This window comes from Paenibacillus aurantius, assembly GCF_032268605.1.
Lineage (GTDB): Bacteria > Bacillota > Bacilli > Paenibacillales > NBRC-103111 > Paenibacillus_AO > Paenibacillus_AO aurantius.
The window spans coordinates 1,426,551-1,484,221 of record NZ_CP130318.1 but is presented as its reverse complement, the minus strand read 5'-3'; the positions used below and the strand labels follow the sequence as shown (position 1 = coordinate 1,484,221).

General features: G+C 60.4%; 48 protein-coding genes (2 of these 48 cut by a window edge). 10 read left to right on the top strand and 38 right to left on the bottom strand.

Annotated elements, in window-relative coordinates:
• A protein-coding gene (locus MJA45_RS07180; RefSeq protein WP_315606588.1) for a phytanoyl-CoA dioxygenase family protein crosses the window boundary here: on the top strand, nt 1-548 show its 3' portion. It extends 283 nt beyond the left edge of the window; the window shows 548 of its 831 coding nt (coding positions 284-831); its start codon lies beyond the left edge, outside the window; it ends in the stop codon at nt 546-548.
• 102 nt (nt 549-650) lie between these two features.
• On the top strand, nt 651-1,079 hold the full coding sequence (locus tag MJA45_RS07175) for a hypothetical protein (RefSeq protein WP_315606587.1): 429 nt from the start codon (nt 651-653) through the stop codon (nt 1,077-1,079).
• 53 nt (nt 1,080-1,132) lie between these two features.
• Here MJA45_RS07175 and MJA45_RS07170 read toward each other — a convergent pair whose 3' ends face one another.
• The 5 genes from MJA45_RS07170 to MJA45_RS07150 all read right to left on the bottom strand — a co-directional run bounded on the left by MJA45_RS07170 (nt 1,133) and on the right by MJA45_RS07150 (nt 8,035).
• A complete protein-coding gene (locus tag MJA45_RS07170) occupies nt 1,133-1,603 on the bottom strand; it encodes a general stress protein (protein ID WP_315606586.1) in 471 nt (156 codons plus the stop codon).
• 99 nt (nt 1,604-1,702) lie between these two features.
• The gene (gene nirD, locus MJA45_RS07165) at nt 1,703-2,029 is read right to left on the bottom strand and encodes a nitrite reductase small subunit NirD (protein WP_407083111.1); all 327 of its coding nucleotides are present in this window, start codon (nt 2,027-2,029) and stop codon (nt 1,703-1,705) included.
• A 62-nt stretch (nt 2,030-2,091) separates the two neighbouring features.
• Nucleotides 2,092-4,518, bottom strand: a complete 2,427-nt coding sequence (nirB, locus tag MJA45_RS07160) for a nitrite reductase large subunit NirB (protein WP_315606585.1) — start codon at nt 4,516-4,518, stop codon at nt 2,092-2,094.
• Nucleotides 4,519-4,599: 81 nt separating this feature from the next.
• The gene (locus MJA45_RS07155; RefSeq protein ID WP_315606584.1) at nt 4,600-6,732 is read right to left on the bottom strand and encodes a molybdopterin oxidoreductase family protein; all 2,133 of its coding nucleotides are present in this window, start codon (nt 6,730-6,732) and stop codon (nt 4,600-4,602) included.
• Nucleotides 6,733-6,808: 76 nt separating this feature from the next.
• On the bottom strand, nt 6,809-8,035 hold the full coding sequence (locus MJA45_RS07150) for a nitrate/nitrite transporter (RefSeq protein ID WP_315606583.1): 1,227 nt from the start codon (nt 8,033-8,035) through the stop codon (nt 6,809-6,811).
• Nucleotides 8,036-8,354: 319 nt separating this feature from the next.
• Between MJA45_RS07150 and MJA45_RS07145 the strand changes: the two genes are divergently transcribed.
• Nucleotides 8,355-8,969 (top strand): ANTAR domain-containing response regulator, encoded by a 615-nt coding sequence (locus tag MJA45_RS07145; RefSeq protein WP_315606582.1) that lies wholly within the window; start codon nt 8,355-8,357, stop codon nt 8,967-8,969.
• Complete coding sequence (locus MJA45_RS07140) at nt 8,966-10,033, top strand: anthranilate phosphoribosyltransferase (protein WP_315606581.1); 1,068 nt, start codon at nt 8,966-8,968, stop codon at nt 10,031-10,033. The genes MJA45_RS07145 and MJA45_RS07140 overlap by 4 nt, the downstream gene beginning before the upstream one ends.
• 237 nt (nt 10,034-10,270) lie before the next feature.
• Here the strand turns inward: MJA45_RS07140 and thiM are convergent, their stop codons facing one another.
• Nucleotides 10,271-11,077, bottom strand: coding sequence for a hydroxyethylthiazole kinase (gene thiM, locus MJA45_RS07135; RefSeq protein ID WP_315606580.1), 807 nt, complete (start codon nt 11,075-11,077; stop codon nt 10,271-10,273).
• Between the two features lie 113 nt (nt 11,078-11,190).
• On the bottom strand, nt 11,191-11,451 hold the full coding sequence (locus MJA45_RS07130) for a YqkE family protein (protein WP_315606579.1): 261 nt from the start codon (nt 11,449-11,451) through the stop codon (nt 11,191-11,193).
• 168 nt (nt 11,452-11,619) lie between these two features.
• Here MJA45_RS07130 and MJA45_RS07125 point away from each other — a divergent pair, with 168 nt between their 5' ends.
• Both MJA45_RS07125 and MJA45_RS07120 read left to right on the top strand, forming a co-directional pair.
• Nucleotides 11,620-13,236 carry a sodium:solute symporter family protein gene (locus tag MJA45_RS07125; protein ID WP_315606578.1) on the top strand — a complete coding sequence of 539 codons (1,617 nt, stop codon included), beginning with the start codon at nt 11,620-11,622 and terminating at the stop codon, nt 13,234-13,236.
• A 13-nt stretch (nt 13,237-13,249) separates the two neighbouring features.
• Nucleotides 13,250-13,447, top strand: coding sequence for a hypothetical protein (locus tag MJA45_RS07120; protein ID WP_315606577.1), 198 nt, complete (start codon nt 13,250-13,252; stop codon nt 13,445-13,447).
• 178 nt (nt 13,448-13,625) lie between these two features.
• On the opposite strand, the gene MJA45_RS07115 is transcribed toward MJA45_RS07120, so the two are convergent.
• A complete protein-coding gene (locus MJA45_RS07115) occupies nt 13,626-14,879 on the bottom strand; it encodes an S-layer homology domain-containing protein (protein ID WP_315606576.1) in 1,254 nt (417 codons plus the stop codon).
• A gap of 166 nt (nt 14,880-15,045) precedes the next feature.
• Between MJA45_RS07115 and MJA45_RS07110 the strand changes: the two genes are divergently transcribed.
• Nucleotides 15,046-16,653, top strand: a complete 1,608-nt coding sequence (locus MJA45_RS07110; protein ID WP_315606575.1) for an FAD-dependent oxidoreductase — start codon at nt 15,046-15,048, stop codon at nt 16,651-16,653.
• Nucleotides 16,654-16,771: 118 nt separating this feature from the next.
• Here MJA45_RS07110 and MJA45_RS07105 read toward each other — a convergent pair whose 3' ends face one another.
• From MJA45_RS07105 to MJA45_RS07095, 3 genes are all read right to left on the bottom strand, one after another.
• On the bottom strand, nt 16,772-17,383 hold the full coding sequence (locus MJA45_RS07105; RefSeq protein ID WP_315606574.1) for an acetylglutamate kinase: 612 nt from the start codon (nt 17,381-17,383) through the stop codon (nt 16,772-16,774).
• A gap of 131 nt (nt 17,384-17,514) precedes the next feature.
• Entirely contained in the window at nt 17,515-18,063 is a 549-nt protein-coding gene (locus MJA45_RS07100; RefSeq protein ID WP_315606573.1) for a ribonuclease FAU-1 family protein, read from the bottom strand.
• Nucleotides 18,064-18,070: 7 nt separating this feature from the next.
• Nucleotides 18,071-18,604, bottom strand: a complete 534-nt coding sequence (locus MJA45_RS07095; protein ID WP_315606572.1) for a 2'-5' RNA ligase family protein — start codon at nt 18,602-18,604, stop codon at nt 18,071-18,073.
• A gap of 236 nt (nt 18,605-18,840) precedes the next feature.
• On the opposite strand from MJA45_RS07095, the gene MJA45_RS07090 reads away from it, so the two are divergent.
• Entirely contained in the window at nt 18,841-19,617 is a 777-nt protein-coding gene (locus tag MJA45_RS07090) for a DeoR/GlpR family DNA-binding transcription regulator (RefSeq protein WP_315606571.1), read from the top strand.
• A gap of 281 nt (nt 19,618-19,898) precedes the next feature.
• On the opposite strand, the gene MJA45_RS07085 is transcribed toward MJA45_RS07090, so the two are convergent.
• The 21 genes from MJA45_RS07085 to MJA45_RS06985 form a co-directional block, all read right to left on the bottom strand.
• Nucleotides 19,899-22,640 carry a discoidin domain-containing protein gene (locus MJA45_RS07085; RefSeq protein WP_315606570.1) on the bottom strand — a complete coding sequence of 914 codons (2,742 nt, stop codon included), beginning with the start codon at nt 22,638-22,640 and terminating at the stop codon, nt 19,899-19,901.
• Nucleotides 22,641-22,916: 276 nt separating this feature from the next.
• Entirely contained in the window at nt 22,917-24,113 is a 1,197-nt protein-coding gene (locus tag MJA45_RS07080) for a glucuronate isomerase (RefSeq protein WP_315606569.1), read from the bottom strand.
• A gap of 36 nt (nt 24,114-24,149) precedes the next feature.
• Nucleotides 24,150-24,977: a carbohydrate ABC transporter permease gene (locus MJA45_RS07075; RefSeq protein ID WP_315607951.1), complete on the bottom strand. Its 828-nt coding sequence runs from the start codon at nt 24,975-24,977 to the stop codon at nt 24,150-24,152.
• A gap of 63 nt (nt 24,978-25,040) precedes the next feature.
• On the bottom strand, nt 25,041-25,997 hold the full coding sequence (locus MJA45_RS07070; protein ID WP_315606568.1) for an ABC transporter permease: 957 nt from the start codon (nt 25,995-25,997) through the stop codon (nt 25,041-25,043).
• A gap of 219 nt (nt 25,998-26,216) precedes the next feature.
• Nucleotides 26,217-26,603, bottom strand: coding sequence for a cupin domain-containing protein (locus tag MJA45_RS07065; protein ID WP_315606567.1), 387 nt, complete (start codon nt 26,601-26,603; stop codon nt 26,217-26,219).
• Between the two features lie 5 nt (nt 26,604-26,608).
• The gene (locus MJA45_RS07060) at nt 26,609-28,408 is read right to left on the bottom strand and encodes an alpha-L-fucosidase (RefSeq protein WP_315606566.1); all 1,800 of its coding nucleotides are present in this window, start codon (nt 28,406-28,408) and stop codon (nt 26,609-26,611) included.
• An 18-nt stretch (nt 28,409-28,426) separates the two neighbouring features.
• The gene (locus MJA45_RS07055) at nt 28,427-30,271 is read right to left on the bottom strand and encodes a cache domain-containing sensor histidine kinase (protein ID WP_315606565.1); all 1,845 of its coding nucleotides are present in this window, start codon (nt 30,269-30,271) and stop codon (nt 28,427-28,429) included.
• A complete protein-coding gene (locus tag MJA45_RS07050; RefSeq protein ID WP_315606564.1) occupies nt 30,268-31,284 on the bottom strand; it encodes a response regulator in 1,017 nt (338 codons plus the stop codon). The genes MJA45_RS07055 and MJA45_RS07050 overlap by 4 nt, the downstream gene beginning before the upstream one ends.
• A gap of 340 nt (nt 31,285-31,624) precedes the next feature.
• Nucleotides 31,625-33,778, bottom strand: a complete 2,154-nt coding sequence (locus tag MJA45_RS07045) for a glycoside hydrolase family 31 protein (protein ID WP_315606563.1) — start codon at nt 33,776-33,778, stop codon at nt 31,625-31,627.
• On the bottom strand, nt 33,775-34,776 hold the full coding sequence (locus tag MJA45_RS07040) for a Gfo/Idh/MocA family protein (RefSeq protein ID WP_315606562.1): 1,002 nt from the start codon (nt 34,774-34,776) through the stop codon (nt 33,775-33,777). Before MJA45_RS07040 ends, MJA45_RS07045 begins: the two co-directional genes overlap by 4 nt.
• Nucleotides 34,773-35,825, bottom strand: a complete 1,053-nt coding sequence (locus tag MJA45_RS07035; protein ID WP_315606561.1) for a glycoside hydrolase family protein — start codon at nt 35,823-35,825, stop codon at nt 34,773-34,775. Before MJA45_RS07035 ends, MJA45_RS07040 begins: the two co-directional genes overlap by 4 nt.
• 56 nt (nt 35,826-35,881) lie before the next feature.
• On the bottom strand, nt 35,882-36,058 hold the full coding sequence (locus tag MJA45_RS07030) for a hypothetical protein (protein WP_315606560.1): 177 nt from the start codon (nt 36,056-36,058) through the stop codon (nt 35,882-35,884).
• A gap of 12 nt (nt 36,059-36,070) precedes the next feature.
• Complete coding sequence (locus tag MJA45_RS07025) at nt 36,071-38,410, bottom strand: glycoside hydrolase family 95 protein (protein WP_315606559.1); 2,340 nt, start codon at nt 38,408-38,410, stop codon at nt 36,071-36,073.
• A gap of 117 nt (nt 38,411-38,527) precedes the next feature.
• A complete protein-coding gene (locus tag MJA45_RS07020) occupies nt 38,528-40,099 on the bottom strand; it encodes a type 2 periplasmic-binding domain-containing protein (RefSeq protein WP_315606558.1) in 1,572 nt (523 codons plus the stop codon).
• Nucleotides 40,100-40,428: 329 nt separating this feature from the next.
• Nucleotides 40,429-41,274 carry a sugar phosphate isomerase/epimerase family protein gene (locus tag MJA45_RS07015; RefSeq protein ID WP_315606557.1) on the bottom strand — a complete coding sequence of 282 codons (846 nt, stop codon included), beginning with the start codon at nt 41,272-41,274 and terminating at the stop codon, nt 40,429-40,431.
• A 100-nt stretch (nt 41,275-41,374) separates the two neighbouring features.
• Nucleotides 41,375-41,725 carry an MmcQ/YjbR family DNA-binding protein gene (locus tag MJA45_RS07010; protein WP_315606556.1) on the bottom strand — a complete coding sequence of 117 codons (351 nt, stop codon included), beginning with the start codon at nt 41,723-41,725 and terminating at the stop codon, nt 41,375-41,377.
• Between the two features lie 90 nt (nt 41,726-41,815).
• Nucleotides 41,816-43,159 carry a sialidase family protein gene (locus tag MJA45_RS07005; protein WP_315606555.1) on the bottom strand — a complete coding sequence of 448 codons (1,344 nt, stop codon included), beginning with the start codon at nt 43,157-43,159 and terminating at the stop codon, nt 41,816-41,818.
• 203 nt (nt 43,160-43,362) lie between these two features.
• On the bottom strand, nt 43,363-45,174 hold the full coding sequence (locus tag MJA45_RS07000; RefSeq protein ID WP_315606554.1) for an ABC transporter ATP-binding protein: 1,812 nt from the start codon (nt 45,172-45,174) through the stop codon (nt 43,363-43,365).
• 6 nt (nt 45,175-45,180) lie between these two features.
• Nucleotides 45,181-46,974 carry an ABC transporter ATP-binding protein gene (locus tag MJA45_RS06995; protein WP_315606553.1) on the bottom strand — a complete coding sequence of 598 codons (1,794 nt, stop codon included), beginning with the start codon at nt 46,972-46,974 and terminating at the stop codon, nt 45,181-45,183.
• Between the two features lie 486 nt (nt 46,975-47,460).
• Nucleotides 47,461-49,161 (bottom strand): methyl-accepting chemotaxis protein, encoded by a 1,701-nt coding sequence (locus MJA45_RS06990; protein ID WP_315606552.1) that lies wholly within the window; start codon nt 49,159-49,161, stop codon nt 47,461-47,463.
• 258 nt (nt 49,162-49,419) lie between these two features.
• Complete coding sequence (locus tag MJA45_RS06985) at nt 49,420-50,337, bottom strand: M15 family metallopeptidase (protein WP_315607950.1); 918 nt, start codon at nt 50,335-50,337, stop codon at nt 49,420-49,422.
• 132 nt (nt 50,338-50,469) lie between these two features.
• On the opposite strand from MJA45_RS06985, the gene MJA45_RS06980 reads away from it, so the two are divergent.
• Together MJA45_RS06980 and MJA45_RS06975 are read left to right on the top strand one after the other, a co-directional pair.
• The gene (locus MJA45_RS06980; RefSeq protein ID WP_315606551.1) at nt 50,470-51,447 is read left to right on the top strand and encodes a helix-turn-helix transcriptional regulator; all 978 of its coding nucleotides are present in this window, start codon (nt 50,470-50,472) and stop codon (nt 51,445-51,447) included.
• A 195-nt stretch (nt 51,448-51,642) separates the two neighbouring features.
• The gene (locus MJA45_RS06975) at nt 51,643-51,855 is read left to right on the top strand and encodes a hypothetical protein (RefSeq protein WP_315606550.1); all 213 of its coding nucleotides are present in this window, start codon (nt 51,643-51,645) and stop codon (nt 51,853-51,855) included.
• A gap of 59 nt (nt 51,856-51,914) precedes the next feature.
• Here MJA45_RS06975 and MJA45_RS06970 read toward each other — a convergent pair whose 3' ends face one another.
• The 6 genes from MJA45_RS06970 to MJA45_RS06945 form a co-directional block, all read right to left on the bottom strand.
• Nucleotides 51,915-53,009 (bottom strand): DUF1648 domain-containing protein, encoded by a 1,095-nt coding sequence (locus MJA45_RS06970; protein WP_315606549.1) that lies wholly within the window; start codon nt 53,007-53,009, stop codon nt 51,915-51,917.
• Entirely contained in the window at nt 53,009-53,404 is a 396-nt protein-coding gene (locus MJA45_RS06965) for a GntR family transcriptional regulator (protein WP_315606548.1), read from the bottom strand. The genes MJA45_RS06970 and MJA45_RS06965 overlap by 1 nt, the downstream gene beginning before the upstream one ends.
• 123 nt (nt 53,405-53,527) lie before the next feature.
• Nucleotides 53,528-54,958 carry a hypothetical protein gene (locus MJA45_RS06960; RefSeq protein WP_315606547.1) on the bottom strand — a complete coding sequence of 477 codons (1,431 nt, stop codon included), beginning with the start codon at nt 54,956-54,958 and terminating at the stop codon, nt 53,528-53,530.
• A 19-nt stretch (nt 54,959-54,977) separates the two neighbouring features.
• Nucleotides 54,978-55,535 (bottom strand): hypothetical protein, encoded by a 558-nt coding sequence (locus MJA45_RS06955; RefSeq protein WP_315606546.1) that lies wholly within the window; start codon nt 55,533-55,535, stop codon nt 54,978-54,980.
• Between the two features lies 1 nt (nt 55,536).
• Complete coding sequence (locus MJA45_RS06950) at nt 55,537-57,090, bottom strand: DEAD/DEAH box helicase (protein WP_315606545.1); 1,554 nt, start codon at nt 57,088-57,090, stop codon at nt 55,537-55,539.
• A 102-nt stretch (nt 57,091-57,192) separates the two neighbouring features.
• On the bottom strand, nt 57,193-57,671 hold the 3' portion of the coding sequence (locus MJA45_RS06945) for an MBL fold metallo-hydrolase (RefSeq protein ID WP_315606544.1). The gene runs 379 nt beyond the window's last position; only the last 479 of its 858 coding nucleotides appear in the window; the start codon falls outside the window, past its right edge; its stop codon occupies nt 57,193-57,195.

Sequence of the window (57,671 nt, the reverse complement as noted above, 5' to 3'; positions counted from 1 at the left end):
TCCGCAAGGTGTACGATTTTGTCGAGGAGGAAGAGCGCCTTCGGGCCATCGCCTGCAAGCCGATGCTGCTCGAGGCGGTCGAGAAGCTGCTCGGAGCAAAGCCGAAGCTCGTCCAGGACATGGCCCTGCTGAAGCCGCCTTTCGGAGGGGGAGAAAAGCCCTGGCACCAGGACATGGCCTATGGTCCGCTCGCCTTTGACAAGCCGGTGATCGGCGTGTGGCTTGCTCTGGATGAAGCCGATGAGGACAACGGCTGCATGCAGGTCATTCCCCGCTCCCATATGGACGGGGGCGTGCCCCACTACGCCGTCCGCGACTGGCAGATTTGCGATGCGAACGTCCCCGTGGAGCGCAACCTGGCCGTCCCGCTTAAACCGGGCGGAGCTCTGTTCTTTCACGGCCTCCTGACTCACGGCACCGCCCATAACTTCTCGGCCCGGCGCCGCAGGGCGCTGCAGTTCCACTATGCCCCCGAAGGGGCGGAGAAGCTCCATCCCCCGGAATACAAGCGTCTCTTCACGAACGAAATGACCGGGGCGGAATGCTGACCGGCCCGCTGTCATACATTTAGGATAAGCCGGCCGCCTTCCGACCAGGAGGGGGGCGGGCTAATCCGGTGAACGGCGCCGCAAGCAAACGGGGGCAGGCCGATGGGGGTTAAAGGTTGGATCCATTTCTTCATCCGCGGCGGCGCGTCCGCCTCACTCCAAGCGAGAATGTCCAAGCTGGAGAAGGAAATCGGCCGGCTGAAGGAGCTCGAGAAACAGATGGAGGAACTGAAGCAGCTTGCTGTCCCTCCTGTCCCGGACCCCGATAAGAAGAAGGAGCCGGCTGACGAGCCGAAGCCCGAAGGCTCTACCACGATCATCATCGAGCATATGAACGTGGAGAAGGTGATGGTCGGCAAGTGGGACATGAGCAGCAACCTGGGCCAGCTCGGCATCCGCGAGTTGACCGGACGGCTCAACATCGGGACGGTCTACGGCGAGAAAGCCTCGTCAGACCCCGACGCCAAAGCCCCGGCCTCTCCCTCTCCGCCCGCCGGCCCCAAAGTTACGCTGACCAAACGAAAAGGGTAAGAAGCGCTCCGCCTCCAGCGGATCCTTCTTACCCTTTGCTTATTGCTTGCCCCTTACCGATGCAGAATCCGGGCCGCCTCGCTCTCTTCCCCCTCTTCGGCATGGACCAGAACGAGCACTTTGCCGTCACGCAGATCATCGTCATAGCGTTTGGCCTCATCCTCATTAAGCCCAAGCTCGGTCAAGGTGCCGGTATAGCCTCCGGCGCTTGCTCCGATGGCGGCTCCCGCCGCGGTAGCGGCCAGCGCCCCGGCCACAAGCAGCGGACCGACGCCGGGAACGGCAAGCGAGCTCAGGCTGACGAACAGCCCGGCGGCACCGCCTATGACCCCGCCGGTCACCGAGCCTCCGGACAAGCCGTCCGGCGTCTGGGCTCCGGTCGTTTCCTCCAGCTCCTCCAAGGCCCTCTTGTCCTTCGTTACGACGGTGATGTCTTCTTCCCCGTAGCCTGCTTTTTTCAATTCTTCAATGGCATTGACCGCCGCTTCTTCCTCTAGATAAACCCCCGCTGTCGTCCGGTTCATGAGCATTTCCTCCCTGTCTCGTTTCTACGCTGTCTCTTTATCCTTTACCCTTGGGAGGAAAAAGCCAATCAACCGAAGCCGGGTTCCCTTCGCAGCCGGTCAGGGGCTCGTCACCGGGGATTCCGTATAAAGGAAAATCTCGCTGCCGATCACTTCCACCTGATAGGTTTTGACACAGCCGCGGTCCGGCTCCTGCACGTCCCCGCTGCGGAGGCATACCTTCCAGTCATGAAGCGGGCAGTACACATTCCCGCCGGACACGATTCCTTCCGAGAGAGGCCCTCCCTTGTGGGGGCAGCGGTTCTCCACCGCCTTCACTTCCCCGTTCGACAGCCGGAATACGGCGATTTCCTGTTTGCCGAGGGACACCACCCTTCCCCGCATGAACGGGATCTCCTCTATGCTTCCCACCGGATATCGGTTCATCTGCTTTCCCCGCTTCCTCTGCCTGAGCCAGGCCGTTTTTTTGTTCGTTTTTGCCATTAGGGTTATTCTGACGCTACCGAGATTCCGTCGTACAAATCCGCATACTTGGGGCGGTTGTTGATGACATCCTTCCAAGGGTCCGTCAGCTTCTCGAGCACCTTCTCGACCCGGGTCAGCAGGGCTTGGCGGTTGGCCGTATTTTCGACGACCGCCTCCCGGATGGTATCGAGGCCGATCCGGACGACCCATTCCGAAGTCCGCTCGCCGTAATTCCCCGTCTCCCGATAAAACTGAAGATAGGCCCCCGTGATGTCCATGACCTCCTCCGACGTCTTCACCTTGCAGAGCAGGTCGCCCCCTCTCAGCTTGACGCCTCCGTTGCCGCCCGCATACAGCTCCCAGCCGCCATCGACCGCCACGACGCCGAGATCTTTAATGCCCGACTCCGCACAGTTGCGGGGACAGCCGGAAACCGCCATCTTCACCTTGGCCGGCGTATTCAGCCTCTCGTACTTCTTCTCGATATCAATGCCCATCTGGATGGAGTTCTGGGTGCCGAAGCGGCAGAAGTCGGCGCCTACGCATGTTTTGACCGTCCGGAGCGCCTTCCCGTAAGCCCAGCCCGACGGCATGTCGAGGTCGGCCCATATGCTCGGCAGGTCTTCCTTCTTCACCCCGAGCAGGTCGAGCCGCTGACCGCCGGTTACCTTGACCATCTTCACCCCGTACTTCTCGGCCGCATCGGCAATCCGTCTCAGCTCGCTTGGCGAGGTGACGCCCCCGTACATGCGGGGAACGACCGAATAAGTGCCGTTGTGCTGGATGTTGGCGTGCATCCGCTCATTCACGAAGCGCGAAGCCTTCGCATCCTCATATTCGTCCGGCCACACCATGGCCAGGTAATAATTGAGCGCCGGACGGCACTTGGAGCACCCCTCCTCCGTGCTCCAGCCCAGCACGTTCATCACCTCGCGCATGTGGGTCAGCCTCTTCTCCCGGATCGCTTCCACCAGCTCGTCGCGGGACAGCGTCGTGCAGGAGCAGACCGTCTCCTTGACCGGCGTTTCGAAGCCGTCCCCGAGCACATGCTCGAGCAGCTGCCCGACGAGCGGCTTGCAGCCTCCGCAGGAGCGGGAGGCCCCGGTGCAGCCCTTGACCGCATCCACTGAGGTCAGCCCTTGCTCCCGGATGGCCCGGACGATCGTCTCCTTCGTTACCCCGTTGCATCCGCATATGAGCTCATCCGGCGCCATGGCCGCCGCCGCATTAACCGGTGCGCCGCTCTTGGCGGACGGGCCGCCGACGAGAGACGCGTGAAGCTCCGGGGTCATCTCTGCGCCGGTGCGGATGAGCCGGAAGAGCGTGCTCCCTTCCGACGTATCGCCGAACAGGACGCCCCCGATGATCCGCCGGTTCCGCAGAAGCACCTTCTTGTAGACGCCGTTCCACTCGTCGTGGACGCAGACGGCCTGGGTGTCCTCCCCGTCGACAAATTCTCCGGCGGAGAAGACGTCGACGCCCGACACCTTAAGCTTGGTGGACAGCACCGAGCCCCGGTAAGGAGGGGTCTCCGTGCCGCACAGCGTCTTGGCCAGCACCGCGCCCTGCTCATAGAGAGGGGCGACCAGTCCGTAAACCATTCCGTTGTGCTCGGCGCACTCCCCGACGGCATAGATGTGGGGCTGGTCCGTCTGCATGTAGTCATTGACGACGATTCCGCGGTTAACCCCGATTCCGCTCTCCTTCGCCAGGCTCACGTTTGGCCGGATGCCGACCGCCATCACCACCAGGTCCGCGTCCACCGACGTTCCGTCGGCGAACTCGACGCCGGTCACCCGGGCATCGCCGAGGATCGCCTTGGTCTGCTTACTGAGCAGGAAGCTCATTCCCTGCCGTTCCAGCTCGGCCCTCAGCATCTTGGAGGCGGGCGCATCGAGCTGCCGCTCCATCAAATAGTCACAAATATGGATGACGCTGACCTCCATGCCGAGGTTCAGAAGCCCCCGTGCGGCCTCCAGTCCGAGCAGCCCGCCTCCGATAACCGCCGCTTTGCGGTGATGCTTAGCCGTTTCGATCATCGTCTCGCAGTCCTTAATGTCCCGGAAGGCGATGACGCCTTCCTTGTCCGCCCCCGGCAGCGGGAGCATAAACGGAAGCGATCCGGTGGCAAGGATAAGCTCGTCGTAAGCCTCCGTCCGGCCCTTGTCGGTGCGGAGGGTGCGGGAAGCGGGATCAACTGCCGTGACGGTCTCTCCCGTATGAAGCCGGATGCCGTTCTCGGCGTACCATTCCAGCGGATTAATGACGATGTCCTCCACCCGGGCGCTGCCCGCGAGAACGGAGGAGAGCAGGATGCGGTTGTAATTCGGATGCGGCTCGCTTCCGAACACCGTAATGTCGAACTTCCGGTCCGACAGCTTAAGAATCGTTTCCACCGTATTCATCCCGGCCATCCCGTTGCCGATCAGCACAAGCTTCTTCCTGTCCATAGGATCACTCCTTCAGTCGTTTCGGATTTGTCGGGGCCTTACCGGTCCCGGATGCCTTCCCGCTCTTGAACGTTCAAGGGTTCAGGCCTTCTCAGCTTTGACGGCGCAGATTTTGAATTCGGGCATGGAGCTGACGGGGTCGAGCTTGTCGTTCGTCAGCCGGTTGATGCACAGCTCCCCGCCCCAATGAAACGGGACGAAGATGGTCCGGGGGTGAATGCCCTCCGTCACCTTCACTTCGAACACAAGCGAATCCCGGCGTGAGGTGAGCCGGATCCGGCTTCCCACCCCGAGCCCCACGGCGGCGGCCAGACGGGGATGAACCTCCGCCACCGGAACCGGCGCCTTCTTCAGCAGCGCCTCCGTCCGGCGGGTCTGCACCCCGCTCAAGTAATGATTGGGGAGCCTCCCCGTCGTCAGCACGTATGGATACTCGGCGTCGGCCGGCTCCGCCGGAAGCTTTGGGGTGATCCCGAACAGGCGGGCCCGGCCGTCGGCGTGGGCGAAGCGGCCGGTGAACAGCATCGGCGTCCCGGGATGTTCCGGGGCGGGGCAGGGCCAGTGCACCCCTTTGGCCCGGATCAGCCGGTCGTAGGTCAAGCCGCTGTAATCGGCCGGACCGCCCGCCGAGGCCCGGCACAGCTCCGCGAAAACCGCCTCGATGGACGGATAGCGGAAATACTCGCCGCGTCCGAGCTTCTCCGCCAGCCGGCAGAGGATTTCGTAGTCCGGCAGGCTCTCTCCCGGGGGAGAGAAGGCCCGGGGCCGGTGGAACACCCGCCCCTCCAGATTGGTCAGCGTCCCTTCGCCTTCCAGGAAGGAGGAGCCGGGAAGGAGCCAGTGAGCCCGGGAGGCGGTTTCCGTCTCGAACAGATCCACCACGACGAGAAGCTCCAGCTTGGCGAGCGCCCTCTCGACAAAGCGGCTGTTCGGACTCGAGACGACCGGATTCGAGCCGAGCACGATCAGCGCCCGGATCTCCCCTTCGTCGATCTTCTGGATCATCTCGTAGGCGGAGACGCCTTTGCCGGGCAGCTCGTCAGGCTCGATCCCCCACACCCCGGCTACATGCCTCCGGGCGGCGGGATCCTCAATCGAACGGTAGCCGGGCAGCTGATCCGCCTTCTGCCCGTGCTCCCTGCCGCCCTGCCCGTTCGCCTGCCCGGTCACGGCTCCGTAGCCGCAGCCCGCCCGGCCGATTTTGCCCGTTAAGAGACAGAGGTTGATGTAGTTCAGCGTGTTCTCCACGCCGTTCACCTGCTGCTCCAGTCCTCGGGCGGTCAGCACGATGCCGGTCTCCGCCTTGGCGAAGCCCCGGGCGATCGTCCGGGTGACGGCCTCGAGCACTCCGGTCAGCTCCTCCACCCGCTCCGGGGTAAATGGCCGGACCGCTTCCTCCACCTCCCCAAGACCGGTCGTCCGCTCCGCCACGAACCGGGCGTCATACAGCTTCTCCCGGATCAGGACGTTCAACAGGCCGTTCACGAAGACGGAATCGAAGCCCGGCTGCAGCCTGACGTGAAGGTCCGCCATTTTGGAGGTCATCGTGTTGCGGGGGTCGGTGGTGACGAGAATCGCCCCGTTCTTCTTCGCTTCCATCAGATAAGGCACGAGGGTCGGCTGGCATTCCGCCACATTCGCCCCCGCGATGATGATGTACTTCGCCTTCGGAATTTCGCTCAAGGGGAACGTCATCCCCCGATCGAGCCCGAAGGCCCGGTTCGAGGCGGCCGCCGCCGAGGACATGCAGTATCTTCCGTTGTAGTCGATATACCTCGACTGCAGCGCTACCCGGGTAAACTTGCCCATGAGGTAGCACACTTCGTTCGTGAGCGATCCTCCTCCGTAGACGGCGACCGCATCCTTGCCGGCCCTCCCTTGAATGGCCCGGATCCGCCCGGCTATGTCCGTCAGGGCCTCCTCCCAGGAAGCCCGCTCCCATTCCTTCGGCCCTTGGGCAGCCGCCGGGTCCCCTGCGCTTCCTTCTGTCCTTCTAAAGGGATGAAGGATCCGCGAAGGATGCCGGGCGTGGTCCAGCGCGTTCAGTCCCTTCTGGCACAGGCGGCCGGTCGCCACCGGAAAATCCGGACTCGGCTTAACCGTATATCCGGCCGGCCCGTTGATTTCCGCCTTCGGGTCACTCCTAACCAACGTCATCCCGCACTGCATGCTGCAGAAGCAGCAGTGGGATGTCAGACTTCCGGCTGCTTCCATGTTCTCCCCGCTCCTTTTTCTCTCTATCGCTTATCGGCCAGCGAGGCCTTTCCCGTTCCCGGGCGGTCCTCCCCCGTTAATAATTCACGCCGCTTCCGGCCGCCGCCCACGTCTTCTTCCAGTTAAGAGATCTCAGGTAGAACAGGAGCGAAGCGGCAAAAACAAAGCAGCCGGCCAGAAGAAAGCCCGTGGAGAAGCTTCCCGTTGTTTCCTTCAGAGAACCGAGGGCAAAGGGAAGCACAAAGCCTCCGAGTCCGCCGGCCGCCCCGACTACCCCCGTCACCACGCCGATTTCTTTCGGAAACCGCTGAGGCACGATCTGGAAGATGGAGCCGTTGCCCATCCCGAGGCACATCATCATGCCGATGAACAGCAGAAGGGCGAGGTACCGGGAAGGCAGCGTCGACAAGAGAAGCAGCTGCACGGAAATCAGGCCGAAAAGCACCACCAAGAGCTTCATGCCGCCGACCCGGTCCGCCAGATACCCCCCGAGCGGCCGGAAGAAGCTGCCCGCTATGACGACGGCCGTGACGATGTAGCCGACCTGAACCTTCGTCAGGCCGCCCGCCACAACGGCTTCCCCGTACTGGTCGAAGAAGAAGATGCTCAAGTACGTGGAGAAGCCGACGAAGCCCCCGAAGGTAATCGAATAGAAGAAGCAGAACCACCACGTATCGGCGAAGCGGAACATGTTCAGGTAATCCTTCAGCTTCTTGGCCGGCGGCTGGTTCGGGCTGTCCTTCGCCATCAGCGCATAAACGCCGAAGACAAGCAGGAGCGGGATGAGTGCCATCCCGAACACCGAGTGCCAGCCGTACGCTTCCGCCAGCTTCGGCCCGAAGAACGTCGCAAGCGCCGTTCCGCTGTTCCCCGCCCCGGCGATGCCCATGGCCAAGCCCTGGTATTCCGGCGGGTACCACCGGCTCGCGAGCGAGAGCGACACCGCAAAGCTCGCCCCGGCGATGCCGAGCAGGAAGCCGAAGGCGTGAACCTGGTTGAGCGTCGTGCCGCCGAGCCACCCCCACAGCAGGGGGAGAACCGTCAGCCCCATTCCGATCATGCCGGTCCGGCGGGACCCGATCCGGTCCGCCAGAACCCCCATCGGGATCCGGAAGATGGAGCCCCCCAAGGTGGGAATGGCGACCATGAGCGCCTTCTGGGAAGCCGTTAACCCGAAATCCTTGGTGACGAACAGGGACAGCGCCCCGAGCATCACCCAAATCATGAAGCTGACATCAAAATACAAAAATGCCGATACCAAGCTGGGCCAATGCCCCGCCTTGCGAAAAGCCTTTGCGTCCATTTCGTTGTCCTCCCTTATTTCATTTGTTTGCATTTGCTTGCATCGGATGAAAAAAAGACAAAAAGGAGCCTATCGTTAACAATCCGATAGGCTCCTTTGCCATAGAGGGACACGCCATTGTGCCCCGAAAAGATATGAGATTGGTTTGATTATAGGATGGATAGAGTAAATATGTCAATATACTTAACATATATTTTTAAAAGGGGAGGTTGGAAGCGAAAATTATACGGAAAGTATCGACACCTCCGCTTGGTTTGTGGTATTTTTATTTAAAAATGTAATGTTACCTAACACGATTAAGGAAAAGGGGGACCAGCGAATGACTTTGACTATGCTTCTTATAGATGAAATTCATTCGGCCGATTCCGCGGTCCTCCGGCAGGAGCCGGCGAAGCGTCCGCATTCGATGCTCGCTTCCTGCGGATACGAAGTCAGGCGGGTGCCGGATCTGTCCTCGCTCCCCGAAGAGGGGAAGGCGGATGCCGTCGTCCTCCGCTCCACGCCCGAACGGCTGGTGGAGGCCGGGGAAGAGCTCCGCCGCCAGTCCTCTCTCCCCCTGCTATGGTGGTATGATGGGGGAGCCCTTCCCGAGGTGCCTTATGACCAAGGGGCGGAATGGGACGGCATGCTTTCCGCCTCCATGACCGCGGACGAGGTGCGGTGGTCGGTCGGGATCAGCCTGCTCAGCTTCCGGCGCAAAGAGCGGCTGCGGATGGAGAACGACCAATTGACCGAACGGCTGAATGACCGGCGGTGGATTGAGCAGGCGAAAGAGATTTTGTGCGAGATCAAGAAGATTCCGGAAGCCGAAGCCTATGAGTTTCTGCGTAAACAGGCCATGAATGAGCGCAAGAAGCTGGTGGACGTCGCGAAATCGATCGTCAAGGTCTACCAGCTGCTGCGCCAGATGGATAAAGGAGGAGCCCGCTCATGATGGATCTGATCAAGGAAGTCGGAAGAGGCCGCAAAGGAGCCCGGGACCTGACCCCCGAGGAAGCAAGGCGAGCGGCTGAGCTCATTCTGTCCCGCGAAGCGTCCGCCGTTCAGATCGGCGCTTTCCTGATGGCCGAGCGCATCAAGACCGAATCGGCGGAGGAGCTCACCGCTTTCGTGGAGGCGTGCCGGGCCCGCTCGCGCCGCTGGCCGATGGCCGGCGGCATCGACTGCGCGGGGCCGTACGACGGGCGCCGAACGAGCTTCGCCGCCACCGTGCCGGCGGCGTTCGTTCTCGCCTCGTGCGGCCTGCCCGTCACGCTCCACGGAAGCGCAGCGCTTCCGCCGAAGTGGGGCATCACGCTGCCCGACAACTTCGCCGCCTTAGGCGCGGACCTCACCGGCGCAGCCGGCGACCGGCTCGCCATGGCGGCGGAAAGCACGGGCTTTCTGTTCGCCCCCACGGAGAAGTGGTGCCCCGCGCTGGCAGGACTCCGCCGCATGCGCGAGGACATCGGCGTGCGAACAATCTTCAACACGGCCGAGAAGCTGCTGCGCTTCTCGGATGCGCCGTATATGGCGATGGGCGTGTTCCACGGCACCATGTTCGAGAAGATGGCCGGCATTCTGCTCGGACTCGGGGTCCGCAACGCCATTATCGTCCAAGGGGTCGAAGGCTCCGAGGACCTTTCCGTCGAGAAGCGGACGCGGACCGTCATGGTCCGGGGAGGACAGCATCATGAAATGCTGATCCTCGACCCGGCCGTATTCGGCCTGGAGGCAGCGGCTCCCGAATGGGAATGGACCGCCGAACGGCAGGCCGACACGGCCCGCCGCGTCCTCGAGGGCGGAGGGGAGCCCGCCTTCCGGAACATGGTGATCCTGAACAGCGCCGTCCGGCTGTGGGTGGCGGAGCGGGTCCCCTCCATCGAGGAAGGAGTGGCTCTGGCACGCCGAACGCTGGACGGAGGCGCCGCCCTGCGCCGGTTCCAGGATTGGCTGTCCTCGGTGAAGCCCGAAACCGGAAGCTTCTTCAAGGAAGGAATAGAACGGAAGCGAGCTTGACGGGGGAACAGAAAGGCCGTGCCGGATGCCGGCACGGCCTTTCTGGTTGGGCAGGGGATTCGGGGCGTTTTGCCACGGCGGAGTCTACATCCCCTGTCACCTGAATCTTCTACCCTGGCCTCCTGATTAGCCCAAGGTACGCGGGAAACCCACCCCTACCGAGGGATCCGTTATGCCGGGTTTGCATTCGTATCAGCAGGCGAAGATCTATTTCAACGGCCTCCCCCTACTCTCCAACTAGACACGCTCGATCCGGCCGGCTTCTCCCGCTTCCTCCGGGGTGACCCGAGCCAGCTGGTTAAGCAGCTCGATCTGGAAGCTGCCCGGTCCCTCGTCCCCTCTTAGCCGGGCCGCTTTCTCGGCCGCCGTGCTGTAAAGAGCGAGCGCCGCAGCGGCAGCTTGAACGCCGTCCGGCTCCACCGCGGCGTAGGCCCCAATGATGGACGTGAGCAGGCAGCCCGTTCCGGTAACCCGCGTCAGGAGCTCGTCCCCTCCGCGGACCCGGAAGGTTCTCGTCCCGTCGGACACGGCATCCTCCGGCCCCGTTACCACGACCACGCAGGACAACCTCCGCGCTGCTTCCGCGGCAAGAACGGTCAGATCCTCTCCCCCTCCGCCGGCGTCGACTCCCTTGATGCTCCACTCTTCTCCGATCACGTTGGCGATCTCCGCCGCGTTCCCGCGGACAATGGAGATCTTCAGCTCGTTCAACAGAGCCCGTGCCGTCTCTGTCCGGTACGCTGTCGCTCCCGCCCCTACGGGATCGAGCACGACGGGCACCCCATGGGCGTTAGCAGAGGCCCCGGCCAGCTTCATAGCGGCAACTTCCCGGGCGTTCAGTGTGCCGATGTTCAGGACAAGAGCGCCGGCGATCCGGGCCATGTCGGCCACCTCTTCCTCCGCATAAGCCATGACCGGCGAAGCACCGAGGGCAAGCAGCCCGTTAGCTGTAAAATTTGTTACCACGACGTTCGTAATGTTATGCACGAGCGGCTTGTCCCGCCGCACCTTCGTGAGCAGCTCCGCTGCTGAATTGCCTTCCATATCCGCACTCTCCCTTTGGAAAAAAGGTTAGCCAAAACTCCCCTGACCTGGTGGTCGGGGGAGTTTTGGTGTAATGCCGGCTAGCTCAATGTTAGAGAATCGTTCCGCCAGCCCTATTTAAAATGACGCCAATTCTGCTTGCTGTTCTCGAGCAGGTGGGCGAAATCGTTATCGAGCCGCTTCTGCTCCGCCTTGCGGGCTTCCTCCGCCTGCTTCCGCTTGGCTTCCCGGCGCTTTTCTTCGTCGGCCTTCATTTCGTCGGCCTGTGCCTTCAGCTTCTCCAGCACCTCGGGGCTCAGCAGATCCTTCAGCGTGGCCGGTTTCTCGTCAGCCGCCTTCGGACGGGGGGCGGGGACCTGTCGTTTTTTGGCCATAGCCTTTCACCTCGGTTAAGTTTCTACGCCCAGTATAGCACGAATGGCGGGGATAGGCACGGCCTGGAAATAGGGGCTTACGAGATAAATAGTTTACCGTTTTTGGGAAAACCTAGGGATAGCTTCCGGCCGTCCGGTCGCATGAACGTTAGGAGAGGAGCAGTTGGAGTGAACGAGACGCTGTTTCACGCAAGCTTCGTCGATTACCTGATTATCGCGATCTACTTTGTTTTTGTCATAGGCATCGGGTTTCTGATCAAAAACCGGCTCCGGACAGGAGAAGATTTCTTCCTCTCCGGCCGCTCCATTCCCGCCTGGATCACAAGCCTAGCCTTCCTGTCCGCCAATCTCGGGGCGCTGGAAGTGCTCGGCATGGCCGCAAGCGGCGCCCAGTACGGGATGCTGACCGCTCATTATTATTGGATCGGGGCCATTCCGGCCATGCTGTTCCTCGGCTTGTACATGATGCCCTTCTACTACTCCACGAGAATCCGGTCCGTTCCCGAGTATTTGAAGCTCCGGTTTAACGAAGCGGCCCGGGCCGTCAACGCCGTTTCCTTCGCTTTGATGACGGTCCTTACGTCGGGGATCAGCCTTTACGCGATGGCCCTGATCTTCCAAACGATGATCGGCTGGTCGCTTACGACAAGCATTATCCTCTCCGCCGTCGTGGTTCTCATTTATGTGGGGCTTGGGGGGTTAACCTCGTCCATTTACAATGAGGTTCTGCAATTCTTTCTCATCTGGTTCGGCCTTCTGCTCATCCCCTTGCTTGGCTTGAGCGACCTGGGCGGCTGGAGCGGCATGATGGCCCGGCTTCCCGAGAGCTTCGGCCATCTGTGGGCGAATGTGGGCACCGCCTCCAACAATGCCATGGGCATCGATTGGCTGGGCATTGTTCTGGGGCTTGGCTTCGTGCTCTCCTTCGGGTACTGGACGACGGACTTCCTCGTCGTTCAGAGGACGCTGGCTGCACGTAACATGAGGGCCGCCCAGAACACCCCGATCATCGCCTCCCTTTTCAAAATGTTCGTCCCGCTGCTCGTCATCATCCCGGGCCTGATCGCCGCCGGCCTCTTCCCCGAGATCGGGAAAGCGGGCGGACCGAGCTACAACCTGGCTCTTCCTCTGCTGCTGCAGAAGTATTATCCGCCCGGGCTGCTCGGCCTGGGGCTGACGGCGATGCTCGCCAGCTTCATGAGCGGGATGGCCGGGAACGTCACGGCGTTCACCACCGTCTGGACCTATGACATTTACCAGGCCTACCTGAACAAGAACGCCGACGACAAGCACTACATCGCGATGGGCCGGTGGGCCATTGTCGTAGGAATTATTATCAGCATCGGGACGGCCTACATCGCGGAAAGCTTTCCGAGCATTATGGACTATATGCAGACGCTGTTCTCGTTCTTCAATGCGCCGCTGTTCGGAACCTTCCTGCTAGGGATGTTCTGGAGAAGGGCTACGCCATGGGGAGGCTTCTGGGGGCTGATCTGCGGAGTGGTCAGCGCCTTTCTGCTCTACTACCTCATTCCCGAAGGGTACTTCGGGAGCGCGGCGGCCGGCAACTTCTGGCGCGCCTGGTGGGCGTTCGTGATCACGGTCGTCATTACCGTCGTCGTCAGCTTTATGACGAAACGGAAGCCGGACGAAGAGCTGAAGGGGCTCGTGTACGGCTTGACCGACCGTCCCCATTACCAAGGCTTCGCGTGGTACAAGCGCCCCGGGGTGCTGGCCGGGATCGCCGCCGTTATTCTGATCGCCTTGAATTTATGGCTGTGGTGAGGAGGAGATTGTCATGAAACGGCTGCTGGATCTGCGCTTTCTGATAGGTCTATTGTTCGTTCTGTATGGAATCATCCTGGGGATTTACGGCCTGGCTGTGAACCCCCGGACCGTGGTAGGCTGGAATTTGAATTTCTGGTGGGGCTTGCTGATTCTGGCCGTTGGGCTCGGCTTCCTGATCTGGTCGAGGTTCGAGGAAAGCGAGGACTAGCCCCCCTTACCGACGGCAAAAAAGCCGTGGAAACAGGGGCTGTCATAACAGCAAAGCCCGGGAGCGACATCTCCCGGGCTTTCTTTTATAATCGGCCTGCGGCCTATTTATGCTGCTAATCAGGTGGACATACCCCCTGACTTCAGTAGCGTTTCTCAACCCTCTTGTGCCGCTCTTCTTACTTGATTTCGATCGAGCGGACGAGGTTCTCCCAGCCCTTCAGCTGAACCAGTGCGTTAGGCACGAGCTTTGCTGCATCGCCGATGATTTTGAGCTCGGGAGCGACGTTGTAGGTTTTGACCTGGGTCTGGTTGCCGTATACGTTATCGTAAACGGATTGGGTGATCGTTACGGAAGCGATCTTGCCTTGGTTGTTCCAGGTGGCATAGTTGAAGACACCGTCAACCGTGAACTGCTGCTTGTCGTCGGAAGCCTTCAGCACCTCCACGAATACCGCAATGTTGTTATAGACCCTTACCTTCACCACATCGCCCACCTGAAGATCGGTGATCGCAGCACGCGTTCCGTTGCGGAAAACGAAGGTCGCCGGATCCAGCGTCACTTGAGTCTCTTTGCCGTCCTTGTTAATCGTCAGCACGTTGCCGGAGATGGCGCTTACCTTGCCCGCTACCACTCCCTGCTCGCGGCCCGGCAGGTTCTCGCCCGTACGGTCAAGCAGCGCGGCCAGCTCGGCACGGGTTACCGGACGCTCTGGACGGAAGGTGTTGTCGTCGTAGCCGTCGATCAGTCCCTTCTCGATGGCGACCGCCACATAGCCGACGGAGCCGGCCGGAATTTTGTTCGCATCTCGGAAGGGAAGCTGCGTGTTCATCTTGGCATGGGCTTCCGCATCCAGCTTAAGCGCCTTCACCAGAAGCGTCGTCGCCCACAGGCGGTCGGCCGGCTTCTCCGGTTGAATGGCGTTCTCGTCTTCGCCGAACAGGTCGTTCTCAAGAGCCACGGCCACATACCCGACAGCCCAAGGATATTTCTTGGCTACTTGATCCCCATCGCGGAAGTTAAGCTTCGTGCTCATTTCCTCGGCCGACTCGGCTTTGTCCCGCAGCCCCATCAGACGGACCGCTGCCGTAATCGCTTCAATCCGCGAGATAGGCTTGCGAGGCTGGAAGGAGCCGTCCTCATAGCCCTCGAATACACGGGAGGAAGCCAGGCTCGCGATGTATCTCATCGCCCACTCCACGTCTCCGCCCTTGATATCATTAAAATTAATAATCAAATTCAGATTGCCGATCCGAATGTTCGGCTTAACCGTCTTGAAATCATCGCTTTTCCACTCCACCCGGTTGTCTTCCTGGTGTCCCTTGCCGCCCTTGTCCTTACCGTCCGCAAAAGCGGATGCCGATCCCCCGGCTACCATAGCCGTAGCCAAACCTCCAATGACAAGCTTCTTGAAAGGGTAGTTCTTTTTCATTGCGATAACACTCCTTTTCAGATGTCTAATGATGAGGAAAATTGTGGGCATGGCCCGCTGACAATGATAGGTTTCGCCTGTTCTTCCGGCAATTGTGGGGGTGGGGCAAAAAATGGTAGACTTATATCTAGCAAAATAAGACAGAAGTCGCATAAGGAGTGTATCCATGTCGAATCGCCACATTTTCCGGGCCCTGGCGGCCCTCTTTCTCCTGCTTCTGGCAGCGGCCGCCGTCTATCAATGGTCGGGAACTAGAGAAGCCTCGGGGCCTTCCGATGCCCCGCCCGCCCCAACGGCAGCGGGATCCTCCGCCAAGCCGAATCCTAGTCCCGTGCCGACCCCCGTTCCGGCCGTGGAAGAGACCGCGGATGTCGTCGTGGTAGGCAGCGAGCTCGAAGGAATGTACCTGGCCCGGGCCGCCGCCGATGAGGGCCTGAAGGTAAAGGTGATCGATCTCCGGGAGAAGCCGGGCGGGCAGCTGCTCCAGGGCGAAATGCTCTTCTTGGACGAAACCCGCGATGAATCGGGCAAGCTGCTCGTTCAGGGAAGAGCCAAGGAGCTCTTCGACGGCTTCCGCAGCGGCAAGATTCGCAAGCTTGCGGAATTTACAGCCTACTACGATAAGCTGCACCAGGGCATTCCGATCGAATCCGGGGTGGTTCTCGACAAGGTCGAATCCGTCACCGGCGCGGGAGGACGGGACGCCATCCGCTCCCTGACCTACCGGAAGAAGGACGGCACCCTCCACCGGGTCACCGCCTCCTATTGGGTCGAGAACACCGATTACGCCGCTCTCGCTTCCCAGCTTAAGGTGACCCGTCTGCCGGGGCTTGAGAAGTTTTACGGGCAGGACGAGATCGAATACATGAGCGCCGGCATGATGATGAAATTCAAGAACGTCGACTGGACGCGGTTCAACACCCAGTTCAATGCCCTTAGCGGAGCGGACCGGAGCAAGAAATTCGGCGGCGGGAACGTGAACGGGAGCTTCGCCATCGGCCTGTCGGGCATGACCAACGCCTACAAGCCGACCAATGACCGGGTCTTCCTGAGAGGCTTGAATGCCGTCAGCCAGCGGGACGGGGAAGTGATCATCAATGCTTTTCTGATCTACACGGTAGACCCCTCCGACAGCCGGTCGGTCGCCGAGGCGATGGATCTCGGGAAGAAGGAGATCCCGCTTATCCTCCAGCATTTCCGCAAAAGCCTTCCGGGCTGGGAGAATGCCGAGCTGAACGGGTTCCCGAATTACTTGTATATCCGCGAATACAACCATTACGAAACGGATTATGTCCTTAAAGTATCGGACGCGCTAGGCGCCCGCATGTTTCCCGACAATGTGAGCATCGCCGGGTATCCGCTGGACCTGCAGGGAACGAGCGCCAACAAGTGGGGCATCGAGATGGGCCGCCCGGACAAATACGGCATGCCCCTGCGCAGCTTCCAGCTCAAAAATTACGACAACGTCATCCTCGCCGGCAAAAACGTCGGCTCCTCCGCCATCGCCTACGGCAGCGCCCGGATCCAGCCGAACACCGCGCTCGCCGCCGAATCGATCGGTGTCATTCTCGGCCAGCTCAAGGGCAAGAAGTCCCTCCGGGAGCTGAAGGAGGAGGATTGGCCGGCTCTGCACCAGTACCTCGCCTCCAAGTACGGGATTACCTTGACGGGAGTCAAAGGACATAACAAGATCGCCGGCTGGACGGACGAAGAAATCCGCAAGCTCGACAGCGGGGAAATCATTTATCCTTCTTATGTAAACAAGCGCAAATAAGGATGCAAACAAAAAGGCACTCACCCGCGCACGTCCGTGCTCGGGTGAGTGCCTTTTTGCCGTATAACCGTTGCCAACCGTCCTTGTTGCAGCGGACGCCTTTCCTGGTCGCCCCACACTACGCTTCAAATGCCATAGGAAACTGCCTCAGCACCCCGTAGGTCATTGTGTCCGCCATCTCCATGGCCTGGGCTTCCATTCGTTCATTCACATCGACATTCGCCTTGTAATTCCCGGCCAGGCGGGTAGCGGCCTCCGCGGCAACCAGCTTAAGATGCTCGTGAAGCATCTTCTTCCACTCGGTCTCCGTCCAGTTGGGGTTGATTCGGGCGAGAAGAGCCGCAATGTCGTCGGCATTCCGGTACCACCGCTTCTCGGCTTCGGCCGCTTTGGCCTTACGGCCCGCCTGCAGGTCTTTGACGAGCTCGGCGGCAATGACCAGATGGTCCTTAAGCAGAGCGCCGAACCGATCGGCCGCCGCCTTCCCATAATAAGGCTCCAAGGCCGCCGCGAAATCGTCCGGGTTGCGGAGGAGCCGCGCGGTGGTTTCTTTCTCATCGGCAAGCTTATCGACGATGCTGTTGATCGTCAATCTCGTCCAATACACATGCTGCTCCCACAGGGACCGAAAGGTGCGGTCCAGCTCGACCGCCGCATTCGTCCAGGTCCGGGGAACTTCCATCCGGTAGTCGTAATACCCGTACGGGGAGGGAAAGAAATAAGAATACATGGTAAAGTCTCCTTTTCCCGTCTCATCGTACAGTATATAGGCGAAAGGCCCGTCAGGTTCTTAGAGGGAAAGAGCGGAGGAAGAAGCCCGGACCCGGCGAAAGCCGATAGGCTATCGGCCTCCCCTGACCTTCACCCTGGCTCCAATTCCGGCAAAAGCCTCTCCCGATGCTTGGCTGCCAGGCTAAGAAGCGGAAAGCGGCCCTGTTCGCTCAGCTCCTTCAGTCGGCGGCATTCGTTCCAAGCCAGCTCATATAATTCACGGTTTACCACGCCGTCCGCTAGTGCCTGCTCCAGCTCCCCGGCGTCTTTCACGATGACCTCGCCCTCCGGCAAAACGATTAGATCAAGAAAAAGATCGTCCATCCAGGGATTCCTTCCGTCCCATCCGTTCCGCAAGCAAATATCCACGTACCATTGGACGATCATTCCTCTGGCATCGAACATCACGGTGACCGAGTGATGAGCATCCTCCGGAAACTGCTGAAGCCATTCATACCCGCTGTCGGCGATGCAGACCGTACGTTCCCCATACCTTGCAAGCAGGGGAGAAGCCGTTTGGCGAAGCCTAAGCAGGCTTAGATGCCCTCGGAAATCGTCCGTGTCCACATACTCTTGAGCATACTCCCTCTCCAGCACCCTCGACCATCCCGGACGATGGCCGTATTTTCTTTTAAGCATAAGACGGTTACCCTCCCAGTTCCACGTCCTCTAAGGGAACGTACCGATTCGTTGTGATTTCCTGATAAATCCGGAAGCGGGTCACCCGGAATGAAGGATAAGGGGCAAGAGCCTCCGCCACCCCCTCCTCCATTTCGGCGAGCTCCGCCTCCGATAACCCCCAGTACGTCTGTCCCAGCGTCAGGTGAGGAAGGAACCGGTCCAGCTCCGAGTACCTAACCATCTGCTTTTCAGTCGGGGAAACCGCCTGAACCAGCTGAGCGTGCAGGGCATGAAGTTCTTTGGACCGGACATCCAGATAAAGAACCGCCCGCGCGAACCACTTGGATTCCCCAAGAGACAAGGAAAACCCGGGGAACTCTGCTCCGATCTTCCGAACTCTCTCCAGCCATTGCCGGTCTTCCGTCAGCCCGCTCTGGGCTTTTACGGTAATATGAGGCTCCACCAGCTGCGGCAGCCGGCTGCTGGGCCATCTTTTTTGAAAGGCGACAATCCTCTCTACATACTCTTCCGGCGGCACGATCCCGATAAAATGCTGCATCCTTAGTCCTCCTCTCTATCCCAACAAAATAAGCGTTTGGGACTGGAATATATTGGGTGAATTATGAATGCTCTCTATCCTTCTGTCAAGGATTTATTCTAGATCATAAAGAGGAAACGGGAATAAACATTAATAAAAAAGTAAAATAACGAAACTAAATGTTTGACGAAACGGAATAAACAGGAATATACTGACAGCATCACCGGTGATAATCTTACACGAAAGAGGTGTCTCCCTTGTTTTCTGACGAACGTCGCGACATCATCCTGGAGCTTCTGGAGAAGAACGGCCGTGTTCTGGCCAAGGAATTGGCCGACCGGTTCGAGCTGTCCATCGATTCCATACGGCGGGATCTTACCATCATGGAGGAGAAAGGACTGCTGAAACGGACTCATGGCGGAGCCATTCCCGCCTCCCCCGTACGAAGCGCTCCCCTCCCTACGGAACAGCGGTATGGGGAAGCCACACCCCGGCAGAAAGCGATCGCCAAAATGGCCGCCTCCATCATCCGGGAGAACGATTCCGTATTTATCGGAGGGGCGGGCATTCACTACGGCATGCTGGAGCATCTGCCCGACTGCCCCTTTACCGTGGTGACCAACTCCGTTACAATCGCCGATGCTTTGAAAGCCAGAGAGTCGGTGGAGGTTTATCTGATCGGCGGCAAGGTCAAGAGCTCGGGCAACATCTCGGATTCGCTCGCCCTCGATTTTATCCGCCAGTTCTCGTTAGACACCTGCTTCCTTACGGGAGGAGGGATTTCCGCGAACGGCATCACCACCTCCACTCCGGAGGCGGCGGCGATCAGCCGCGAAGCCGCAAGGGTGTCCCGGAAGGTAGTCGCCTTGGCTCCTTATGATAAAGTGGGGCAGGACTTTTTTGCCAAGGTGCTCCCGGCGGAAGACATGGATGTGATGATAACGGACGACGAAGCAAGCTTGAACGTCATCCAGGAGTTGGAAGCCAAAGGTGTTAAAGTCCTAATCGCCCGGCCGGACGACGAAGCCTTATAAACCGGAGCCGCCTCACCCCTTTTTCCATTGCCATGGCTGGAACGGGATGAAGTAACAACTCGGAGGTCGTAATCACATGGGTGGTTCGGCCTCTGAGTTTTTAAATAAAAAAGCCGACGCCCCTGTATAGGAAAGCGCCGGCCCTATTATGTCTCGATAAATTAGTTTCGAAGAACTCGAGTAGACATTTCTCTTTGAAGCAAGGCCCCCTTACCTGTTAATAAAGATCATCCCCGCTACGATAGGCTCCTGCCTGAAGCGCATCGAACACTATTGTCGGCTTAGTTATCGTCCTCGTAACGCCCGTCTTCCTCATCGTGTTCGTCTTCCTGGTCGCCGTCCGCCTTAATATTCTTCAACGCCTTCTTGCCCAGCCGATCCTCCAGCTGCTGCTTGTAGAGGCTCTTCAGCCCTACATGCTTGCCGAACGAATCCCAGTATCCGTCGCTGCGCGGGCGGCTGTCGTAATCGGAGGGCACGAGGCCCGGCACCTTCTCGCCGACGTGGCCGATCGCATAGTTTTGCGCCGTTGGAGGCTGCTGACTCGTGAGCTCTCCTTCCGTGTTCCAGGTCACGTAATTGGCGCCCGCCCAGCCGTGGCCGCTGCCGAGCCATGCCCGGTCGCGGATCGAGATCGGCGCCTTGATGCTGTCGAACAGGCCGCCGACCGACCAACGGTGATGGGGTTCGCTCGTGTTGTAGTTGTCCGTCGCCGTGCCGTCCAGGAAGACGTTCGGCCCCTGCACGCGGCTGTCGACGACGAAGGCGTGGCGCGCCGTCTCGACGTGAACCCGCTGCACGAGGTTCAGCTGGCCCATGATGTGGAAGACGTAGCGTCTGCCGCCCGTAATGATGCTGACCATATCGTACATCTTGCTGTCCTGTACGGTAATCCACTTGGCGTTGCGGCTCATCTGGACAAGGGAGTAAGACAGGTGATAGCCCGTTACGTTTCGCACCCAGCCGTTCTTCACCGCGTTGAACACGACGAAGCGTTCGGCATGCTTCTCATCGGCGTAATACGGGTCGGTCGTTCCGTTGTCCATCACGGTATCGATCACGCTCGGATCGAATTCCGTATCGACCCGCATGCTCTCGACGCCAACCTGCTCAATGCGCGCATCATCGCTGTATTTGTACAGCTGGCCGCCGCCCCACTTGCGCTCGATGGCGTTCGCAATCGGCGCATCCACCGTCACCGTATTGCCGTCAACGGCCGTAATTATCCGGTCAAAGTCGAGGTTGAAAGCCGTCCACTGGGTCGCTCCGCCCCCCGGCCGGTTGTAAATGTAGTCCATGCCGATCTCGTGAATCCAACGGTCGTTCCCGACCCGGCGGACGACCACCTTGTCGCCGACCCGGTAGGCGCTTGCGTCGTCCACATGGAACGAACGGGCACCGGAGGGAACATAAAGGTCGGTGATGTCCTTCTTCGATGCGGGATCGAGCGTAAGGCCGATATTCTTTCCGATTTCGATCAGATTGCGCGCCTTGTCGCCCGTACCGTAAATAAGTGTACCATTCTCGCCATCGCCTTCGCCGCGGAGCACGATGCCGCCTGCCGTTATCGTGAGCGTACCGGCCACCTCATACTTGCCTTTCTTCAGCAGGACCGCCCCCCGGAATCCGTCCTTGCCCGCCGGCATCTGCGCCACCTGGTCGATGGCCGCCTGGATGCGCGCCGTATCGTCGCCATCGCCCGGCGCTAGGGTCACCTCCGTCTTCACGTCCGGCAGCTTCACACCGCCGCCTCCGTACCCCGCATTAGAGAAATCGAGAATCCGGTTGCCCCGGAAGTCACCGACGTACACCAGCTTACCCTTCTTGCCGGGGAAAGCGATCCCGCTTTGGTTCTTCGGAATGTCCTTCTCTTTCCAAGCCGTAAAATAAAACGAATCGTACACCGGGGCCTTGCCCGCTTGCTCGATCTTCAGACGGAGCTCATACTGTCCCTGCTTATCCGCCTTGCCGGGCACCGTAAGCTTAACCGACTCTCCCTTGACGAGCGGGGTTTGCGGAATCGCTGCCTTTGCGGTCTCACCGTCCAGCAGCAGCGTGCCGCTTATCGTGCCGTATACGTTGGAGCTGACCGTAACGCCCGGATAGGTGTCGCCCGGTTCCAGAAGGGCGGGTTGTCCGATCTCGGTCTTCATCCTCGGATGGGTCAGCGTCGAGTTCACGACGATCTCTTCCGTCCGGAATTCGTCCGGATCGTCGACGACCGCCCACAGGTCGCCCGTCTTCACATCCGTCCCGTTGACCCTTACCACGGCTTGAATGAGGGCAGTGCCCACCGTGTTCGCTATAAGCGTTCCTGCCGGGTCGATCGTAACGTCCGGTGTGGTGGACAGGAAGGTTTTCGCGATATTCGTCAGATCGATCCCTTCTCCGGTGTCAAGCTCGCCCTTCAGTGTCATCGGCTTCGCCGTGCCCTTCAACAGGCGGATCTCGCCGTTAAACAGGTACTCTTTCCCTTCTTCGTCAACGAAATAGATCCGCTTCAGGTTATCCGGCGCCGCTTGTTCCGTGCCGCTGTAGACGGCCAGCTCGGACAGCTGCACGTTCAGGTCCTTGCTGAGAGTGAAGTCGACTTTGACATAACGCGCCTCGACTGCCGGGAATACGGCCCCTTCCGTAGCGCTGAGTCCCTGGTTTTTGACGTACGCCTCCGTCCAAGCGATCGCATCGTCCGATACCATAATCTTGTACTCTTTCAAGTTATCCGCGCGATTTAGGCTGAGTAGGACTTTGTTGAAATGCTTCTTTGCCCCCAAATCGACATACATCCATACGTTCATGTTGTCTTGGCGGTCTGCAGCGGCCGGCTGCCACACGGTAGCGGCATTGCCGTCAACGGCGTTCGCGGCCGTTCCCGAGCTGGCCTTGGCGGGGTGCCCGAGCGCAAGATTGACCGCCGGATCACCTACGGCGGAAGCCTGCGATTCCGCCGAGGCGACGGGAACCTGAACGAATGGCAGCAGCGAAGCAACGACACTTAGACAAAGACGTTTGAACCTGATCATGGTACGATTTCCCACCCTTCCTAATTTGAAATCGCTCTCATGATAGCATCCGTCCCGTTTGCCTGAACATGTCGTTTCTTTCGCTGCCGCTGTGTTTTCTTAAGACCGAATGGGAGGAGGATCGCATTAAGGCTGTCGTACCGACCCGTTAGGATGCCGGAAAAAAGCTGCGCAAGGGAAGCTATGCAGGGATGGATAAGTCAAGGGGTTGCTATGCGGGGGTTGCTCTATATGGCAGCAGAGGCGAGTCTCAGGACCCGCCTCTGCCATTACAAGCTATTTTTCTATAATGCCATACCTCTTAGCTGCGCTCTCATACAGCCACATACGCGCCAATTCGAGCGCTTCCTCTTCGTCCAGCCAGCCGGCGCACACCCGATCGGCGAGGAACTCGGCTAATGCCGTCCGGATCAGCCACACTTTGCCGTAAACCCATTCCATGCACCGCGAGTCGGAGACGACCAGGGACGACTTGACCGGCGCCAGCGCCTCCAGCCGATATTGCATGACCGTCTTGTACGTGGAGGAACGGAAGTTGAACCACCACAGTCCGCCCGTGTGGACGTTCGGGTAATTCCAAGCCGCCTGCACGACGTCGAGGTTGTTGATCTCCGAAGCGACGACAAGTTCGAACGGGCCTTTGTACCGGTCGAACAGCCCGGTCAGCTTCAGAATCCGCTCGGGATCGTTCGCCGGCACCGGTTCGCGGCCCCAGGAGCGCTCCACGCCCACAAACAACTGCACGAACAGCCCATGCTGCTCGGCGGCCGCGCAAACGGCATGAAGCACGTGGACCATCGCCTGGTCTTGCGTGATCCCCGCCTTCAGCGCGAACGCGCTGTTCGCGGCCTCCGTCATGCGGCCGAGCGTCGTCATGATGCCCGGACAACCGCTATCCCGGTAGCCGCGGAAGAGTTCTTCCAGCGTCCTGCGGACATCTTCCAGTTCTCGTTCGGGGAAGGGACTTCCCGCCATGGCTTCGGCCCAACGCACCAGCCTTCCGTCGATCCGAGGCACGAGCACGGCATTGCGGCGCATCCCGACAAAGGCAGCGTGATCCGGATGATTGACCACAAACTCCCGGACCCTCGCCCGGTCGGCCACCTCCTGGGCCCAGTCCGTGCGGACGGCCGCGGCCTTGACCGCGGCGTCCGCCGCCTGGACCGATGCCGCGTCGGTCAGCTCGATGCCGTACAGATCAAGCATGATCCGGGTGAGCGCCTTGTTCATCATCGTATGCTTCGAGGCCCGGTGAGCGGCGAGGAAGGCCTCCATCCGCTCGTCTTCCGGCAGCTCCGCGGCATCGGCCGGATAACCCGCCGCCTGCAGCTCACGGAACAGCCAGAAGTAGTGGGCGATCTCCCAGAAATCGGCGGCTCCAAGCCTGCCGCCCACCAGATGGGTATGCGTATCGAAGATGTCGGTATGGCCGATGGCTTGCATCAGGCGTTCCCGCACAGCTGTTTCGTTCATGGTCCCGCCTCCCTATTGAACGTCATGCAACTCCGGTTACGACTTGATCGAACCAACGAGCATGCCCTTGATAAAGTGCTTCTGCAGGAACGGATACACCAGCATGATCGGAATGGTGGCGAACACGATGACCGCCATCTTGAGCCCTTCCGGCGAGATGAGGTTGATCAGGTCCGACGTGATATCGGAGGCGCCCATATTGTCCGTAATGACGATTTCCCGCAGCCGCACCTGCAGAAGGAGAAGCGACCGTTTGTCGATATAATAGATGGCCTGCGAGTACATGTTCCAGTTGCCGACGGCGTACATGATGCCCATGGTCGCCATCACCGGCTTGGACAGCGGCAGCACGATCTTCCAGATCATGCGGAATTCGCCGCAGCCGTCGATACGCGCCGAGTCGAGCAGCTCGTTCGGCAGGTTGACGAAGAAGGAGCGCATGACGAACAGGTTGTAGGCGCTGATGGCACCCGGGATGATGAGGACCCAAAGCGTGTTGAGCATGTGAAGGTTTTTGAGCAGCAGGTAGTTCGGAATCAACGGCGCGTGAAAAATCATCGTAATGAGCACGAGAACGAGCGCCGCTTTGCGGTACAGGTATTCCGGCCGAGACAGCGGATAAGCGAGGCTTGCTGTCGCGGCGAGATTGATGAGCGTGCCCGCAACCGTGACGATGACGCTGTTGCGGAAGGCGAGCCACATGGTGCCGTCTTTCAGGATGAGATGGTAGTTCTCCGTCGTAAACCCGACGGGCCACAGACCGACGGCCCCGCTGTTGATCGCGGGAGCGTCGCTCAAGGACTGCGCAATGACGTGCAGCATCGGAAGCACCATAGCCAGACCGATGACGAACATCAGAATCATGTTGAACCACTGGAAGGCACGCTGGCCGTTGGTTAAAGGCACGACAATATCCCCTCTTTCCGATTAATACAGGCCTTCGCCGCTTGCCTTTTTGCTGAGCGAGTTGCCGGCGACGATAAGCACGAGGCCGACGATTGATTTGAACAATCCGATGGCGGTCGTATAGCTGTACTGGCGGTCGACCAGGCCGGCCCGGTACACGTAGGTGTCAAGAATTTCGCCGTTCTCGCTGTTGAGCGAGTTGAGGAAGACGAAGACGCGTTCGAAGCCGAAATCGAGAAACCGTCCGATGTGGAGCAGGAACAATATCGTGATGACCGGCAGAATGGAGGGCACGGTGATCGCCATAACCTGTCTGAACTTGCCGGCTCCGTCCATCTCGGCCGCTTCGTACAGGTCGGGGTTGATGCCCGCGATGGCAGCGAGATAGATAATCGTGCCCCAACCGCTGTCTTTCCAGATGCCCGACCCGATGAGAATGGTCCGGATGTAGCTGTTCTCCCCGAGGAAGTAGATCGGTTCGATGCCGAACCAGCCGAGCGAATGGTTCACCACTCCGGTCGAAGGGGACAGCAGAGCGACGACTACGCCGCCGACGATGACCCAGGAGAGGAAGTGCGGCATGTAGATGACCGTCTGCACGACGCGCTTGTATCCATGGAAGCGGATCTCGTTGAGGAGAAGCGCAAGAAGGATCGGAATCGGGAAAGCGAAGACAAGATCGTACAATCCGATCAGAAGCGTATTTTTCAGAATCATCAGAAATTCATGGTATTCGAACATGCGTTGAAAATGCTCGAGCCCCACCCATTTACTGCCCCTAATGCCTTTGAAAATGTTGTAGTCCTGAAACGCGATGACCGAGCCGAAAAGCGGAATGTACTTGAAGATGATGAAATACAAGAGCCCCGGAATCGAAATCGCGTATAACGGCCAATGCTTCATGATGAACGAGCGCTTGGCTTTGCTATCGTTAAACGTCAAAATGCCTTCGCGGGCGATGTCCATTTTGGAAGCCATGTCGTCTCCCCTTTCTGGTGATCTGGTTGTCCCTGTTTGTTGGTCTCATCATACTATAGGGGGTTGGGAGAGCCCATGTGGTATCTTTGAGGCGACCTGTGTTTTTTTATGATCAGGGCAATCCCGGCACAAAAAAAAGAGAGACCGCCTCTGCCGTCCCTCCATCCGAAATTGTTATCCATCCGTCATCCACTTTCTTGCCCTGCAAGGCCGCCCCGCTTATGCCTGCGGCCCTCCGGTCCCCGCGTTGGCGGAGGGACACTGGGTCACCTCGAAGACGAGCAGGCGCAGGTCTTCCTCCGTGTGATTCTTCAGTCCATGGCTGCCGAACGGCCGGTTCAGGACGGCATCGCCCGCCTTGACTTCACGCGTCTCCCCGTCCACCGACATCAGCCCGCGGCCCTCCAGAATGATGTACATTTCCTCGTCGTCCTTGTGCCGGTGGTAACCGATCGAGGTTCCTGGCGGAATGACCGTGTAATACAGAAACCGGAGCGGCGTTGCAAAGTCGGTCCCGCCGTACAAACGGACGCTCCGCACCTCTCCTTCGCCGTGATGGCTTACGCCCGATGTGAGCTCCGCCTCGAGAAAATTTCTGACCTCCATGCTCCTCAGCTCCGTTCCCATTGGATGGCTTTTACGCATAGTCCGGAATCCGCCGGCAGGCCGTCCGCCCGCAGCGTGAGCGTGTACTCGCCCGCTTCCGGGATGTCCACATGTCCCATTCCCACGCTACGGAAGGCGAGACCGCCCCCGGTCCCTTCGATTGCAGCCGCAAGCTTAAGCGGCGGCACATCGGAGTGCGCCGGCTTCGGCGCGACGGCCAGCAGCAGAGTGCCTCCCGCCGCCTCGGCACCATACGTCACGGTGACTCCGAATCGTCCCGGTCCGTTCACGCGAAACGACCAGGAGGCTTCGTCCTGCGGGCTCTGCCAGCCGATCAGGTTGTCGCGGTCCTTCTTCCCTGTGTCATAGCGTACGCAAGGACCGGCAAGATCGGCGTCGAAGGCGCCGAACACACTCGGATAATCAGTCTCAACCAGCAGCGGAACCGGATTCGCATCCAGCTCGCCCTCGAACTCCAGCGCCACGACCGGGATCGTAACGGAGTCGTCCATTGCGGGCAGCTCGATCAGCAGATCCTCGCCGCCGAGACGGCTGACCGGAAGCGGCAACCGGTCGGGATCGGCTAGCAGGTAAGCGCGCTGCACCGGATTCCGCAATCCGGGAACGACCAGCCGGCCGCTTGCCGGCGGATCGAACAGATGGCCGTACAGCGTGCCGCCCTTAACGGTGCAGCGCCCCCAGGGCGGCTTTCCGATCGGACTCTTCTCCGTGCCGTACACCGCCTCCCCGTTTCTCTTCATCCACGCGCCCATTTCGTCCAGCAGTTCGACCGACTTCGGATCGAACGCGCCGTCGCCTGTCGGTCCGACGTTAATGACGAAATTCCCGTTCAAACTCAGCACGTCGATCATCTGCCGGAGGACGGCTTCGGCTGTTTTCCAGTTGCGGTCGTTCGCCTTGTAGCCCCATGAATCGTTCAGGGTTGCGATCGACTCCCAGTCCTTGCGGGGGACGCGCACGTGCGGCTGGTTATCCGACGAATTGCCGTAATCGCCGAACGGCTCCTTCCAGACGCGCCGGTTCACCAGGCAGTCCGGCTGCACCTCACGCACTTGACGGACGAAAGCCGCCCCTTGCTCCTCCGTCAGCTTATGGCCGCAGTCGAACCACATCAGGCCGATCGGCCCGTATTTCTCCAGCAGCTCCTTGACCTGTGGCAATGCAAACGTGTGCAGATAGCTCTCGTAGCGGGTCCGCTTGTCTTCGTTCTCCACCCAAGACGAAACGTCGTCATAGGCCCCGATGTTCCCCGGGTAATCCCACGTATTCCCCTGGGAATCGGGATGATGCCAATCCATGGAGTGCGAGTAGTAGACGCACAGCTTCACCCCTTCCTCGCGGCACGCCTCGGCCAGTTCCTCCAACGGGTCGCGTCCGAACGGCGTCCGCTTCACGATGTTGTAGTCCGATACGTCCGAATCGTACATGGCGAACCCGTCATGATGCTTGGCCGTGATGATAAGGTACTTCAGCCCGGCCATTCTCGCCGTGCGGGCCCACAGCTTGGCGTCAAAATGCTCCGCCCGGAAATCGTCCGCAATCGTCTCGTATTCCGTAGCGGGAATCTTGGCGCGCAGCATCAGATGCTCCGCGTAGGAGGCCTTGACCTCCTCGCCGCGCCAGATGCCGCCCGGAAGCGAGTACAGGCCCCAGTGAACGAACAGCCCTACTCTCGCTTCCCGCCACCACGCGATTCTGCCGTCATGACCTTCCGCATCCGCCGCTTCCGGGCGGAATTCCGTTAGCTCCTCCGCGTTGTCCATTAAATCTTCCCGTTCGGCCATCCGATTTCTTCCTCCTTGCTATCGATCGGTGCGCGGCTGCCGCTTCGGGGGCAAAGCCCCGGATACCGGCATGCGCATCGTCATTTTCGTGCCGACGTCTTCCTCGCTCTCGATGCTCAGTCCGTAAGCGACGCCAAACACCATCTGAATACGCCGGTGAACGTTCATGATGCCGATTCCCCCGGCGCCGGAAGACGATTCCTCGTTGCCGTCCGCCAGCCGGTTGGCATCCAGCCGGTCCCGCAGCTCCTGCAGCTTCCAAGCGTTCATGCCGGCACCGTTGTCCTCCACGCTGACCCAGAACGTGTCCCCCTCCTCGCCCGCGTCGATCCGAATGTAGTGATAGTCCTCGACTCCGTCCCGAAACGCATGCTGGAACACATTCTCCACAAGCGGCTGAAGCGTCAGCCGGACCATGTTGCGGAGCAGGTAATCCGGGTGTACGGCGACGTCCGCCTCGAACTCCCGGCCGATGCGGTGCTGCAGCACGACAAGGTAATACAGCACGTGCTTCAGCTCGTTGGCGACCGTCACTTCCTCCAGGTCCGTCTTGACCGAATAACGAAGCATGTAGGCAAGCGCCTTAACAATTTCGGAAATTTCCTTCGAATCGCGGATGACCGCATAACAGACGATCGTCTCCAGCGTGTTATAGAGAAAATGCGGGTTGATCTGCAGCTGCAGCGACTGGAGCTCGGCCTTCTGCCGCTCCATCCGGCTCTCCTGGTCGCGCAGCTCGGCCTGGTACACCTTGTCCACGAGCTCCGACAACCGGTTGACCATCAGGTTGTAGCGGATCATCAATTCACCGATTTCGTCCCGGTGCTCGGGATGCGGAATCATCGCCCAATTCCCCTTCTCGGTCTGGCGCATCGCGCTCTTGAGCTTCCGGATCGGCTCCGTTATGGAACGGCCGAAGCGGACAGCAAGCCAGATGGCGAGCATGAGCGTGAAGGCGCCGACGATAAGCGTCGTCGTGCGAATCGTCTCGGACGGCTTGCGCAGCTCGTCAACCGACATGGAGACGACAAGGCGCCAGTTCCCGTAATTCGAGGTCCGGCTCATGAGCTCCCAGTCCTTGCCGTCGATCGTTCCCGTGAAGGCGGCGGATTTCGCCTCCAGCACCGGCCCGCGGATCGACTCCGGCACTTCGGAGCCGATCCGGCTTTTGTCCGGATGGTACACATACTTGCCCTCGGCATCCGCGATGAAAAAATACCCGTTCTTGCCGAGGTCGATCCCCTTCCACAGCTCCGACAGCTCGGCGGCGCGCATCTCGATGCCCAGGATGCCCTTCAGCTCCGTCGAGGAGAGGCCGCGGATCCTCCTGACAAGCGTCAGCATCTGATTCTGCTGCGCCGGCTGGATGCTGTGATTCAGCACGGACAGCTTGCCCTGCTCGGCCGTATTGGCCTTGTAGAAGTCGAGCTGCCCGCGGATCTCTTCCTTGGAGAATGACCCGTTCGCATTCTCGTTGAAGAAGTATATGGCGTTCTCGTTGAAGCTGAGGAGAAAGATGTTCGCGATTTCCGGGTTCCGGATGAACGCGGGCTCGATGCTGAACTCGCGGATCGACTTGCGCAGCTCGTAGTACGGATAGCCCGTCTCCTCCGGCGGCAGGTCGATGAACCGCTTCACATCCGTGCTGTTCAAGAGGGAGACCATGGACCGTTCGTAGGCCCGGATATACAGATCGGTATGATGAACGGCATTGCCGACCACCTGGCTGAGCTGGTTCTCCACAAGCTGGTCCAATTCGTCCGAAGAAGCCCGGTACGAGAAGAAGCCAACGCTCGCAAGCGAGATCAGGATGACGATCAGATACGAGAGCAGCAGCTTCGAGAACAGGTTCAGGTTTTTCATCGGATCCCCAGCTTCGACCGGTATTCCGACGGGGAAAGCCCGAATATTTTCTTAAACGTCTTCGTAAAATGCGGATAATCGTCGTACCCCACCTCCGAGGCCACGTCGACGGTGCGCATGTGCGGAACGGACAGCAGCTCGCTCGCCTTCTCCATCCGACGGTGGATGCGGTAGCTGACGAAGGTCTGGTTGGTCATTTTTTTGAACAGGGTGCTGAAATAGGTCGGGGTAATGCCGACCATATCGGCCACTTCCTTCAGCGAGATCTCCACGGACAGATGCGTGTCGATATACGCCTTCGCTTCCTCCATCGGGTCCTTGAAGTTACCCCGGCGGGCGGACAGCAGGTCGGCCATGGTCGTCTGCAGCCGCGCCTCGAATTCCCGGAACAGCTCCGCTTTGGTCGCCGCCTCCAGAGGTTCCTCCAGAGCGGGCGTCGCGGTCCGCTTTTTCTCCTTCAACTGCTTCTGCAGGAGGGCCATGATGTCGTGCAGCAGATCCCGGAGCTGCTTGGCCGGCAGGTTGGAGCAGTGCTGCCGCCACTCCTCCATGAGCGACGACATCTCGTCCGCCTGAAGGGTCCAGATGCTCATCTCCATGCGCTCTACCCACTGGACATAGCGGGATACCGGGATATGCACCTGAGGCATCGTCCGCAGGATCTGATCGAACACCTCGTACAAGTCCGGCGGGGTAACCGGCTTAAGCAGGTAATGCTTGACTCCATAAGCCAGGCATTTCTGGGCATAGTCGAAGTCGCCGAAGCCGGATACCACCACCATCAGAATGTGAGGGTAGTTTTCGTGGACCCGGCGGCACAGCTCCAAACCGTCCATGCGCGGCATGCGGATGTCCGTCATCAGCAGGTCCGGCTCGGCGTCACCGATGATGGTAAGCGCCTCTTCCCCGTTAATGGCCGTTTCGATATGGGTAAACGCCGGGCTGTAATCCTGCGCCATTTTCATTAAGCCGCTGCGTATAATCGGTTCGTCGTCGACGATCAGCAATCTCATGTCAGTTGCCCTCTCCCTCTTGTTCCCTCTTCTCCAACACGATCTTCCCTTGGACAACCGGGAGGAAGACGGCGACTAGCACTGGAAGGCCCGCAAAAGGACAAGCCGCTGCAGCCGCCTGCACTCCCCGTTCTTAGAGCTTACTATGCGTGGACGGATTGAACAATATGACGGGACCCTCCCTCGTTCTGGCTCTTGCTGTCAATCCGGGGTCGGCTTACGTTGGCCGTCCCGGAACTTGATCTTGCAGTTGGACAGCATTATACCGGAGAGGGGGCAGGGAACCCAGGGAGAAACTTGAGGTGGAGCTGTGTTTTTTTTACGATCGGAATCGATCGCATCACGGGGATTCCGGCAGACGCTCCAGTCCGTACCGCCATGTCGGCAAGCCGTACAGATACGACGTCTCTGCTCCTCCGCGCTCCACGGTGGACGTGCCCTTCCAGCGGCCATCGTCTCCCCGGATGACCTCCGCCGTCAGCCACACCTGCCGGCCATCCTCGTAATCGAACGTCTCTCCGTCGTCGTCGTACAGCACGCCCCGGCCCGGCGTATTCCCGAAGTGGCACCATTCGACTGGCACCTTCGCCCCCGGCTTGGGCACGTGAGGCAGCGCCGGCATGAGCGGAATCACCGCACCCTCCCGGACAAAGACCGGCAGGTGCCCGAGAGGGCAGTCCAGGCGCACGACGCCGCCGCCTTCGCAGCGGACGCCGGAGTCGAGCCCGTACCAGCCGCCCGGCGGCAGCAGAACGTCCCTCGAGGTCTCTCCCGCGAAGAGCGGCGCCACCAGCAAATCGTCGCCCGCCATGTACTGGTCGTCCCATTCCCGGACGGCGGTCTTGCCGTAGGCTCCGTCGGTCGTGTTCAAGGTCGTCTTGGTGTGCCGGACGGATTCCCGGTAGGCGGCCGCGGCTTCTGCGAAGCCCTCGACGAGCGGCATGGCCCTGAAGGGAGGAACGCCCTCGTAGCGGTACCGGGCGAAGGCGGTGTAGAAATACGGAAGCAGCCGCATGCGCAGCTCCAGGCAGTGCCGGATGAGGGCCTCGGTTCCGGGAAACGACCAGGGCTTCGTACCGTCCCCCCAGGCATTCAGCATGGCGAGCGGGGAGAAGACAACGGTCTGCATGCGGCGGACCCAATCCTCCTCGCTTACCGCCTTGCGCACCTCGGGGGTCCAGAGCAGCCCGCTGAAGGAGGCGCTGCAGAGCGCGCGCACGAACTGACGGTGATCGTACAGGTCGGAGTACAGGACATACGGCATCGGAGCCGCACCCGCCCCCGAAGCCCGGACCAATCCGTAGGTGCGCCGGTTGCAGCGGCGGTACAGGTCGTCCGTCATCTTCTGGAAGAGCAGGCCGTACAGCTGCCGCATCTGTTCGCCGTCCAATCCGGACGGGAATTCGGCGTGCGCCGGGAACATCCAGGCGTGGTTCGTCAGCTCGCTGCCGTCGCACTCGTCGTGCTTGTAGCCCGATATTCCGATCGCGACGTGCTCGTCTTCATGCTGACGCTGATAGACCGCCTGCGCCTCGGGCACCGTATAGTCCGGAGCGATGCCGCCCCATACACCGTGCGTGCCGGCATAGGGCTCCAGCGCCGGATAAATGCCCGCCTGCGGCGAGACGTACGGATGCTCCCACAGGTTGATGCGGAAGCCGTGCGACCCGAGTTCCTTAACGAAGGCCGCCGGGTCGGGGAACCGTTCCCGCGCCCACTCGTATGTCACCGGATAGCTGGCACTGTGCCAGCCGGGCTCCAGGCCGATGACGTCGCACGGGAAGCCGCGCCTGCGGAACTCGAGTGCTTCGTTGGCCGCCTCCGAGGCCGTGTACAGGGTCGGCACGCGGTGCCAGAAGCCGAGCCCCCAGCGCGGCGGCAGCGCCCCGCCGCCGCTCCAGAGCGTATAGCGCCGGACGGCATCGAGCGGAGTCGGCCCCGCGAACAGCACGATCCGGCAGCCTTCGGGCGGAAGCCGGAGCTCCAGAAACGGCGATACAGGCGTCGCCCTCCAAGAGGAATCCGTATTCCGGTCGGGCGTCCGCTCCGCCGTGAAGCTCTCCGTGCGGGGAACCGTGGATCCGCAGTGGAACGTCACGACGCGGGACGTATCCGCCAGGATGCCATAGCCCCTCGCGCTGATCAAAAGCGGCACGGGGGCGTGCGATTCGCCCGTATCCTGCTTCGGATCACTGTTGACGCGAAGGAAGCGGGTGCGCCCGCGGTGATTCATCCGCATCAGCTGCAGGCCTAGCCCGTACAGGGGTTCGTCCTCCTCAAGCGGAATCCGCAGCAGCGTCCAGCCCTTCCTCCGCTCCACCGTGAGTTCGCCAAGCGCAAACGGCAGTCCGGCGGTTTCCATGGCCGCGAGGGCGTCCGCGAGCGGCTCTTTCCCCATCCATTCGAGCGGTGACACTCCCTCGGGCTCTCCAATCACGCCCGACCATACGCCGGGGGCGGTCTCCCGCATCCAGTCCGTTCCCTTCCTGCTCATGCCGAGCCCTCCTTCCTCTTCCACGCTGCCGCCGTATCGCCATAGTGCGGACGGTCCACGGAAACCGCCCGTTGTTCCCGGGCCGATTCCTTGGCTGCCTGCACAAGCGCCTGGGTATGCATATAGTCCGCGGCGGAGGTGTCGGGCTCCGTGCCTTCCCGGAGCGCCGTCAGAAACTCCTCGAGGATATCCGCCCGCTCCGCGGTTCCGTCATCCTCGACCGGCGTGCGGACTCCTCTCCGGACGAGCGCAACCGACTTCTCCGTCAGCTCGATCGAGCCTTCTGTCCCGTCGATCCGCCAGTTGCCGTGCCACGGGGTCGGTTGGGCGTGCGAGGTAATGGTCCCCGAGTACGTCGCCCGGATGCCCCCTTCCAGCTCGACTAACGCCGCCGCGTTATGGTCCTCCGCCTCTCCCCAGGCGTTCAACGGGCAGTACCGTTCCGCATACAAACGAATGCCTTCCACTCCGGCAAAATAACGCATCATGTCAAAATGATGCACCGCGATATCGTCGAGCAGGCTGACCCGGTAGTGGCGATGCACATGATGGTACCGGTTGAAGACGGCGTCCATGGACGACAGACGGCCGATCGCCCCGTCATCGATCAGGCGCTTCACCCGCCGTGGATCGGGCATGCGCCGGTAATTCTCCGCGATCATGAAAGGAATGCCCTCGCGCACCGCGCGCTCCGTCATGCCCGCCGACTCCGCGTAATCGAACGAGATCGGCTTCTCGGACAGCACGGGCAGCCGATAATCGAACGCGAGGTGATTGACCGGACCGTGCGCATGCGGAGACGTGACGTTAAGGAGGAAGTCAGGCTGCTCCTTCTCGATCGCCTCCTTTACATCCGTATAGAAAACGCTCCCCTGCGCGAGCACCGCCTCCCTCAGTGCCTCATTGCGCTCGACGACCGCCGTCTCGATTCCCTTTTCCCGGAGCCGCCGGTACCAGCTCGTCCCCGCGGCCCCCATGCCGGCCAGAATCGCCTTCATTCCGTCTCCCTCCAATCGGCTATCGGGAATACCTGGTTCCACGTATTCGATGCGTTGCGGAACCCGCCCGGCCCGTCGGCGACCGCCGCGAACAGGTGAGTCGGCCTGCCGTCCTGGAACAGCAGGAACGGCCGCTCCAGATTGCCTAACGTTTGTTCCGTGCCGTCATCCCACCGGATGCGGCGCGAATACGACTTGGGCGGATCGGCGAGCCGCCAGTCGCGGCCGTCCGGCGAGAAGGCATGAATTCCCCCGTGCTTCTCTCCGCAGAGCGTGCCCTCCATGTCCTTCGCGATCAGCTCGTAGCCCGCGTCCGTCTTCCAGACGAAAGGGTCCTCGATATGAAAGCGGTCGGGCGGGAAGACCGGGTCGTCGGAGAGTACGCGGTATGGGCCCCGATAATGATCCGCATGGGCCGCGCCGATTGTCATCCTCCCGTGCACGTTGCCCTCATAACGGCGCGCCTTATAGATCAGCAGCACCGAGCCGTCTTCCTGGACGCAGGGTGCGGGATTGGACGTAAGGAAGCTGTCGAAGCGTCCCGGACGCGTGTCGAGGATTGGCGCTTCCGGCCGCTCCCACGGCCCGAAGACGCTCTTCGATACCGCCAGGCCGACCCGCTTGCCCGCGCGTGCCACAATGACGCGCGGGTCGTCCGGCGCGAGCTCCTCCTCCGGCATCGGCTCGGGTAACGGATGCGTCGTTCCCATGTAATAGAGCAGGTACTCGTCCCCGTGCTTCACGATGTGCGGATTGTGAGTGGCGCGTCCGTCCCAATATTCCGCTCCGCGAGCGGGAAGCACCACTTCCTCGAACGTATACGGTCCCTCCGGCCGGTCCGCCGACGCCCGGACGACTTCCGAGCCGACGAGCCAGCCGGGGTGCATGGGCAGATGCTTGGGCCAGCGGGAAGCGAACAGATGGAACCGTCCGTCTTCCCCCTTCACGGCGCTTCCGCACCAGACCCAGTATCCTTCCATCCGGAACCCGCCGTTCTTCGGAGCGGGAAGCAGACGGTCGGCCAGATGGCCGAGCGATTGTTTGTTCATGTCCATCCTCCTTGTAATCACTTGCCCGATTCCGGCAAGGCACCCCTCCGCCTTGATCAGAGGCCCCAATAGAATGCCGCCCATCTTGCAGCGGTCCATTTTGCACACCGGCCGGGTTCATCGCCTGCCGCCCGCCGGGTCCGGCCGTTATACCGGCGCGTCCATGGGCGCAGCCAGGCGTCTGTCATGCTGCAGCCAATGGACAGCACGGGGTTTCCTTGCGGAATGGGCATCGATTTGATCCTTTATCTCTCCACCTGTGGAGTCAGCCTATAGGCGGTTCCCGCCGACACCTGGAAGACGGCCGCTCCGTCTTCATGGACGGCTGCCACCGTCTCCCCCTCCCCCGTGCATACCGAAAGGGGTTCGGACGAGCGGACACGGCAGACGCCGTCGCGGCCCGGACGCACCACAGCCTGCTCCAGTCCGCCGTCCCGCCAGCGGATGTCAACGCCGGCCCCGCCGCGGGCACGCAGCCCCGTCACTTCCCCGGCGCGCCAGGCGGTAGGCAGCGCGGGAAGCAGCTCGATCTCATCCGCGTGGGACTGCAGCAGCATTTCCGCAAGACCGGCCGTCCCGCCGAAATTGCCGTCGATCTGAAAAGGCGGATGACTGTCCAGCAGATTCGGATAAGTGGAGCCGGTGAGCAGCATCCGCAGGTGATCGTACGCCGCATCCCCGTCTCCGAGCCGCGACCAGAAATTGACGATCCACGCCCGGCTCCAGCCCGTATGGCCGCCGCCGTTCGCAAGGCGCCGCTCCAGCGTGCGCCGGGCGGCGGCAGCAAGCTCCGGCGTGCGGCGCTTGTCGATCTGCTCGCCCGGATGAAGGGCAAAAAGCTGGGAGATGTGGCGGTGGCCGGGATCCGCTTCCTCGTAATCCTCCAGCCACTCCATCACCCCCCCGTGCTTGCCGATCTGCAGAACGGGCAGCCGGCCGCGCGCTTCCGTGAGGCGCTCGCGGAAGCCGTCATCCAGGCCCGTAAGACGGGCCGCTTCAAGGCAGGCGGTGAAGAGCGCATAAGCGATCTGCGAATCCATCGCAGGCCCCATGCACAGCGTGCCCGGCGTCCCGTCCGGGAGGAGGAATTTGTTCTCGGGCGAGATCGAAGGCCCCGTAAGGAGCCGTCCCCGCTCGTCCGTGACCATATAGCTAAGCAGGAACTGAGCGGCCTCCTTCATGACGGGATAAGCCTTCTCCCGCAGGAACTCCTCATCCAGGCCGTAGCGGTAGCGCTCCCACAGGTGAAGCGACAGCCAGGCCGCTCCCATCGGCCAGATCGAGCTCGTCACGAGGATGCCTTCCACCCGCGTCTCTCCCCACAGATTCGTATTGTGATGCGCGACGAATCCTTCGCAGCCGTACAGCGCCTTCGCCGTTTGGCGGCCGCTCGGGCGCATCCGCTCGATCAGATCGAACAGCGGCTCATGGCATTCGGACAGGTTGCACACTTCGGCAGGCCAATAGTTCATTTCCGTGTTGATGTTAATGGTGTATTTGGACTCCCAAGGAGGCGTGTAGCTGTCGTTCCAGATGCCCTGCAGCGTCGCCGCCAGACTGCCGGGGCGCGAGCAGGAGAGGAGAAGGTACCGTCCGTACTGGAAAAAGAGCCCGATGAGGTCCGTGTCCTCCCGCCCCTCCTTCATGCGCTCAAGCCTCCGATCGGTCGGCAGCGCCGCCTCGCATTCGTCGCCGTCCTCATCGGTGCCGTCCCCGTTCCCGCCGGACAGCCATAGCGACACGCGGCCGAATTTCTCCGCATATTCGGCGGAATGATCCCGCTCGAGCGCGGCATAGCCTTTGGCGGCCGCCGCTTCAACCCGCCGGAGCGTCACCTCGGCCGGGTCCGGCGAACGGAACGTGGATTCCGCCGCGAGCAGAAGCGTGACGGCGTCCGCGCCTTCCACCGAGAGGAAGTCGCCGACAGCGTTAACGCGGCCTCCCTCGCATACCGCCTTGACGGTGCAGGCGAAGCTCACGCCGTCGCGCCCGCATTCGCCGTCCATCCGGATCGTATCGGAGGCGACGGGACGGCTGCCCCCATCGAACGGGCGGCGCATCAGATTCGCACCGAAGGTCAGCCCTCCCGCCGTGCCGCTCTCCAGACGGACGACGAGCACATGGTCCGCCGCGCTGCTGAAATATGCCCGCCGGAAGTCCGCTCCGTTCAGCCGGTACCGGACCACAGAGACCGCCGTCTCCAGGTCCAGCTCCCGCTCATACTCCTCCGCCGCCCGGTCATGACCGGCAAACCAGAGAAGCAGGTCCCCCAGAGGCTGGTACGGGGAATAATATTTCGGCCCGGACATCAGCGCCATGCGGCTCAGGTGTTCCGCCTCGGTCTGCTTCCCCTCCGTCAGCAGACGGCGGATTTCCGGCAGGTACCGGAGCGCATCCGGGTTGTCCGCGTCCTTCGGTCCGCCGTACCAGATCGTGTCCTCATTGAGCTGGATCTTGTCCTGGGCGGCTCCCCCGAAGATCATGCCGCCCAGCCTTCCGTTGCCGATGGGCAGCGCCTGCTCCCACTTGGCCGCCGGCTTGTCGTACCATAGCCGCAAGCCGGACGGCTTCTCGTTTGCGTTCAATGCGATGTCCTCCTTCTTGTTCGTGAGAGTGCGGCCATATGCCGTTTATCTCCCGCAAAGAAGGAAAAGCATTTGTCCCGCTTTCGCAAGAACAAATACTTTTCCACGGGGCCGGCATTATTTCCGGTTTTCCATTACGATGACACCGTTCTTCTTCTTGTAGCGATCGTTCGCTTCCTTGAGAATGTCCTTGCCGCCCTTGTTCTTGTACTCTTCAATCACCTTCGGCCAGTCGGAGATCGGCTCCTTGCCGTAGATCATCTTGACCATGTGGTCGATGATGAGCTTCGGACCGACGTCGTCTCCCTGCGGCGCTGCGTCCGGATACTTGGAACTGGCTTCCAATGCCGGAACGAAGCGGACCGAGCCCAAGCCTTCCTTCGAAATGATCGTATCCATGTAGGTCATCATGTCGCGGCCGTCCTGGGTCAGCTCTTCTCTCGCCTTGTTGTAAACGACGTCGTGAACGAACCAGAACATGCTGCGGAAGCCGTCCTCATCGATCGCTTCCGTGGTCGTCGGCGGGGTGAACTTCACCTTGCCGTTTTCCATCGTATACGTCTCGCCTTCGATTCCGAAGGAGAAGTACCGCTCCGCCTCCGGCGTCGTCATCCACTCGAAGAACTTGACGATCTCGATCGCTTTTTCCTTCGAAACCTTCTTGTTGATGTAATACGACGTATTGATGCTGGAGTACAGAAGATGGCCCCCCGTTCCTTCCGGTCCGCGCGGGGAGGCGACGATGTCGATCTTGGCGTCCGGCACCGCGGCCTTGACCTTATTGCGGTAGTTGGACAAGCCCTGCGCGTTGGCGGACCACATGCCGACCTTGCCCGCTTCGATGTTCTTGCCGTAGTCCGTAGACGTGATCGAGGCAAAATCCTTCGGAATGAGCCCTTCGTCAAACATGGTCTTAAGCACGGTCAGCGCTTTGGTCATGTTCTCGACGTCGAAGAACTTCGGCACAATTTCGTCGTTCTTGACTTCGAACTGGCTCGGCAGCACATCGAACGAACCCAGGATGGTATCCGCGTATTTGAAGTTCTCGCGCATCTGGTACGGGTTCTCGACGCCGTTCTTCTTCATCGCCCGCATAACGTTCAGGAACTCGTCCACCGTCTTAGGAGCGGACAGACCGGTCTTCGCGAGCAGGTCCGACCGGATGAACAGCGCGCGCCGGGACGGGTTAGACAGCCAGGACGGGATGCCATAGATCTTTCCGTCGTAGCTCGTTTCCTGCCAGGCTTCCTTCGGTACCGCTTTCATAAGATTCGGCGCGTACTGCTTGAGAAGATCGTCGAGCGGCAGGAATACTCCTGCTTCCACCGAACCCGACATGCCCTTGGAGGTGGCCCCGCCGACATTCTGCACGACGTCCGGAATGTCGTTCGATGCGAACATGAGGGACATCTTGGAGTCAAAATCCTTCAGCGGAATCATCCGGATGTCGAGATCGGTGTTCGTCACTTCCTCGAGCTTCTTGACCCACTTCTCCTCGTTAACGTTGGTCGATTTCTCCGCAAATTTATTGCCGCTCGTCGTCATGGACATCGAGAATTTCAGCTTCTCGTTCGGTTTGGCCGTGCCCGTTCCCGCACCTGTATCCGCATTCTTATCCCCGCTTCCGCAGCCTGCGAGGGAACCGACCGACATCGCTCCGGCCAGAATTGCGCCCAGCACTTTTTTCATGATTCGTAACCAACCCCGTCTGTTTGAATTAACCAGTCCATTCCCGGTTATCCCCATCTTACCCGCCGTCCTCTCCCTCCGGTATGTATTTTTTTACGCTCCAGTTGTGTTTGTTTTCGAATGGCGGTCCCTCCCCACTGCCAATAACCAATTCCTGACAACTAGCAGCGGGGAAGTCGGAACGCAAAAAAAGAACAGATCGCTCCCTATCACCGGAGGATCTGTTTCTTGGCGGGAGCTGTCTCTTCAGGCCGCTCTTCTTCCAGTAGGCCGATCGGCTTCGGCCCGCGGCCTTCCTTCCCTGGCTCAGGCAGGTAAGGCCTCGCGGGCTACCGGGCCTCCTGCTCCTTGCTGAGGTAGGGCGCCACGAGCTTTTGAAGCTTGCCTATGCCCTCCCAGGGGTCGCCTTCGCCCAGGTAAGTGATGGAATAATACCCGTCGAAGCCGACACCCGAGCATAGGTCGAGGCAGCGCTTATAGTCGGCCTCATCCGGTTCCGAGTATTTGTCCAGCTCCGCTTTGGCATGAACCGTTTCCGCATGCGGAAGCACCTCGCCCAGCTGCCGTTCCTTGTTCTGCGGGAAGTTGCCGAAATCGGCCGTGAACCCTATCCGGTCGTTGCAGTGGCGAAGCAGGCTCAAGCAGTTGATCGACGTCGAGGCGAGGTTCCCGATGTTCTCCGTCACCACCCGGACGCCTAAGCCGGCCGCGTATTCGGCGAGCCCGCATAACGCATCGGCCGCCCGGTTCAGCGCTTCCTCGTCATCCGGCGCTCCTTCGCCCGCCATAATCCTTACCCGCTCCGCACCCGCCCGCGAGGCATGGTCGATCCACGCCCTGCACCAGGCGAGGTCGGCTTCCCGGCGCTCCTTATCCTCGGTCGACAAGTCGCCGTAATCCAGCAGCAGCGAAGCAAACTCCACTCCCGCCTCCTGAAAAGCCTTCTTAACCCGGTCCAGGTAGGCCTCGGTCGTATCCGGGAACTGGGCGTAGCTGATCTCGGCGGCCTCAAAGCCTTTTGCCTTAAGGACGGCCGGCAGCTCCAGCAGGGAAAGATCCTCGGGGTTCTCCTCCACCTCGGTCACCTGCTTGCGGTAGACCCGGTCCCAGGTAACATTGCGCGTCGGACCCAAACGGCGTTCCAGGCTCCATGTATTTAAAGATAGCTTCGGCATCATGATTCCCTCCTATCGGTTATGAAAGCTTCCGCCGCGATGGCTTATACCTTCTTAACCGGAAGAGAGCCGTCTGAATAACCGAGACCACCAACCGGCGCTAGCCGGCAAGTTCCTCCCGGACCGACCGCGGAAGCTTCGCCACCACGAGGTCGTACGAATGGTCGATCATGGCCATGACGTCTTCCTCCGGAAGGGAGCCGTCCAGGACAACGGTATTCCAATGCTTCTTGTTGAGGTGGTACCCCGGACGCACGGCGGAGTGCTGCTCCCTAAGGTTCTCGGCGATGACCGGATCACATTTCAAGGAAAAATGGCAGGCCTCCGCGCTTTCCGCGATTAAGGCAAACATGCGGCCTCCCACTTTGACGACGAGGGGCTCGGGTCCGAACGGGCGGTCTTCGACGGCTCCCTTCTTGCTCAGGCAGTACCGGATCAAGGCTTTGGACATGGCACACTCTCTCCTTATCGATTAATGCGGTTACTCCTTATTGTAGGACAACCTTGGAAAGAGAGCCAGTCTTTACGAGGGAGCCAAAGCTTAATCCGGACCCCCTCCGAAAATATCCTCATTGCCTCTCCGGTTGTCGCACCATACCGCGAAGATTTGGCCGTCCGGCTTGTAATCGACGCCAATGTAGTCGCCGATGAAAGGAGGCCTAAAGGCCGATTTCCGAACCGGATTGAAAGAAACCGTCGTTACCCGGCGGTTGCGGAAGCAGCGTCCGCCGTTGTTCGACTGGGCGACGTAGACATCCAGAAGATTGGCTGCCCGGCGGTTCGTGTAATAGACCACGCTGATCTCCCCGCTTCGGGACACGGCGATGAACGGGAAGAAATTTTGACTGGACAGGGGACTGTTGTCGATGCGCTTCGGTTTGGACCAGCTCGCCCCCTTGTCGTCCGAGACGGACAGCAGAATGTGGGCGTTGCCGTTAAACCGGGTATCCTGCCACACGGCGTAAAGGCGCCCGCAGTGCGGCCCGTGCGACCGGTCCACCCCCAAGAAAGACAGCGTGAACACCCGGAAGGTAAAGGATTTGACAGGAAGCTTCCGGTTAAGGACCGGGACGACGGCCGAGACCCTCTTCCGCGGGGTAAAGGTTCTCCCCCCGTCGAAGGAGCTGCGGAACTCGTACGTCGCCGATCGGCTGAAATCGTTCCTCGAGGCCATCCACCCGACATAGACCTCTCCCTCCGGCCCGATCGCGACCGTCGTACCGAGCTGGTTCGCATCGAGCGCCGGCGTCAGCCGCATCGGCTTGGACCAAGTCCGGCCATTGTCCTCCGACCTCACGAGAAAGATGGAGACCCTGGTGGAATTCCGGGTATACCGGGAATAAGCGACATACGCATGGTTCCGGAATCGCCGGGAGGTGGCCGGCGTAATGGCCAGAAAGGGCTTGTCGTTGAACACGCTGGGCGAGGTGCGCCCCAAATCCAGGATTTGGGGCCCGCTGAAGGTGGCCCCATTGTCCTCCGAGCGGTAGAGGACGATAGAGCCTTTCTCTTCTCCGAGATAAGCCGCCCCGGTGATAAGAAAAAGCCCCCGGCGGCCGGCGGCCGCAACGCCGTCTCCTGAGAAAGCGTGGTCCGGCGGCAAAGGCAGCAGCCGATTGGTGAAACGTCTTCCTCCATCCGTGGAGCGGTATACCCCGATTCTCGGCTCGCCGTCCGGAGCCCGGTAATCGTTGGCCGTCGCCAGCACGATATGGTTTCGGATGGCGACACTCGGTTCGTTCTGTGGTTTGGAGTTCGGAGTCAGATTGACATTAACGGCCCGAATGGCTTTCGGTCTTCCTTTTCTGCGGACAGAAGCCGATGGAGCCGCAAGCCGCGAGAGGCTTCCGGCCCGGACTGGGGGCAAGGGTCTCTTGAAGTTCACGGGAGTTCTCCTCCTTTGGAGATAGTCGTTACTACCCGTTATATGGAGGCCGGTGTGCCGCCGCCTGTTCATCTGTCCCGGGTTGATCCGAAAATGGTCCGCCCCGGAGTGCCCCCGCCGAAAGGAATACGAAAAAGGCCGCCTTCGAAAGCGGCCTTTAACGGCTAACGCGCCAAGCTTCCTAGTGTTGAGAAACCGGCTCCTTAAGAGCCGGCTGCCCGCAGCGCCAGGCTTTCCTGCATCGCGAACTGGTTGTGGTACAGGTTGGCGTAGGTTCCGCCCTGCCGCAGCAGCTCGTCGTGATTGCCGGACTCGGCAATCCGGCCGTCCCGGATGACCAGGATAAGGTCGGCGTCGCGGATGGTCGACAGGCGGTGGGCGATAATGAACGCCGTCCGGCCCACCAGCAGCGTGTTCAATGCGTCCTGGATATGCTGCTCGGTCTCCGTGTCGACGCTTGAGGTCGCTTCGTCAAGGATGAGGATCTTCGGGTCGGCGAGCAGCACCCGGCCGAAGGCGAGCAGCTGCCGCTGGCCGATAGACAGCTTCGAGCCGCGCTCCTCCACCTGCGTAGCGTAGCCGTCCGGGAACCGGGAGACGAACTCGTCGACCCGGACGCTCTTGGCCGCGCGTAACATATCTTCGCGGGTGGCGTCCTTTTTGCCGTAAAGGAGGTTCTCCTCAATGGTCCCCGAGAAGATGAAGGAATCCTGCAGCACGATGCCCATCTGGCTGCGCAGCGAGGAAAGCGTGACGTCCTTCAAGTCGGTCCCGTCGATCGTCACGCGGCCGGAAGTCGGGTCATAGAACCTCATGATGAGGTTCACGATGGTGCTTTTGCCGGAGCCGGTCGGTCCGACCAGCGCCACCCTCTGTCCCGGCTTCACCTCGACCTTCAGCCCGTGCAGGACGTCGGCTTTATCCGGCTGGTAGCGGAACGAGACGTTCTCGAAGGCCACCCGCCCGCGGATCGGGGGAAGCTCCCGGGCACCGGGACGGTCCTTAATCTCCGGTTCGGTGTCGAGAATTTCGAAGATCCGCTCCGCCGAAGCCATGGCCGACAGCAGCTGGCTGTACACCTTCGACAGAGCGCTCAGCGGCCCCCAGAACCGCCACAGGTAATTGATGAATGCCACGATAAACCCGACCGACAAATCCCCATCGATGACCCGCGAGGAGCCATACCAGACGACGAGGCAGGTGCCGAGCATTCCGATCAGCTCGACCAGCGGCCAGACCATGACCTCCAGGGAGACGGCGCGCATGAAGGCCTTTTTGTTCGTCGTGTTGATGCCGCGGAAGCGCTCGTTGTTCGCCTCTTCCCGCGAGAAGGCCTGGATCACCCGGACGCCCTGGATCGTTTCGTTCACATTGCCGTTGATGGCCGACATCGTTTTGCGGGACCGGGACCAGGCGCTTTCGATCCGGGGCCGGAAGCGGGCGACGAGCAGATACAGGAACGGAAGCACCGTAAACGCCATCAGCGCCAGCTTCCAATCCCAATAAAGCAGAATAACGACAATTCCGATCAGATGGGTAAACTCCATCAGCAGCGTGATCAGGCCGCCGTTGATCAGCTCGCCGATGGCATTGGTGTCGTTGGTGATGCGCGACATGATTTTGCCCGCAGGCCTCCCGTCGAAGAAACGGAAAGAAAGTGCCTGCAAATGATCGAAGAGCTGCTGCCGGAGCCCGTACAGGATCCGCTGTCCGGTGTAATTGACGAGCCTGATCTGGAAGAAGCCGAATCCCCACGATACCAGGCGGATGCCGAGAAGGGACAGCCCGACCACGTGAATAACCGAGACATTCTTCTCGAGCATGCCCTTGTCGATGGCATAGCGGATGAGCACCGGCTCGCTTAGGCTCAGCAGCATGTTGGCGACCACGATGACCGCCACGATCGAGAGGGTTCTCACATGCGGCCGGAGATAGCCGAGCATCCTTTTCATATAGGTTCGGTTAAAAGGGCGGTCCTCCGCCTCCTCGAGTGAATCCCACTCCACTTGACTCATGTCCGCCTACCTCCCTTCTCCCGCCGCAGCCTTTAATTCCGCCGCATCGGCTTCCCGCTCCGGTGTGCCCTGCTGCAGACGGAACAGCCGCCGGAAGAAGCCGTCCTTCTCGTAAAGCTCCTTGTGGGTGCCCTGCTCGGCGATGGTCCCGTTCTCCAGCACGATGATCCGGTCCGCCCGCTGGATGGATGAAAGGCGCTGGGCGACGATGAAGGTCGTCCGGCCTTTCATCACCGCGTGCAGGGCATCGTGGATGGCCGATTCCGTCGCCGTATCCACGCTGGCCGTGGCCTCATCGAGCACCAGAATGGGCGGATCCATGAGGATGGCGCGGGCGAGAGCGACACGCTGCCGCTGTCCTCCCGACAGCCCGACCCCTCTTTCCCCGACGATCGTCTCATATCCATCCGGCATCGTGAGGATGAAATCATGAATCTGGGCCTGCCGGGCCGCCCATTCCACCTGCTCCCGGGAAGCGTCCGGGCAGCCAAAGGCAATGTTATCCCGGATCGAGGCCGAGAACAGGAAGGTTTCCTGCGGCACGATGGCGATCTTCCGCCTTAGCTCCTCCAGGTTGTACTCCTTGACGTTTCGCCCGTCGATCAGGAGCTGTCCTTCCGTCACGTCATAGAACCGGGCGAGAAGCTGAATCAGGGTGCTTTTGCCGGAGCCGGTACCGCCGAGAACGGCTACGGCCTCTCCCGGCTGGACCTCAAGCGACAGGTGCTTCAGCACGTCCCGCTTCTCTTCGTCGGACGCCGCCGGATAATGAAAGGATACCCGCTCGAAGCGGACCGCCCCCGTCAGCCCGGCCGGCCGGATTCCTCCTCCCGGTGGGGAGTCCACCGCAAGCGGGGTGTCCAGAATTTCAAAGACGCGGGGAGCCGCCTTCGCCGCCTGCTGCGTAATGTTGACGAGCCAGCCCAGCATGTTAAGCGGCCAGATGATGCCCCACGCATACCACTGGAAGGCCATCAGGGTACCGATGGACATTTCTTCCCGGATGACGTACAGGCCGCCCACCCAGTTCATCAGCAGGAAAACCACCCCGCCGTAGAAGCCCATCAGCGGAAACGCCCCGGCCTCAAGCTTCGCCCGGGACAGGTTCGACTGGAAATTCGTTTCGTTCCGCTCGTCGAATTTCGCCTTCTCCTTCTTCTCCTGAGCGAACGCTTTGACCACCCGGATCCCGGAAATATTCTCCTGAAGGGTGGTCGTCAGCTTGCCCATCTGCTCGCGGATATCTCCCCAGGCCGGTCCGACCTTGCGGTTGAACTGCCTCAGGGAGACGAGAATCAGCGGGATGGTCACCATGCTGATCAAGGTCACTTTCCACTGCATCGCGAGCATGACGACGAACGTGCCGGCGAACGTGAGAAAGCCGGTAATGAGAAACATGAGGCCGAAGCCGGTGAAATTTTTGACCGCCTCGATATCACCCGTCATCCGCGACATAAGCTGTCCCGTCTGCGCCTTATCGTAATAGGAGAAGGACAGTCTCTGAAGATGACCGTACAGCTTCTGCCGGAGATCGAAGATGACATTCTGCCCCACAAGCTCCTGGGCGTAGCCCTGTACGTAGCTGACGCCCGTTTTGAGCAGCTGCCCCAGCCCCAGCATCAGGGTATAGAAGATCACCACCGCCAGGCTTTTCTCGGCAATCCCCTTATCAATGGCCTGCTTCAGCAGCCAGGGGGCCAGCAGGTCGAAGGCCACCCCCGCAGCCAGCATTGCGACCGCCAGGGCTACCCAACCCTTGTAGGGCCGGACATAGGCAAACAAACGGATAAACACCTTCATGACATCCCTCCTTTTGCTCGTTCTGGTCTAATTTGGTAATGGACATAAAGGAATGGTAGCACCTCATGCCGCCCCCCGGCAATAGGAGAAAAAGGTTTTATCCGTTCTTGCCCCGTTAACGGCAAAAAAGACGGCGGAGCCGAGTCCCGGACGGTGTCCGCTTGCAGAACGGGGACCCGTTAACATCCCCCTCTTCGCCGTCTGCGGGGCAGCCTGGGGCGCATGGTCGGCGTACCGTCGGCACCGGCGCAAGGAAAGACCGGAATAGCCAACACGTGGTACCGACAATATCCACACAGTTAAAACGCAAATGACCCGCAAGATCGGCACTTTTTACAAAGTGTCCCTCTCACAGGTCATTGGTAACCAGTGCCTTAACCGGTAACGTTGATGGCGGGAAAACCGCTGGTCGCCCACGAAATTCCATAGGAAAGCAGACAACACTCCCCGATAAAGCACTCCCAGCTTCCTTTCCGGGGTATCGTGTTAATCCCGGGCCTCGCCCTGGAACGCCTCGGTCATAGACCGCAGCCTTCCTGCCGATTCCTTCAGGGCGCGGGCCGAGTCCGCGATCTCCTCCATCGAGGCGAGCTGCTCTTCCGCGGCCGCGGCTGCGTTCTGCGACTCCGCCGCCGAATCTCCGGAAATGCGCGACATTTCCTCCATCGAGGCGGAGATTTGCTCCGTGCCGGCCGACATCTGCTCGGCAGCCGCGGATATTTCCTGAATCTGGCCGGCCACCTCGCCCGTCTCCGTCAGAATGGAGTGGAGGGCTTCCCCCGCCTCGTTCATGACGGAGCGCCCTTTCTCCACCTCCGCTTTGCCCCGCTCCATCGCTTGGACGGCCCGGCCGGTGGCCTGCTGAAGGCCGGAAACCAGCGCTTCGATCTTGCCCGCCGAGGCTTCCGACTGCAGGGCGAGCTTCTTCACCTCGCCGGCTACCACGGCGAAGCCCCGGCCCGCGTCCCCCGCGCGGGCGGCTTCGATCGAAGCGTTCAGCGCGAGCAGCTGGGTCTGCCCGGAGATCTCCTTGATGACTCCGATGATCTCGCCGATCTCTTCCGAACGCAGGCGCAGCGAGCCGATTTCTTCGGCGGTCCGGCCTACGGAGTCCCGGATCGCCTCCATCTGGGCATCGGCTCCATGCAGAGCCTGCTGTCCGGTCTGCGCTTCCCGTGCGGTGGCAGAGGCCCGCTCCGCCGCTTCGGCGGACGACTCGGCAATCCGCTGGACGGCGGTCGCGAGCTCCTCCATCGCACGGGTCGCTTCCTGCACGCCGTACAGCTGGGTCTCGGTTCCCCCGGCCAGCTGCTCGATCGAGGAGGTCACCTGCCGTCCCGCCCGGGTCGTTTCATCCGAAATCACGGAAAGTGCTTCGGAGGAGGACGCCAGCTGCTCGGAGGTCAGCTTAATTCCTCCGACCAGTCCCTGCAGCTGGGCCACCATTTCGTTAAGGGATCGGGCCAGCCCGCCGAGCTCGTCCTTACGGACGGCCGGCAGCAGGGCAACCGCTAGATTCCCTTTCGCGATCTCGCCAACCTGACGGCTGGCCTGAAGGACAGGCCGGGTGATGGATCGGTTCATGTACCAGAGAATGCCGCCGCTGCACACCAGGAACAGAACCACGATCCCGTATAGAATCTCCGTGCTGGTCCGGATCCCTTCCTTCAGCTCCGCGGCACTAGCCGCGAACAGCTCATCTACCTTCTGCTCCGTGGCAAAATACCGGTCCTTCATCTCCCGCCAAACGGGAGTTTCCTCTTCCACTATGACCTTGAGCGCTCCTTTGGAATCGGTCAAGGCGAGGCCGACCGCTTTTCTCTGGAGCTCGACATCCTTCTTGGACAAGACATTCAAAGCCTCAATCTCGGCGGGATCGAGTCCGTGCTCGGAGGAAAGGGACCGGAGCGTCTCGAACAGGGCTTCCGAATCCTTCACCGCGTTATTGAAATTATCCATCGCCTTGGCATCGTTCGGATTCAGGAGCAGGTTCCGCACCGCCTGTCCCCGTTGGAGCCCTTGGGCGTAAATGTTCTTATATTGGGATAGAAAGGCAACGTCTTCTTCGGCCAGATGGCGGCTATCCCTATCGGCCAGCCCCAGGCTTACGATTCCGGTCAAGGAAGCCGACATGGCAAGCAAAATCAGAACGGCGAACATCAGCAGCATTTTGGCGGTTAACTTCATTCTTCTGTCTCCCTGGTGCCTTTTTGTGCGGGTTCCGGTCTTACGGTGTCGTGGAAGGAACAGGGGGTCCAGTCCATTCGCAAAACCAAGCTGTAGATAGGCACGTATAGTCTTAAGGACCTATTTCAAAGCCCTTTTTCCTACGTATTCGACAAATTCAGACGGTTTCCTTCTCCCCTCCATGAATTTTTTTCCATATAAAAAACCTGAGGCTGTCTGCTAAACAGTCTCAGGCATCGTCTCCTAGTGGAGCGCGCGTTATTTGGTTACCGGAACCGCCGCTCCGTAATATTCTTCCAGCGTTATGCCCTTCGCGGTGATTTCCCGGGCAATGGTCGTGCCCACGTACCGGATGTGCCAAGGCTCGTACTGGTAGCCGGTGATGGCCTCTTTTCCTTTCGGGTAACGGATGATGAAGCCGTAGTCCTGGGCATGGGCCGCCAGCCAATCGGCTTCCTTGGTGCCGCCGAAGCAGTCTTCCGCGGCGCACTTCCCGGTGCTGCCCGAGACGTCGATCGAGAGCCCCGTCTGGTGCTCGCTCTGGCCGGGGAACGCGCTGAATTTGCGGGCCTCCGCTTCCCCGTGCTGCTTCACGTAATTGTTGAAGAGGACCGTCTGGGTCTCATAGGAGCGGAAACCCGAGACACCCCCCAGAAGCACCCCGTCCTTGCGGGCCCCGGCAAAAAGCTTCTCGAGCGCCCCGGCCGCCTCCTTGCGCATCAGCCGCTTCTCGTTCTTCTCCTTAAAGATGAAAGGAACGTTCGGCTCCACGAGATCGGGAGGCCGGTAACCGTCAGGCAGCGAGCTCTGCTTGTTGATGAGCACGGCAATGGAGTCCGGCTTCGCCGTGACGGTTCCTTCCGGTGCCGGCTTGTCGGACGGTTTGTCCGTGGGCTTTGCCGTAGGCTTGCCGGTCGGGGAAGCGGTTGGCCCGGCCGTTGGCGAAGCCGAAGGTTTGGTTTCGCCAGCCGGAGAAGCCGGGGCGGAAGAACCGGGTGTGGACGTTGAGGAAGCCGGCGCGGGGGAAGGCGAGACCTGCGGCGAACCGCTCGGATTCGCCGACGCCGAGGCGGAGGCCGTCGGAGCCGGACCGGCAGCATCCTTCTCACAGCCGGCGAGCACGGCGGTAAGCCCAGCCGCCAGCAGGAAAGCTTGTATTTTGCGGGAATGTGTCATCATGATTTGAAATCCTCCTGATAAATTCTTCTGTTATGTAGCTCTAGACGGAATGAGGCCATTGAATGTTTCCGGGAATCCCCCTAAAATTATACCCACACGGTTAAGAAGAAGGAAAGGAAATTCCCTCCCATGTCCAAAGCGGATAATATGCTTGCGATTCTCTGGATGCTTAAGACCGGCCAACGCGTGACCGCTCAGCGCATCGCCGAAGAGCTGGAGATTCATATCCGGACCGTCTACCGGTATATCGACGCCCTCTGTGCAAGCGGAGTGCCCATTCTATCCGACCCCGGCCATAACGGGGGCTACAGCCTGCTGCAGTCCTTCACGGCGGCGCCCCTGTTCTTCGACCTGGAGGAACAGAAGGCTTTGATCCATGCCGCCAAGTTCGCCGGCGAGGCCGGTTATCCGTTCGGGGAAGCGCTCGATCGCGCGGTCGATAAGCTGAGACGTTACACGAACCCGGAGCAGAAGAGCCGGATATCCCGGCACGAGGAAGGGCTTGAGGTGATTCCTTCCCTTCCGAATGCCGCTCTCGCCGGCGTCCTTCAGGAGCTGGAAACAGGTGCGGCCGACGGCCTCTCCCTCCAACTAGAGTACCACAAGGGCTTCGGAGAGTCTTCTCCTACGACACGCTTGATTGATCCCTATGGACTCGTCTACTGGAAGGGCAGGTGGTATATCGTGGCCTACTGCCACCTCCGCAGCGAGATTCGCAGCTTCCGCGCCGACCGTGTCCGATGCCTGCTCCGCACGGAGGAAACCTTCCGGAGGCCGGAGAACTTCTCGGCCAGAACCTTTCTGATGAAGAGCTTGATGCCGGAGGAGGACGACGGAAGCGAACGCATCCTGATCCGGGTGCGGGGACAGGCCCAGGCTCTAACCGACCTGAGCCGCCACCACCTGATCGCGCCCGCACTGGAGGAATGCTCGGCGGAGGAGCTCCGCTTCCGCGTGGAAGCGTCGTCCATTCTTCGGTACCTGCCGTATGTCCTCCTGTCCTTCGGGACTTCTATCCGGGTCGTCGAGCCGGCCAGGCTGCGGGAGAAGCAGCTGGCCCTGGCGGAGGAGCTGGCCGCCCATTACCGGACGGAAGAACCGCTCTAGTGCCTTATCCGGCAACTTTGTTGGTGAAGAAGCCTCAGCAGGCGCACGCTAATCCATAAGGAAGCAGAACTTCATTTGCGGATAAGGCACTAACCCCGGCGCCGCTTGTGCCGTCTCCTCCTGCCAGCCCTCCCCGCAGCCCGCGGCCATTACCCAGGGGGTCCGCCAGGTTGGGCAACCGCTCCTCCATCTGCTATGATAGGAGCAGTCACTTACCAGGGAGGAAGCCGCATGTTCCTTATGGCGGAAGACACCAACCCGGTCAGCCATCCGGTGCTCGCCCAGATCATGACCTATTCGATCGTCGTTATCGTAGCGCTGTTCCTGCTCGTGGGCCTGGGCCGGGCCGTCGGCCTGACTTTGGCGGACCGTCGCAAGAAAGAAAACAAGAAGACGAAAGAGGAGTGAAGCCGGCGGCTTCTCTCCTCTTTCTTGTCTTCGGTCCCGGTTCCCGTCAGGCCTGCCTCTTATCCGCCCGCGAACACTGCTGTCGCGACGATAATGGCGGTCAGCAGAAAAGGAGCGAGGGTAAGAAGCCAGCTGATCGTATGGGCGTAATTCAAGGTCCAGCCCAGGCCGACCCGCTTCTCGACCAGAATCGCCGCATCGTCCGGGTTATAGTAGAACAAGCCGCCCTTCCAGTGAGAATCGTCATCCTTCAACAGGAAGCCCGGCTCCCGGAGATTGAGCTTGCTCATTCGAACGGCGTACAGGATGGAAACGGCGAGGATGAGCAGAGTCAGGCCGATGGCTCCCGCCTCCACAACACGCACCCCGAGGAGGCCGGCCAGCCCGAGCTGAATGAGTCCGAACAGCAGATTGACCGGCACGGCCAGCATCAGGAGGAAGAGCGAACCGGCTCTCCGGTAAGCCAGGCTTCTTTCCCGGGACCCTTCCGGGTCCGAGGGGTTCAGCTCCTGCTTACTCCGGGTGACGGCTCCCCCCGCTACGGCGAGAAGCCCCGTGACAAGGAGCGAAATAAGGCTCGGTGTAAAGATAAGACCGATGGATTTCGGCGCCGTCCGGTCCACTTCCCCCGCCCCGTTGTAGTGAACATTCAGGACATCGGGAAGGGTAGGGTAGTACCAGGCGGCGGTTCCGGCGCTCGCGGCAAGAATCAACAGGGGCAGCACATACCAGCCCCACCCCGGGGTGGAGCGCTGCCGGTGAAACGCCGTATCGACGGCCACATACCGAGCGGTGGGAACCGTCCAGTCCCGTTCCTCCTTAAGCCGCTTCAGCCGGCTTCGTGCCTGCAGGAAGAGAAGCAGAGTGACCGCCGAATAGACGAGGAGCAGCGCCGCATGCCAGAGAGCCGCGCCGTCCCGGTCTACCCAGGCCGACAGGATCCCCGCCCCTATTCCAAGCAAAATGCCAGCCAGAACAGACTGCCCCATATAGCGCAGACGCTGCCGGCGGACCTCCTCGTCCCCATACCGCTCAGGCGGAAGAGCAACTCCGAAAGAGACCGGTCTTCGGGACAGATAGGGAACCAGGGCCGATATGCCCACAGTTATCACCCATACCACGGCCAGCATCCCATAGAAATAAATTCCGTCCATCAGCCTTCCCCCTTATTCCGTGTCAAAGCCCCGAAGGTTTCCCGGACCAGCCGGAAGAATTCCTCCTCTTCCATCCCCCGGCTAACCGCTTCGGCCGCGAGGGGACGAAGCTGGTCCTTCAGCCGGCTGCGGAATTCTTCCGTTAGGCCGGGCATCGGGCCGGGCTGGACGACAACGCCCTTCTGCCGGTGAACCTGAATGAACCCCTCCGCCTTCAGAATCGAATAGGCTTTGTTCACCGTATGAAGATTGATTCCAATATCGGCGGCCAGGCTGCGGACCGAAGGCAGCGGCTCTCCGGGAGCCAACCGTCCGTCGGCTATGCCTTCGATAATCTGATGCACGAGCTGCGTATAGATCGGAAGCTCCGATTGTAAATCGAGCCGGATGATCATGTCCTCACCACCGCTTCTAACTGTTATATATAGAATATAACAGTTAGATCATAGAGTCAATAAAGAAAGCCCCGCCGCTAGGCGAAGCTTTCTTTGGGAATGGCCATGGAGACTCCTACAGGTTTAGCCTCTTCTCCACTTGTCCCGGGTCCACTTGTAGATCACATTGATGCTCAAGCCGAAGCTGACGATAATGCCCGAGAAGGCCACCACAAGCGCGATGTATTCAAACACCGAATACTCGAGAAGCTTGCTCCAGTCGATCTTCCCCTTTAGGTCCTCGATGACCTGGTTCATGCCGTAAATTCCACTGATGACCGTATAGACGGTGAGAATCATCAGCAGGTAATTGGACCGCCGCGTGGAGAATTCCTCCATATACTGGAACAGGTCGTTCAGCGTTTCCTTGACATCCTGGTAGAGCTCGCTGTTGCCGAACCGGTCCCGCAGCCGGATGAAGATCTCCCTTCCCTGCGACTGCGTAACGAGCTCGAGGAAGAAATATTTGGCTGAGAACATGGTGATCGAACCGATCAGGTCCTCGATCTCTTCTTTGTTCTTCTCCACCCGTACCTGGGAATAGCGGTTCGACAGCTTGAGCAGCACGATTTTGTGGAAGAGGTTCAGCAGAAGCCCGTAATAATACTCCCCGTACATCTGGTTGGCCATCCCCACGGCCCTGTCCTTCGGAAGGTTCGTCAGGCAGCTGAACGAGTTCTCGTCGGTTACGTAAAACGTATTAGGAGCCCAGCGGTTGTACGTATGGTCCCGGCAGTACCATTCGATATAATCCGGACTGCTGGCGCTGAGGTAAGGGTCCCCCTTCTCCGTCATTCCATCAATGCGGGCCGCCCGGTACAGATCCTCCTTATGAATCTCCTCCCCTTCCTCGAAACCGTAGAAGGATTGGACGTACATCCGCTCATCCACAAAGAAAGGCATCGTCTCGAAATAAGCGCCTTCCATCTGCGAGGTATCGAGAAACGGCAGAATGCTTGCCGCCACAATCTTGAAAATGAACTCCTCAACCTCTTCATACTCTTTGTCCTCATGCACCACGAAGGTCATATCGTCCTGCTCATCGATATCCTGGAGCACCCGGAACCGGTTCGCAAACTCCAGCGCTTCGGTGAAGTCCACACTAGAATCGGTCATCTCGGTCCGGACCGTAATAAACCCCAGGTCGAAAGGGCAGAGAATCACATCCGCCGACAGAATGCGGAAAGGGATATTGACGAACTTCGTTTTGAGCAGACAATGCAGATCAAGCGACTTCGAATAGCGTTGGAACGACTCCGCATCCTCTTCATGGGGAAAAAGCACATTCGCGGTAAAGGGAAGATAGTACCGTTCCATGGTGCGGTGGGAAACCCGGTACTTCTCCCCGTAATAAAGGTCCTGCTGGTCCATATCGCTTAAGCGAAAGGGCCGGTATCCGTCTTCCCCCAGCTGGAGCTTGAAAGCCTTCTGGCTGTCCGGCTTGGTCGAGAAAGGAAAGACGAATTGAAACAGGGCCGCATTCAGCTTCTTGCTGCGGATCTGAACCTTCTCCATCCTTATCCCCCCTTTTTTATCACTCTGAAGACAGAGGATTCCGGAGCTTCAGCCAAACCGTCACGGCCCGGTCCCCGAACACGATCTCCCTAACCCCAAGGGCGGAAGGGAGCTGCTCATTCACTCCAATCTTAAAATCCCCCGGATTAAGCCACCCTTCGGGAATCGTGAACCCTCGCACCGAAGCGCCCCGGAACACGGCCGTCAGGTTGGGGGATTGCCAGCTCAGGTCATAGCGGAGAACGAGCCCCGCTCTGACCTTGCCGCGGTAAAGCAGATTGACATGGATGTTGACGATGTCCTTGTCCCGCTCGAGCCTCGCTCCCGTCACCGTTACCCCTGGAGCCAGATTAGGGTTCTCGCTGAGCCGCTTCTTAAGCAGGTTCTCCAGCTCGCTGTCGGTGATTTCCACGGCAAACTGCCGATTGCGGATGAGGTCCTTGAATTTGCTGTTAAAATCGACTTCCCGGTAAGCCAAATCCAGGCTTTCGGCTGGCCTGACATACCAGACCGCCGCGGCGGCAAGACCGGCCGCGGCCAGCACAAGAACAAGCAAAACGAGAAGGAGCCGCTTCATGCTAGCGGTCCTTCGCCGGCTTGTCCTTCAGCCACTTGGGCGCGCCCTTGTTCTTGCGGTCGCGCTCCCGGTCGCGTTCCCGCCCCTTCCCGGCCCCCGCCGGCTTGCGTGCCTCCGGCTGGAGAGCCTGCCGCTCCTCCGTCCCGCCGGCAGCCACGGAGCGCCAGTCCTTCGAGCTCAGGCGCCCGCCGCCCGCGGCCGGCTGTACGCCGGCTCCGCTGCTCCCGCGGCCGCCACCCGCACCGGGGCGCTCCGGAAGCCCTCCGGCCCCGAAGGCCGGACGCTCACGCCGTTCGGCGCCCGCCTCCGCGGTTTTGCCGGAGGAAGCGGCGCCCGTCCCGGCCGCACCGTTGGTCCGGACGCTTTCGCCGGCGCCTGCCTTCTCCACGCGCTGGCGGCCCGCCCGGACGCTGCGGTTCTCCTCCGGGCTTACCACCTCGCCGCTGTACATCTCCTTCTCTTCGATGGGGATGCCGAGCGTCTTGGCGAACTTCTCGATCAGGGACCGCTCCCGGTTCGCCGCCAGCGAGAGGACGGTTCCTTGGCGGCCCATGCGGCCGGTCCGCCCGGCGCGGTGAACGTAATGGTCCGCGTCCATCGGCAGGTCCAGGTTGATGACATGGGTCACCTCGGGAATGTCGAGCCCCCTGGCGGCTACATCCGTGGCGAGCAGCAGCTGGAACCGGCCCTCCCGGAAGCCGTTCATCACCCGGGCGCGGTCCTGTTTGCCCGCGTCTCCGTACAGTCCCTCGATGGTTAAGCCAACGTAGCGGATTTTGGCCAGCACCTCGGCCACGCCTTCCGTTTCATTAATAAACACAATCGCCGAGCGCGGGTTGTAATGCCGGACGAGCCGGCGGAGCATGTCGATCTTGTCGCGGGGCTCCGTGACGAAATACAGATGCTCCAGCGTCTCGGCCGTCCGCTGCTCCGGCTTGACGTCGATCTCCTCCGGCTCGTTCATCCAACGCCCGGCCGTCCGGCGGATCGCTTCGGTCACCGTAGCGGAGAAGAACAGAATTTGACGGTCCCGCAGCGCGCTTCCGAGGATGGACTCCACTTCCTTAGCGGAGCCCAGATCAAACATCTGATCCACCTCGTCGACCACAATGGTCCGCACATAGTGCATGGTGAGCTTGCGGAGCTTGATCAGCTCCATGATCCTTCCCGGCGTTCCCACGACGATCGAAGGCTTCTGCCTAAGCCTGTCGACCTGGCGGGCGAGAGCCGCCCCTCCGATAAGAGGCTGCGCCGTGAGCTCCGTCCCTTCGATCAGCTTCTCGATTTCCTGCAGGATCTGCATCCCGAGCTCCCGCGTGGGCACGAGCACCACCGCTTGTACATGTCGGGCCGAAGCGTCGAGCTTCTGGAGAACGGGCAGCAGATAGGCAAGGGTCTTGCCCGTTCCCGTCTGGGATTGGGCGATGACGTCCTTTCCCGCCGCAATGACCGGAATCGCCCGGGCCTGGATATCGGTAGGAGCGGAGATCCCTCTCTCCTTCAGGTTGGAAATCAGTCTTTCCTCTATGGGCAATGCTTCAAAATCGGTAGCCATGATCGTCCTCTTTTCCATGAATCTGTCGTGTAGTTTATTATCGCTTTCCTGCAGACAAAACACAACTTTCGACAAATCCGCGGGCGGAAGGCTTCCGGGCTTTTAGCGGGGGAGACGCTCGGACAAATAGAGCATTCTTTCCCCGGGGACGAACATTTTGAACCGCTGAAAAGGATACGCCCGGTGAAGATAATCGACGAAGTAAGCGGGATTCTCCGTATTGGCCGCGAAGAGGTCGTAATGCATCGGAATGACGAGCTCCGCCCCCACCGCGTCGGCCAGGTCCGCCGCCTCGCGGAAGGTCATATTGCCCATCAGGTTCTGGCCGAATCGCTTAAAATCATGCCCGTTGATCGGCAGACAGGCTATCTCGATCGGATGCTTCTTCAGCTCCTCCACGAGCTCCGGGACGGCGAGCCCGTCTCCCGCATGGTAGAAAACAAGCCCGTCCATATCGAGGATGTAGCCCAGAAAGCCGTGATGGCCGGACTCATCCGTGAAATACTCCTCGTGCTTGCAGGCGACGGGCTGAATGCGAATGCCTTCGAGCTCGATCGCCTCCGTTACCTTGGCCGCGATGA

Excerpts from the sequence above, each read along its gene's own strand:
- MJA45_RS07175 (WP_315606587.1), top strand. The coding sequence starts at position 651 with ATGGGGGTTAAAGGTTGGATCCATTTCTTCATCCGCGGCGGCGCGTCC.
- MJA45_RS07170 (WP_315606586.1), bottom strand. The coding sequence starts at position 1,603 with ATGAACCGGACGACAGCGGGGGTTTATCTAGAGGAAGAAGCGGCGGTC.
- nirD (WP_407083111.1), bottom strand. The coding sequence starts at position 2,029 with ATGAACCGATATCCGGTGGGAAGCATAGAGGAGATCCCGTTCATGCGG.
- nirB (WP_315606585.1), bottom strand. The coding sequence starts at position 4,518 with ATGGACAGGAAGAAGCTTGTGCTGATCGGCAACGGGATGGCCGGGATG.
- MJA45_RS07155 (WP_315606584.1), bottom strand. The coding sequence starts at position 6,732 with ATGGAAGCAGCCGGAAGTCTGACATCCCACTGCTGCTTCTGCAGCATG.
- MJA45_RS07150 (WP_315606583.1), bottom strand. The coding sequence starts at position 8,035 with ATGGACGCAAAGGCTTTTCGCAAGGCGGGGCATTGGCCCAGCTTGGTA.
- MJA45_RS07145 (WP_315606582.1), top strand. The coding sequence starts at position 8,355 with ATGACTTTGACTATGCTTCTTATAGATGAAATTCATTCGGCCGATTCC.
- MJA45_RS07140 (WP_315606581.1), top strand. The coding sequence starts at position 8,966 with ATGATGGATCTGATCAAGGAAGTCGGAAGAGGCCGCAAAGGAGCCCGG.
- thiM (WP_315606580.1), bottom strand. The coding sequence starts at position 11,077 with ATGGAAGGCAATTCAGCAGCGGAGCTGCTCACGAAGGTGCGGCGGGAC.
- MJA45_RS07130 (WP_315606579.1), bottom strand. The coding sequence starts at position 11,451 with ATGGCCAAAAAACGACAGGTCCCCGCCCCCCGTCCGAAGGCGGCTGAC.
- MJA45_RS07120 (WP_315606577.1), top strand. The coding sequence starts at position 13,250 with ATGAAACGGCTGCTGGATCTGCGCTTTCTGATAGGTCTATTGTTCGTT.
- MJA45_RS07115 (WP_315606576.1), bottom strand. The coding sequence starts at position 14,879 with ATGAAAAAGAACTACCCTTTCAAGAAGCTTGTCATTGGAGGTTTGGCT.
- MJA45_RS07110 (WP_315606575.1), top strand. The coding sequence starts at position 15,046 with ATGTCGAATCGCCACATTTTCCGGGCCCTGGCGGCCCTCTTTCTCCTG.
- MJA45_RS07105 (WP_315606574.1), bottom strand. The coding sequence starts at position 17,383 with ATGTATTCTTATTTCTTTCCCTCCCCGTACGGGTATTACGACTACCGG.
- MJA45_RS07100 (WP_315606573.1), bottom strand. The coding sequence starts at position 18,063 with ATGCTTAAAAGAAAATACGGCCATCGTCCGGGATGGTCGAGGGTGCTG.
- MJA45_RS07095 (WP_315606572.1), bottom strand. The coding sequence starts at position 18,604 with ATGCAGCATTTTATCGGGATCGTGCCGCCGGAAGAGTATGTAGAGAGG.
- MJA45_RS07085 (WP_315606570.1), bottom strand. The coding sequence starts at position 22,640 with ATGATCAGGTTCAAACGTCTTTGTCTAAGTGTCGTTGCTTCGCTGCTG.
- MJA45_RS07080 (WP_315606569.1), bottom strand. The coding sequence starts at position 24,113 with ATGAACGAAACAGCTGTGCGGGAACGCCTGATGCAAGCCATCGGCCAT.
- MJA45_RS07075 (WP_315607951.1), bottom strand. The coding sequence starts at position 24,977 with ATGATTCTGATGTTCGTCATCGGTCTGGCTATGGTGCTTCCGATGCTG.
- MJA45_RS07070 (WP_315606568.1), bottom strand. The coding sequence starts at position 25,997 with ATGGCTTCCAAAATGGACATCGCCCGCGAAGGCATTTTGACGTTTAAC.
- MJA45_RS07065 (WP_315606567.1), bottom strand. The coding sequence starts at position 26,603 with ATGGAGGTCAGAAATTTTCTCGAGGCGGAGCTCACATCGGGCGTAAGC.
- MJA45_RS07060 (WP_315606566.1), bottom strand. The coding sequence starts at position 28,408 with ATGGCCGAACGGGAAGATTTAATGGACAACGCGGAGGAGCTAACGGAA.
- MJA45_RS07055 (WP_315606565.1), bottom strand. The coding sequence starts at position 30,271 with ATGAAAAACCTGAACCTGTTCTCGAAGCTGCTGCTCTCGTATCTGATC.
- MJA45_RS07050 (WP_315606564.1), bottom strand. The coding sequence starts at position 31,284 with ATGAGATTGCTGATCGTCGACGACGAACCGATTATACGCAGCGGCTTA.
- MJA45_RS07045 (WP_315606563.1), bottom strand. The coding sequence starts at position 33,778 with ATGAGCAGGAAGGGAACGGACTGGATGCGGGAGACCGCCCCCGGCGTA.
- MJA45_RS07040 (WP_315606562.1), bottom strand. The coding sequence starts at position 34,776 with ATGAAGGCGATTCTGGCCGGCATGGGGGCCGCGGGGACGAGCTGGTAC.
- MJA45_RS07035 (WP_315606561.1), bottom strand. The coding sequence starts at position 35,825 with ATGAACAAACAATCGCTCGGCCATCTGGCCGACCGTCTGCTTCCCGCT.
- MJA45_RS07030 (WP_315606560.1), bottom strand. The coding sequence starts at position 36,058 with ATGCCCATTCCGCAAGGAAACCCCGTGCTGTCCATTGGCTGCAGCATG.
- MJA45_RS07020 (WP_315606558.1), bottom strand. The coding sequence starts at position 40,099 with ATGAAAAAAGTGCTGGGCGCAATTCTGGCCGGAGCGATGTCGGTCGGT.
- MJA45_RS07015 (WP_315606557.1), bottom strand. The coding sequence starts at position 41,274 with ATGCCGAAGCTATCTTTAAATACATGGAGCCTGGAACGCCGTTTGGGT.
- MJA45_RS07010 (WP_315606556.1), bottom strand. The coding sequence starts at position 41,725 with ATGTCCAAAGCCTTGATCCGGTACTGCCTGAGCAAGAAGGGAGCCGTC.
- MJA45_RS07000 (WP_315606554.1), bottom strand. The coding sequence starts at position 45,174 with ATGAGTCAAGTGGAGTGGGATTCACTCGAGGAGGCGGAGGACCGCCCT.
- MJA45_RS06995 (WP_315606553.1), bottom strand. The coding sequence starts at position 46,974 with ATGAAGGTGTTTATCCGTTTGTTTGCCTATGTCCGGCCCTACAAGGGT.
- MJA45_RS06990 (WP_315606552.1), bottom strand. The coding sequence starts at position 49,161 with ATGAAGTTAACCGCCAAAATGCTGCTGATGTTCGCCGTTCTGATTTTG.
- MJA45_RS06985 (WP_315607950.1), bottom strand. The coding sequence starts at position 50,337 with ATGACACATTCCCGCAAAATACAAGCTTTCCTGCTGGCGGCTGGGCTT.
- MJA45_RS06980 (WP_315606551.1), top strand. The coding sequence starts at position 50,470 with ATGTCCAAAGCGGATAATATGCTTGCGATTCTCTGGATGCTTAAGACC.
- MJA45_RS06975 (WP_315606550.1), top strand. The coding sequence starts at position 51,643 with ATGATAGGAGCAGTCACTTACCAGGGAGGAAGCCGCATGTTCCTTATG.
- MJA45_RS06970 (WP_315606549.1), bottom strand. The coding sequence starts at position 53,009 with ATGGACGGAATTTATTTCTATGGGATGCTGGCCGTGGTATGGGTGATA.
- MJA45_RS06965 (WP_315606548.1), bottom strand. The coding sequence starts at position 53,404 with ATGATCATCCGGCTCGATTTACAATCGGAGCTTCCGATCTATACGCAG.
- MJA45_RS06960 (WP_315606547.1), bottom strand. The coding sequence starts at position 54,958 with ATGGAGAAGGTTCAGATCCGCAGCAAGAAGCTGAATGCGGCCCTGTTT.
- MJA45_RS06955 (WP_315606546.1), bottom strand. The coding sequence starts at position 55,535 with ATGAAGCGGCTCCTTCTCGTTTTGCTTGTTCTTGTGCTGGCCGCGGCC.
- MJA45_RS06950 (WP_315606545.1), bottom strand. The coding sequence starts at position 57,090 with ATGGCTACCGATTTTGAAGCATTGCCCATAGAGGAAAGACTGATTTCC.